Raw genomic sequence first — 55,618 nt, forward strand, 5'->3', positions numbered from 1 at the left:
TTGCTAACTGGTACAGTAACGGGAACGAAATTCCAGTTGATAAAGATGAAGCCTTGACCTTCTGGAAACAAAAATTGGCAGACGTTCGTGACTATGCTTCTACTAACCAATGGTTGATGATGAACGGCTGTGACCACCAACCAGTTCAACGGAACTTGAGTGAAGCCATTCGTGTGGCAAACGAACTTTTCCCTGACGTGACTTTTATTCATAGCTCCTTTGATGAATACGTTCAAGCAGTGGAAAGTGCACTTCCTGAACACCTATCAACAGTTACAGGTGAGTTGACTAGCCAGGAAACTGATGGTTGGTACACCCTTGCTAACACCTCTTCTTCACGCGTTTATCTCAAACAAGCCTTCCAAGAAAACAGCAATTTGTTGGAGCAAGTAGTAGAACCTTTGACCATCATTACTGGTGGACATAACCACAAGGATCAATTAACTTATGCTTGGAAAGTACTCTTGCAAAATGCACCACACGATAGCATCTGTGGATGCAGTATTGATGAAGTACACCGTGAAATGGAAACTCGTTTTGCCAAGGTCAACCAAGTTGGAAACTTTGTCAAGACCAACCTTCTCAATGAGTGGAAACATAAAATAGCAACTCAAGAAGCGCAAAGTGACCACCTCTTTACGGTTGTCAATACAACTTTACATGACAAGGTTGATACAGTCAGTGTTGTAGTGGATGTTGTGACTTGTGATTTCAAAGAATTGCATCCAACAGAAGGTTACAAGAAGATGGTAGCTGTGACCTTGCCAGATTACCATGTTCAAGATTTGGATGGCCATGTCCTTGAAGCCAAGATTGAAGACTTGGGAGCAAGTTTTGGTTATACCTTGCCTAAGGATAAATTCCGCCAACCATATATTGCACGCCAAGTGCGCGTGACAATCCCAGTCCACCTTGCTCCGCTTTCTTGGGCAAGCTTCCAATTGGTCGAAGGTCAAGTAGATCACCGTGATGGTATTTACCAAAATGGAGTCATTGATACACCATTCGTGACAGTGAGTGTAGATGAAGGAATTACAGTCTACGACAAGACTACTAACGAAGCCTACGAAGATTTCATCCAATTCGAGGACCGTGGAGATATCGGGAATGAGTACATTTATTTCCAACCAAAAGGAACTGAACCAATCTACGCTCAACTGAAAGGCTATGAAGTCATAGAAAACAATGCTCGCTATGCAAAAATATTGTTCAAACATGATTTGACTATTCCAGTTAGCGCAGATGAAAAATTGGACGCTGAACAAAGAGGTATCATCGAGTTCATGAAACGAGATGCAGGTCGTTCAGAAGAGTTGACAACCATTCCTCTTGAAACAGAAATGACTGTCTTTGTGGACAATCCACAGATTCGCTTCAAGACTCGCTTTACCAATACAGCCAAAGACCACCGCATTCGTCTCTTGGTCAAAACTCATAACACACGCCCAAGTAATGATTCTGAAAGTATCTATGAAGTTGTGACAAGACCAAATAAACCGGCAGCTTCTTGGGAAAATCCTGAAAATCCACAACACCAACAAGCCTTTGTCAGCTTGTATGATGATGTAAAAGGCGTGACCGTATCCAATAAAGGATTGCACGAATACGAAATCCTTGGAGACGATACTATGGCTGTAACCCTTCTCCGTGCTTCAGGGGAGCTAGGTGACTGGGGCTACTTCCCAACACCAGAAGCCCAGTGTTTGCGCGATATCGAAGTTGAGTTTGCAGTAGAATGCCATCAAGCAGGGGAACGTTTCTCAGCCTTCCGTCGTGCCAAAGCCTTCCAGGTGCCATTTACAGCTCTTCAAGTTGCAAAACAAGAAGGTAGCGTCGCTGCAACAGGTAGTCTCTTCAACCATGCAGCCCTCAACTTGCCACAAGTCTGCCCAACAGCCTTTAAGGTAGCTGAAAATGAAAAAGGTTATGTTCTTCGTTACTACAACATGAGCCAAGAAAATGTTCGCGTGTCGGACAAACAACAAACCATTCTTGACTTATTGGAACGCCCATATCCAGTTCATTCAGGACTATTAGCGCCACAAGAAATTCGTACAGAATTGATCAAAAAAGAAGAAATTTAATTTCAACAAGAAAACATAAACAGAAAGGAGGAGCGAAAAAGTAAGAACAAACTACTGACTCGCTCCTTTTTACAGGTGAAATCCATGACCCTTGCAACCATTGATATTGGAGGGACTGGGATTAAGTTTGCTAGTCTCACTCCTGATGGAAAGATTTTAGATAAGGCCAGCACCCCAACTCCAGAAACTCTAGAAGATTTGTTGGCTTGGTTGGACCAGCGATTGTCAGAACGTGACTACCGTGGGATTGCCATGAGTGTGCCAGGAGCCGTTAATCAAGAAACTGGGGTGATTGAGGGAATCAGTGCCATTCCTTACATCCATGGTTTTTCATGGTATGAGGCCCTTGCTCATCACCAGCTACCTGTTCATTTAGAAAATGATGCCAACTGTGTTGGGCTCAGTGAATTGCTAGCTCATCCTGAGATTGAAAATGCAGCCTGTGTCGTGATTGGCACAGGAATCGGTGGCGCTATGATTATCAATGGAAAACTTCACCGAGGTCGTCATGGCTTGGGTGGGGAGTTTGGCTATATGACAACTATCGAGCCTGAAGAAAGGCTCAACAACTGGTCGTTACTAGCTTCTACGGGAAACATGGTGCGTTATGTGATTGAAAAATCAGGTCAGTCTGACTGGGATGGCCGTAAGGTTTACCAAGAGGCTGCAGCAGGAAACGCCCTCTGCCAAGAAGCCATTGAGCGCATGAATCGTAACCTAGCTCAAGGCCTGCTCAATATCCAGTATCTCATCGACCCAGATGTCATTAGCCTAGGCGGCTCTATCAGTCAAAATCCAGATTTTATCAAAGGTGTGCAAGAAGCAGTAGACACTTTTGTCGAAACCTATGAAGAATATACAATTGCTCCAGTCATTCAAGCTTGCACCTATCATGCAGATGCCAATCTCTACGGTGCCCTTGTCAACTGGTTACAGGAGGAAAACCAATGGTAAGTTTTACAGGACTTAGTCCCAAACAGGCCCAATCTATCGAAGTATTAAAAAATCACATTTCTCTACCAGATGTAGAGGTGGCAGTCTCTCAGTCTGATCAAGCTTCTATCTCTATCAAGGGTGAGAATGGGCAGTATCAACTGACCTACAGCAAACCTCATCAACTCTACCGTGCCTTGTCTGTGCTAGTAACAGCTTTAGCAGAAGGGGACAAGGTAGAGATTGAAGAGCAGGCGGCCTATGAAGATTTAGCCTACATGGCGGACTGTTCGCGCAATGCCGTGCTCAATGTCGCATCTGCCAAGCAGATGATTGAAGTCTTAGCTCTGATGGGTTATTCAACCTTTGAGCTCTACATGGAAGACACTTATCAAATTGAAGGACAACCTTACTTTGGTTATTTCCGTGGGGCTTATTCAGCTGAGGAATTACAGGAAATCGAAGCATACGCCCAGCAGTTTGACATGACCTTTGTCCCATGTATCCAAACCCTGGCCCACTTATCAGCCTTTGTCAAATGGGGTGTCAAAGAAGTCCAGCAACTCCGCGATGTAGAAGACATTCTTCTCATCGGTGAAGAAAAAGTCTACGACCTGATTGACGGTATGTTTGCGACGTTATCTAAACTACAAACTCGCAAGGTCAATATCGGAATGGACGAAGCTCACCTAGTTGGTTTGGGACGTTACCTTATCCTGAACGGTGTGGTTGATCGTAGTCTCCTCATGTGCCAACACTTGGAGCGCGTGCTGGATATTGCAGACAAGTATGGTTTCCACTGCCAGATGTGGAGTGATATGTTCTTCAAGCTCATGTCAGCAGATGGCCAATATGACCGTGACGTGGAAATTCCAGAGGAAACTCGTGTTTACCTTGACCGTCTCAAAGACCGTGTCACCTTGGTTTACTGGGATTATTACCAAGATAGCGAAGAAAAATACAACCGCAACTTCAGTAACCACCATAAGATTAGCCAGGATATCGCTTTTGCTGGTGGTGCTTGGAAGTGGATTGGCTTCACACCACACAATCATTTCAGTCGTCTAATCGCTCTTGAAGCCAATAAAGCCTGCCGTGCCAACAAGATTAAGGAAGTCATCGTGACAGGTTGGGGGGACAACGGTGGTGAAACGGCCCAGTTCTCGATTCTGCCTAGCTTACAAATCTGGGCAGAACTTAGCTATCGTAATGATTTAGAGCGTCTATCAGCTCACTTCAAGACCAACACAGGATTATCGGTTGAGGACTTTATGCAACTTGATCTTGCCAACCTCTTGCCAGACCTACCAGATAATCTCAGTGGTATCAACCCTAATCGCTATGTCTTTTATCAGGATGTTCTTTGCCCAATCCTTGACAAGCACATGACTCCTGAGCAGGACAAACCACACTTTACCCAAGCAGCTGAGACTCTTGTTGCTATTAAAGAAAAAGCAGGAAACTATGCTTATCTCTTTGAAACTCAGGCTCAGTTGAACCAGATTTTAAGCAGTAAAGTGGATGTGGGCCGACGCATTCGTCAAGCCTATCAAAAAGGTGATAAAGAGAGCTTGCAACAAATTGCTAGGGAAGAATTACCAAAATTAAGAAGCCAGATTGAAACCTTCCACAAGCTCTTTAGCTACCAATGGTTGAAAGAAAACAAGGTCTTTGGCTTGGATACAGTGGACATCCGTATGGGTGGGCTCTTGCAACGGATCAAGCGCGCAGAAAGTCGCATTGAAAACTATCTAGCAGGCGAAATCTCTCGTATCGACGAACTAGAAGTAGACATCTTGCCATTTAATGATTTCTATGGGGGTAAGGACTTCGCAGCAACGACAGCCAACCAGTGGCATACTATTGCGACAGCTTCGACCATTTATACAACCTAGGAAAACTCTATTCAGGAAGAAAGTTTCTCGTGAAACATCCTTCTTATATAAAAAAGCTCTCCACATAAAATAATTTGTGGAGTTTTTTCTATAATTTGTAGTTTAAACTGTCCTAAAAATAAGAGTATACTATTTTTGTAAACGTTATCAAGTTTAAAAATGTGAGATTATGAAGTTTTAGAAAATAAAAAGGGAGGAAATTATGAACAAGTTTTCAAAAACTTTAAGAGATAATTGGATTTTTCTCTTAATGGTTCTACCAGGAACAATTTGGTTGATTTTATTCTTCTACATTCCAGTTTTTGGGAATGTGGTTGCCTTCAAAGACTACCATATGACTGGTGAAGGATTCGTCCACAGTATTATAAATAGTAGATGGGTCGGACTAGATAACTTTAAATTCTTGTTTAGTTCCAAGGATGCCTTTGTCATCACTCGAAACACAGTACTTTACAACCTTGGATTTATCTTTATCGGTTTGGTTGTGTCAGTTGGTATCGCCATTATCCTTAGTGAACTTCGCTCTAAGCAAATGGTTAAAATCTACCAAACATCTATGTTATTCCCTTACTTCCTATCTTGGGTTATCATCAGTTTCTTTACAGATGCATTCCTAAATATCGATAAAGGGCTTATCAACCATACCTTAGAAGCTCTAGGGATGAAGGGTATTAACTTCTACGCTGATGTCAGTATCTGGCCTTACCTCCTCCTCTTCCTAGGTATCTGGAAAGGCTTTGGATATAGTAGTGTGATGTACTACGCAACGATCATGGGTATTGACCCAACTTACTACGAAGCAGCGACAGTGGATGGTGCTAGCAAATGGCAACGTATCCGTAACGTAACCATCCCTCAGTTGACACCGCTTGTGACAGTATTGACCATCCTTGCAGTCGGAAATATCTTCCGTGCAGACTTCGGTCTTTTCTACCAAATCCCTCACAACGCTGGTCAGCTCTATAGTGTAACAAACGTATTGGACGTCTATGTCTTTAACGGATTGACTCAGACAGCAGATATCGGTATGGCTTCAGCAGCCGGTCTCTACCAGTCAGTCGTTGGTTTGATTCTCGTTATCCTATCAAACTTACTTGCAAGACGTGTTGATCCTAACTCAGCACTATTCTAGAAAGGAGGAGCATATGGCAAAAAAAATTCAAAAAGAAAAAATTGATAATGTTGGCATACACTCCTTCAGCAAAAAGGCAGATATCTTCTTTAGTATCATATCTGGTTTGCTGGCCTTCTCTTGTATCTTGCCTTTCATCTTCGTAATCATTATTTCAGTTACAGATGAGAAGAGTATTGTTCAATATGGATATAGTTTCTTCCCTTCCAAGTTTGGTGTAGATGGATTCCAATTCTTGGCTCAGTTTAAAGACAAAATTTTACAAGCGCTCTTTATCTCAGCCTTTGTGACAGTTGTCGGTACATTGACAAACGTATTTATCACAACAACATACGCTTATGCTATCTCACGTTCAACATTTAAGTATCGCAAATTCTTTACAATCTTTGCTCTTCTTAGTATGTTGTTCAATGCTGGTTTGGTACCAGGCTATATCGTGGTAACTCAGTTACTTCACTTGGGTGATACTATTTGGGCCTTGATTGTTCCGATGCTTCTATCACCATTCAACATCATGTTGATGCGGTCTTTCTTCAAGAAAACCATTCCAGAAGCAATCCTCGAATCAGCTCGTATCGATGGTGCTAGCGAGGCGCGGATCTTCTTCCAAATCTGTTTACCACTCTCTCTTCCAGGGATTGCGACTATCACACTTTTGACAGCACTTGGATTCTGGAACGACTGGTTCAATGCCCTTCTTTACATCAAGAGTGATAACTTGTATCCATTGCAATATTTGCTCATGCAAATTCAAAACAACATGGATTACATTGCTAAGTCAGTTGGGATGTCAGGACAACTTGCAGTTGCCCTACCAAAAGAAACAGGTCGTATGGCCATGGTCGTAGTTGCGACTGTTCCAATTGCGATTCTCTATCCATTCTTCCAACGCTACTTTGTAAAAGGTTTAACTATCGGTGGTGTTAAAGAATAAGAGACACTGAGAAACAAGCTTTCTCTACCCTATCTAACTTTTCTTTGTTGAAAAGTAGATCACTAAAATTGTTTTAAATTTAAAAATAAAAAAAGGAGTTTTTATCATGAAAAACTGGAAAAAATATGCTTTTGCATCAGCTAGCCTTGTAGCTTTGGCTGCTAGCCTTGCAGCTTGTGGTAACCTTAAAGGAAATAACCAAAAAGCTGCTGAATCATCATCATCAGGTGATGCAACTGTTATCAAAATGTACCAAATCGGTGACAAACCAGATAACTTGGATGAATTGCTAGAAAATGCAAACAAAATCATCGGAGAAAAAGTTGGTGCTAAATTGGATATCCAATACCTTGGTTGGGGTGACTACAGCAAGAAAATGTCAGTTATCACTTCATCAGGTGAAAACTATGATATCGCCTTTGCAGATAACTATGTCGTAAACGCTCAAAAAGGTGCTTATGCTGACTTGACAGAATTGTACAAGAAAGAAGGAGCTGACCTTTACAAAGCGCTTGATCCAGCTTACATCAAGGGTAACACTGTAAACGGTAAAATCTATGCAGTTCCAGTTGCAGCTAACGTTGCATCTTCACAAAACTTTGCCTTCAACGGCCCACTTCTTGAAAAATATGGTATCGATATCTCAGGTGTAACTTCATACGAAACACTTGAACCAGTATTGAAACAAATCAAAGAAAAAGCTCCAGATGTAATGCCATTCGCTGTTGGTAAAAACTTTATCCCATCAGAAAACTTTGACTACCCAGTTGCAAATGGTCTTCCATTCGTCATTGACCTTGAAGGCGACACTACTAAGATCGTAAACCGTTACGAAGTTCCTCGTTTCGTAGAACACTTGAAGACTATGCACAAATACTATGAAGCAGGATACATTCCAAAAGACGTAGCAACTAGTGATACTTCATATGACCTTACTCAAGATACTTGGCTTGTTCGCGAAGAAACAGTAGGACCAGCTGACTACGGTAGCAGCTTGCTTTCTCGTGTTGCTAACAGAGACATCCAAATCAAACCATTCACTAACTTCATCAAGAAAAACCAAACAACTCAAGTTGCAAACTTTGTAATCTCAAACAACTCTAAGAACAAAGAAAAAGCAATGGAAGTGTTGAACCTCTTGAACACTAACCCAGAACTCTTGAACGGCCTTGTTTATGGACCAGAAGGCAAGAACTGGGAAAAAGTAGCAGGTAAAGAAAACCGTGTTAAAGTTCTTGACGGATACAAAGGAAACACTCACATGTCAGGATGGAACACTGGTAACAACTGGATCCTTTACATCAACGAAAACGTTACAGATGAACAAATTGCACAATCTAAGAAAGACTTGGAAACTGCAAAAGAATCTCCAGCGCTTGGATTCATCTTTAACACTGACAACGTGAAATCTGAAATCTCAGCTATCACTAACACTATGCAACAATTCGATACAGCTATCAACACTGGTACTGTAGACCCAGAAAAAGCTATTCCAGAATTGATGGAAAAACTTAAATCTGAAGGTGCTTACCAAAAAGTATTGGATGAAATGCAAAAACAATACGACGAATTCTTGAAAAACAAAAAATCTTAAGATAGATTGATTTCGTGTATTCATTCCTAAAAGATGCGATCACTGCCTTGTCTGGAATTTTCCAGACGGGGTGGTGATTCTTTTTTTGAGCAAATACATATAATTATCTGTACTTGAAACCCAGACATTTGCCTTACAAGTAGCGTTGATAATAGGTACATGAAAAAATACCATCTTATTTTCAAAATTAGTGCAATCTTATCCTACTTACATATTTTTCGTATATGGACTTTCTCAGCTAACACTTATAATCCAAAACTATTGGCAATTTTTTCTGGATTCGAAATCTTATCAATCTGGTCTTTATTGGCATCATGATTAGTATTTTATTCAAGACAGGTCATGGATATCTTTTTGTTAACTTTTCTTCATCGAATATTTAATTAAAACAAGATCTGAAAATGAGTCTTGTTTTTTATTTTTCGGTCAAATAAATTGCATTCGCTTTCTTGGGAGAGTATACTGGTATAGTTGAATGAAAAATTCTGATAATTTAATCTTAGAAAAGAGAAGCACATGTCAAAAGATATTCGAGTTTTACTTTACTATAAATATGTTCCCATCGAAAACGCGGAACAATTTGCTGCAGACCACTTGGCTTTCTGTAAATCAATCGGCCTCAAAGGTCGTATCCTAGTCGCTGATGAAGGGATCAACGGAACCGTTTCTGGTGACTACGAAACAACGCAAAAATACATGGACTACGTTCACAGCCTTCCAGGTATGGAAGACCTCTGGTTCAAGATTGACGAAGAAAGTGAGCAAGCCTTCAAGAAGATGTTTGTTCGCTACAAAAAGGAAATCGTTCACCTTGGTTTAGAGGATGATAACTTTGATAACGACATCAACCCTCTTGAAACAACAGGTGCTTACTTGTCACCAAAAGAATTTAAAGAAGCCCTCCTAGATGAAGATACAGTGGTCCTTGATACTCGTAATGACTATGAGTACGACCTTGGACACTTCCGTGGGGCTATCCGTCCTAACATCCGCAACTTCCGTGAATTACCACAATGGGTCCGTGATAACAAAGAAAAATTCATGGATAAACGTGTCGTTGTTTACTGTACAGGTGGAGTCCGCTGTGAGAAATTCTCAGGTTGGATGGTCCGTGAAGGCTATAAAGATGTCGGTCAATTACACGGAGGAATTGCGACTTACGGGAAAGATCCAGAAGTTCAAGGGGAACTTTGGGATGGGAAAATGTATGTCTTTGACGAGCGTATTGCAGTCGATGTCAACCATGTCAATCCAACCATTGTAGGGAAAGATTGGTTTGATGGAACACCATGTGAACGCTATGTCAACTGTGGAAATCCATTTTGTAACCGTCGTATCTTGGCATCAGAAGACAACGAAGATAAATATCTCCGTGGTTGCTCGCACGAGTGCCGTGTTCACCCACGTAATCGCTATGTTTTAGAACATGAATTGACGCAAGATCAAGTTATCGAGCGTTTAGCAGCGATTGGTGAGAACCTAGATCATTCTGAAGTTATATAATAGGTATTAACAGCCTTTCAGGGCTGTTTTTCTATGCTTTTGACCAAAAAATCTTAAATTTGTTTCTGCATCTTTCAGGAAAATGGTGTATACTATATGTAAACGATTTCAAAGGAGACCATTTATGGTGAAAACATTTTTTATTCCAAATAAACAAAGTATTTTAGGACAACAGGAGATTCTTACGGCCAAATCAATTTTAGGTTTAGTAGAAGGCCTAGAGTCGCATAGTTATGATGCTGTCTACCTCCGTCAACCCCTCAATCGCCTTGAGTATATCGAGTGTGGAATCGTAGGTAAGTCTCAATTTCTCTTTAAAGTTCGATATCTAGATGCTCAAAAAGGCTATCAAGTCATCATTCCTGACTTGATTACAAGAGCTGACTGGGAAATTGTAGAAGGGCTCTTGCGTGCTTTGTCTAGTAAGGTTGGTGAAGCAGTTGAAGGCTTAGCAGACTTTGACTTGGAAAACTATTTCCAAGAAACTGTCAAGAGCTATCTAGCGGATAAGGCTGCTCGTTTGGGCTTCTGCCAAGGAATTTTATCACCTATTTATTTTGATAAGAAGGATTTGGAAAGCTTCTCAGAAGAAGGTGGTTTGGCGCGTTTTGAAGAATTAGTCAAGAAAGTTCAAGGTTCAGATGCTTATCCTGCCAGCGCTAAATTTTATCCAGATGGAGAAGGTAAGGTTCATGGTATCTACCACCTAGCTCAGGGAGTAAAAACTATCTTACCAAAAGAACCTGTGATTCCAGCACCTTACGTTGAACAGTTAGTAGGCAAGGAGCTTGTATGGGAGATTGACCTAGTGAAAATCTCTGGAGATGGTTCAAAACCAGAAGACTATGAAGCAGTAGCTAGACTGGATTATCAAGCGTTTTTAGAAGCTTTGCCAAAAGAACTTTATCAGGACTTAGATGCTAACCAAGTAGAAGTAGGCCCTGTTTTAGGGAAAGATTTTGAAGCATTAGTAAATAGTGAACTAGAGAAATAAACGAAAGATAGTAGTTATAAAAAATAAGAAAAGGCAGATTTTTGGTCTGCTTTTTGTGTACAAAAAATCCTGTCAGAGTGACAGGATTTTATCTTACATAAAGGCTAGGATTCGTAGATATTCAAAAACCAGAGTCATTTCTGCTAGGAAGAAGAGAAATAGGATACCACCGTTAACTAGAAATGCCAAGAGAAGGCGATAGAAGGGATCAGTTTGGCTATCTTTACTTGGTCTTGAGATGGTATAGAGGTTGGCAAGAAGTACCAGACCAATGCTAATGAGGCAGAGAAGAGCCGCAAAGCGTAGACTATTAAAGAAGGCAAAGAAACTGGCAATACCTGTGAGTAGGAGAGGAAGGGCGAAGAGTCTGCTGTACTCTTGCAAGGATTTTTCCAGCGTCCAGTCATTGTCCTGATTGACAAAACGTTTAACTACAAATCCACCCATAAGGATAGAAAAGAAGAATAAACTTGTCGCTACCAAGATGGAGAAGATAGAAAAGAGATTCAGTGAAGGGAACTGCTCGCTGACATGAGAGTTGATAGCCGCCATATGGCCGTAGTAGTTATGCTTGATATGATAAATCGCACAGAAGAAACTAAGAGCAGAAAAGATAGTTAGGAGCGCAAAGGCGTTATAACTATGTTTTTTATCTGTATCAATGCTTGCTGTCGGCTCTTTAAGAGCACCTAGTAGCCAAGTCCAAAAATCAGCCAATTCTTCTTTGAAGATTGCAGTTTTTGTAGGTGTAGGATCTGGTAAAAACGGGCTTTCCAAAGATTTGCTTGTCTGAGAAACTTCTTTAACAGGTTCTTCTGACTTGTCTGTCTTTGTTACCAGTTCTTCTTCAGCTTCTTCAGTTTCTTCTTCTTCAGCCTCTACTTTTTCTAGGTCAGTTTCCTGATTTTCAGGATTGGCTTGAAGATTTTCTTCAGCCACTGGCGCCTCTTCTTTTTCTTTCAGTTCTTCCTCGGGAATGACTGGATCAGATGGGTTTTCTTTTTTCTCATTGTTGGCTGTTTTCTCAAAATCAGCACTTTCGAACCATTCTTGAGTCATGATGAGACCTCCTTTTTTATTTCTTGTTTGAGTAGTAATGATAAATGATGGTTATTAATGATTTCTCGAATTGGGTGAGCGATCCGGTTCGTCTGGAATGTTGATATCTTGACCTGCCTTTGCGACGAGGAGGTCTTGTGTATCTTTTTTCTCTACTTTGTAAGGATTGGAGAATTCTTCGTCCCTATTTACATCATTTCCCTGGACAGGATTCACTCCTTCTCGAGTTCGATGATAGATAGCCCCATATTCTGATGAGAGATTGAGATTGATTCGTTCAAGCTCTTTTCGGGACAACATGAGTATGATGTCATTTTCTGCTTCGAATTCTACCTTACCGTGCACTTGGATGTCGTCTACAGAGATATGTTCATGTTCTGCTAGGATACGGCTATCTGTTAGACTTGTTCCAAATACATTGACAATTCCAGTTGTGGTCAGTTGGCTATTTTTTATCTCGCTATTAGTGATACGAAGAAGATAGCCATTTGACTGGATCTTGGCATTGCTGACTTTTACATCGGCAATCGAAAGGACACCGTGGTCGACCTGGGCGGTTAGATCTTTTAATTCTCTTCCTTTTGGCAACGATAGAACGACCTCATCATTGCGGCTAGAGACTCCGCTTACGATAAATAGGATACCCTCGATACTAGAACCTACAGAACGACGTGTAGTTGATTTAGTATCAGTTATTTCAAGACTTTTCTCTTTGATAGAGTGTTGAAGGTTTTCTTTTTCAGAGATGGTCGGGTGATACTGAAGGTGAATCTTGTCATCGCTAGATTCTCTAATGACTAACGAATGTTCTGTCAGTGACATGTTAAGATTTTCAATATCTTGATCAAAAACGATCTCTTCCATTCGGCTCTCAAAGACTGGTTTTTGTGACATTGCAAGGAGGCCTCTGACACCGTCTGTTTGGATGCCGATGATTATCATTGAAAAACCGATGATACTGGTAACAACACCAAAGATAAGAAATCCTTTTGTCCATTTACGCATGTCTTTCACCTCTCTTTCCTCTATTAAGAATCCATTGGATAAGTCGAAGGACTAGTAATCCAAAGAAACGGGTCACATAAGAAGTTGCTAGTAAGACTAGAGACGAAGCCCCAATCGCTAATAAATCTCCTCCAAAAATCAGCACAAAAGCAGATGTCGATTCAGTCAGAACGTAGAAGCTTTCAAATAGGAGAACGCCTCCTAGGATTAGTCCAGCCACTGATACAGCAAAGAAGGCCATAAGTACGCTGACAGCAGCGATAAAAATCCCGATGATAGCCATGAGAAGAGCAATTCCGACTGGAATTCCGATAGGAGCTGCCAGAAGTGCGATGATTGCGATTTGTAAAACCTGACGGTTGTTCTTATTGGAATTTTCTTCGTTGATTTTTTTATCAAGAAGTGTAGTCAGGACATCATGGGCAGCTTCTTTTGGACTTCCCAGGCTAGCTATTAGGTCTTCCTCGCCTTCAGGACCAGCATCATCAAAGAGTTCTTTGAAGTAGTCCATGGCTTCGATACGATCAGATTGAGGAAGCTTCATCAGATAGGCTTCAAGCTGATTCAAATATTCAGTTCTTGTCATGGCGAACGCTCCCTTCTATGATGCCGTTGATAGTGTCAGTGTAGAGTGTCCATTCTTCTCGAAGGACAAGCAATTGTTCCTCTCCAATCTCTGTTAAGGAATAGTATTTCCGCATCCGACCTTGGTATTCGCGAGAGTATGTAGTCAGATAGCGGTTGGTTTCCAGTTTTTTCAAGATGGGGTAGAGGGTAGATTCCTTGATTTTGGCAATGAGTTTAATTGTTTGACTAATTTCATAACCATAGGAATCCCCTTGTTCTAGGATGGCCAAGATGAGAAATTCAATCAAGGCCGCTGATGTCGGAAAATACATGGGGCACCTCCTTTTTAGTATATAAAAATTTTATATATAATTATTCTACACATACATCATACATCTAAATGTAAGCCCTGTCAAGCAATATGTGTAAAATTTTTATATATAAAAATCTTCTAGTAAAAACTAGAAGATTGGAGGCTGTTTTGCATTACTTTGAGGCAATACTTATCTGCAATCCTCATCATAAATGGGCGGAAGATAAAAATACTTGTCTTCAATCTTGATTTTGGCACAGAGGATGCCGTTTTGATAGACATATCCGTTAAATGGAGGATAGCTATCCAAGTTTTTTAGGATATTCTCAGGCAAAGAACTAAAATTGTAATCCTTCAGAGCCCCAGAACCAATCAATCTTTCAGTCCGATAAGCCTTGATTTCTTTTTCATATTTTTTGAGAAATTCTTCTCGTTTGCTTTCAAAGAGAGCCAAATCTTCGTCATCTAACTCGTAATAGCGTTCGTAACCAGCAATCCAAGAAATATAAACACACAGTAAAGATTTTTCTATCTCTGGAGAGTAGCCAATTGTAAAGTAATTTTCTTTGTCGACCTGCCGATTTTCTACTGTGATAGTCTGTATAAAGTTAGTCATGATAATCTCCGTTTCAAGAATGAACTAGAAAAACTTCTCATTTAAAAATCTTTTAGCTCATCAAAGATTTCTATAAATTTTTCTTTGTCCATCCCTAAATCTTCAGGTAGTAAAACTAAGATCTTGACCAGGGCATCATAGATATCCTCTCTCTCGATTGTTTCAATAAAATAGTTACGCTTGTCCATTTTATTGAAACCTTGAGTATACTCTCTTATGAGGACTTCTATGTGTTTCATAGTGTCCTCGTTGGGGTTTTCTAGAAGCTTTATAACACTTGCTCTAGTCTTTCTATATAGAGAGGCTGCTTTTTCTGCGTTTGCGGTTGAAATATTTTCTTGTCCATCCCATGAGCGAAATGGATTGTCTAGGTTTTGGGCTAGCCATTCAGCTTTTCTCGGTTTTGTTATCCAAAGATTCAGTCCCTTGTCCTGCTGTTTTTTATAATATTTTTTGGCTACTTTAGCGGCCTCTTCTGGTAAGCTGCTCATCCAAAACATACTTAATCGAGGTAAATCTTCTGGTTTGGGAATATCCTCTGCAGTAAAGCCAAACAAATCAACAGTGGAAAACATGACTAACTCTTTGAACTCTGATAATTTATGGAAATTGAGAATATGACCAGGTTTCCCCCACAATCTTAATTCCCTAAGTCTTGGATAGTTATTCAAGATTTGTGCAAAGTCTATTTCAAGGATGTTAGAACAATGGATGGCTCCTAAATCTTTTAATCCCAGTGCCTTAGGTAGAGAACTATCAAGTTGTAATCGTAAGCTGGCTCCATGGTCCTTTACAAGTATTTGACAATTGTCGCTCATGTCTCCTAATAAGACTAGCTCCTCCAAATCATCGTTTAGTCTAAGTTCCTCTACGCCTGTCAAATCAATGGAAAGCCGATGTATGGATGTCTTAGAAAAATCCAGTTTTGTTTGTCCATGATTATTAAGAACTAGTTCTGTAATAAAAGGAGTTGACTGCAAATACTCATATATATTTTTGTGCCATCTAGTTAATGCCAACTTAGATAAACAAGGAAAGACCTTTAATTCTAATGCGTCTTCAAAAGGCGTCCACTCGTCATTAATATTGTGTTTAGAAATACGGCACTCATTTCCTGCAAATGAAACTTTTTCCTTGCTTTTATCTGCTTTCTTAAATAAATCTCTTTTTTCTTTTGGTATTTCTTGCCATTTCAGTTGCCTGTAAATATCGTAACCATTTCCCCAAAACATAGCATAAGTATTGGTGCTTTCAGTTGTTAATGGTGTTGTATTACCAATAAAAATATAATGTGACGGTACATGAATATCAACATTACTAAGATGTAAGTCTCTTTCCCAGTACATAAAATCTATATAGAGTGGCTTCAAAGAAGATAGTTCTTCTTCTCTAAGAGGTTGTTCTCCTGACCAGTCTAATGACAGTAGGACAGCCTGCGACTTTTTCTCCCCCTCTTCGATCTTGGTTATCTGGCAAGCTATGTATTTTTTTAGATGGAAATTGTAAACACAATAGACGTCCCCTGCTTTTGCTAGCATACAAATTTCTCCTTATATGATTCGATGGTCCTTAGTTAATCAAGATTTTTTATCTAATCAAAATTTCTTAATGGTGTTAAAACAATTATAAATGTAGACGTTTATAATTTCTACTTTAGCATCGCATCAACTATCAATTCCCAAAGTAATAACCTTTAATGTACCCAAATAGTGCTACTCCTAATAAAGTGTAACCGGAGTTTTCCTAGCTTTATTATACCATTTTTGCGCGTAGAAACAGTAGTATACTTGGTAAATCTATACTTTTTAAAATGTTGTGAAGATCCAAAAAAACCAGACTCAGTCTGGCTTTCAAAGTGTGTTTATTTGTGGCAAATTCTAAAAACCTTTTTAGAGGATTTTATCCGATTTATCCACCATAAAGAGGGCGACCGTCATGATGATATCAATAACTAGAAGAGCCAGTACAGCTGGGATCCACGAATGGAAAAAGTTAAAACTATAACCAAAGAGAGTTGGACCGACAGCTGCCAAAATGTAGCCGCCGGTCTGGGCAAGTCCAGACAATTGGGCTGTCTTTTCAGGAGAGCTAGTTTTGATGGAGAAGCAAACCATGAGGTAAGGGAAAAGAGCGCTACAGGCAGTACCAATCAAGAGATGCGCTACTAACCAGTAGAGGAAACTCTTGTTCGGGTATAAAAGCATGGCAATTCCAAGCAATCCAGCGACAGAGATGACTGTCAGCATGATTTGACGGTGACGATTGGACAAACGAGTCGTTAAACTTGGAATAGTCATCGAGAAGGGGATGCTAGTCAGAGAAAAGATCGAAGCTAAAAGACCGGCATCTGTGTGAGATAAGCCAGCACTGATGGCCATGGTTGGTAACCAGGTCATACTGGTATAGAAGAGTAAGGACTGAAGTCCACCGAATACAATAACAGCCCAAACTTCCTTGTTTTTTAAGATATTCTCTTTCTTTTGTTTTTTCTCACATCCTTTTAGAAAATGATTGTGACGATGATTGGGGAGCCAGGCAACTAAAGTTAGTAGGCAGACCAAGGATAAACAGAGGATCAAGCCTTTCCAAGATGTCGCCTGAGTAATGGGTACAGAGAGATAGGAAGCAAGAGCCGTTGTAATCCCCATAGAGGTCACATAGATGGTTGTCAGAAAGCCAATCTTTTGTGGGTGATTGGCCTGAATGGCGCTAGGAAGGAGCACGTTAAAGATCGCAATACTTGCTCCGATAAGTAAAGTCCCTAGATAGAGTAGAGGAAGATTAAAGATACGAATCACTGAACCGATGGTCAATACGATAAGACTATAGGTGAAAAGGTGCTCGAGTCCAATTTTTTGAGCCAAACGGGTCGCAAAAGAGGAGAAGATGGCAAACATCAAGAGAGGGAGACTGGTCAAAACACCAAGTGAACTAACTTCCACGCCTAAACCTTGGGCAATATCTCCCAAAACAGTTGGCAAAGCTGTGAAAGGAGCCCTTAAGACCGCTCCGATTAAGATAATTCCTAGAATAAAAAAGAGTGATCGTTTTTTCATGTGAACCTCAATAAGCTGATTTTGATAACAGCTTATTTTAATTTTTTTCCCTAAAGATGTCAAGCTAACGTGAGGTAATCCTCGATTTTCCCAAAGGAAATCATAGAAAATAAGGACAATATATTTACTAGTTTTTTTCTGGGATTCAAATAAAAATAGGAAAGTCTGAAAAATTGTGATAAAATAGTGAAAGAAAATCTATACATTGGAGAACTACTGTGTCTGAAAATCGTAAATTTAGCGTCCTGATGTCAGTCTATGTTAAAGAAAATCCAGCCTTCCTAGAAGAGGCAGTAGAGAGTATCTTACATCAAACGCTCAAACCTAGCGAAGTGGTAATCGTCGAAGATGGTCCGCTAACACCTGAACTGTATCAAGTTTTGGAGAAATTGGAAGCACAGTCAAGTATCCCAATCAAACGTTGCCCACTTGAACAAAATCGTGGTCTAGGCTTGGCCCTTCAATATGGTGTTTTACAGTGTCAGTATGATGTCATTGCTCGTATGGATACAGATGATATTGCTGTTGAAGACCGTTTCGAACAACAGTTCGAATTGATGGAAAAAGAAAACTTGGACCTGCTAGGTGGTCATATCGCAGAGTTTATCGACCAACCTGACGAGATTGTGTCTTATCGTCGTGTACCGACTAAGCATGAGGATATCATTGTCTACCAACGTATGAGAAGTGCCTTTAATCATATGACTGTTATGTTCAAAAAAGAAATGGTGCTAAAGGCTGGTAACTACGAGGACGGTCTTTATATGGAAGATGATCTTCTCTGGCTCAATATGATTAGTGCTGGAGCTCGAACTGGAAATGTGGATCAAATTCTATGTAAGGTGCGCGTGGGAGCGGGGATGTTTGAACGCCGTGGAGGTCTTCGCTACCTCAAACTCTATCGCCAAGCACGTCAAAGAATGCACGCTCGAGGACAGATTTCTTATGGCGAATATCTGAAAAGTGTTTTAATCCAAGTTGTCGTTGCCCTATGTCCAGGATTTGTGCGACAGTTTATATTTTTGAAACTTCTAAGAAAAAGCAAGTAATGTCTAGCTGATAGGATTTTAAAACTATATCTTATTACTGCTAGAAAATGTGATTCTGTATAGGAGGATACCATTCACATGAATAAAAAAATAACAGATTACGTAATTGATCTGGTTGAAGTATTAAATAAACAACAGAAACAAATATTTTGGGGATTTTTTGATATTGCCAGTATGGTCTTATCAATTATTGTTTCCTATATTCTATTTTATGGCTTGATTAATCCAGCCCCGGTAGACTATGTCATTTATACAGGTCTAACCTTCCTTTTCTACCAGCTTATGATTGGATTTTGGGGGCTGAATGCTAGTATTAGTAGATATAGCAAAATCACAGATTTTATGAAGATTTTCTTCGGAGTAACTATCAGTAGTATCTTATCTTATGTGATCTGCTATGCTTTCTTGCCACTCTTTTCTGTCCGCTTTATCGTACTCTTTATCCTATTAACTACCTTCTTGATTCTCCTTCCTCGTATCACCTGGCAGTTGATTTACTCAAGACGTAGAAAGGGAAATGGCGAAGGAGAACACCGTCGTACCTTCTTGATTGGTGCCGGTGATGGTGGCGCGCTCTTTATGGATAGCTACCAACATCCTACCAGTGACCTCGAATTGGTCGGAATTCTGGATAATGATGAAAAGAAAAAAGGACAAAAGCTTGGGAAAATCCCAGTTTTGGGTTCTTATGATGATCTACCAGAATTGGCTAAACGCTACAGAGTTGAAAAAGTTATCGTTGCGATTCCGTCTCTAGATCCATCTGAATATGAACGAATCCTGCAAATGTGTAACCATATCGGTGTAAAATGCTTTAAGATGCCGATGATTGAGTCAGTTGTGCAAGGTATCCAGCCTCAAGCAGGTGGTTTCCAGAAAATTGATATCACAGACCTGTTGGGACGTAAAGAGATTCAGCTTGATGAATCACGTCTGGGTTCTGAAATCACTGGCAAAACAATCTTGGTGACTGGAGCCGGAGGTTCGATTGGTTCAGAAATCTGCCGTCAAGTTAGTCGATTCAATCCTGAACGTGTCATTTTGCTCGGTCATGGAGAAAACTCTATTTATCTGATTTACCATGAATTGATTCGCAAGTTCCAGGAAATTGATTTTGTTCCTGTCATTGCTGATATTCAAGATTACGATCGTCTGCTTCAAGTTTTTGAACAGTACGAACCAGCGATTGTTTACCATGCTGCAGCCCATAAACATGTTCCGATGATGGAGCGCAATCCAAAAGAAGCCTTTAAGAATAACATCCTTGGAACTTATAATGTTGCTAAGGCAGTTGACGTTGCTCGAGTTCCAAAAATGGTCATGATTTCGACAGATAAGGCCGTTAATCCACCAAACGTAATGGGAGCAACTAAACGTGTGGCTGAGTTAATTGTTACAGGATTTAATCAACGTAGCCAATCTACCTACTGTGCGGTTCGTTTCGGTAACGTACTCGGTAGCCGTGGTAGTGTAATTCCTGTCTTTGAACGTCAGATTGCTGAAGGTGGGCCTGTAACGGTGACAGACTTCCGAATGACTCGTTACTTTATGACCATTCCAGAAGCTAGTCGCTTGGTGATTCATGCGGGTGCCTATGCAAAGGATGGAGAAGTCTTTATCCTTGATATGGGCAAACCAGTACGCATTTACGATTTGGCTAAGAAAATGGTTCTACTCAGTGGTCATACTGAAAATGAAATTCCAATCGTAGAAGTAGGTATTCGCCCAGGTGAAAAACTATACGAAGAGTTGCTTGTATCAACTGAATTAGTTGATAATCAAGTAATGGACAAAATCTTTGTTGGTAAAGTAAATGTAATGCCTCTTGAGATGATCAATCAGAAGATTGAAGAGTTCCGTACCTTGCAAGGCTCTGAATTGAAGAGAGCAATCATAGCTTTTGCTAATGAAACAACACATGCTGACTAAAAATAGATAAGATATTATCTGCAACTTCTGTTTATGAGAAAGAGCGGATAGTATCTTTTTTCTAGATTTCGAGAGACTTTCAGAGTTTTTTGAACAAACTTGTTATTATTGAACAGATATGGTAAACTATAGTAAATAAAAAATTAGGGAGTAACTTATGATTAACGCTTATAAGAATTTTTTTAAAGGATATGTAGATTTTGCAGGTCGTTCAACACGTTCCGACTATTGGTGGGTTTGGCTTGGAAATATTATTCTTTATATTCCTTTCTTCTTAACATACGGAAATGCTCTGGCTAATTCGCGAAAAGAGGGTGCTCTTATAACTTTGGGCTTTATCGCTATTATCTATTTTATTTTTGGCCTAGCACTTTTATTGCCGTCACTTGCTTTGATGGTCCGTCGCCTTCGTGATGCTGGTTTCCACTGGGCATTGATCTTTATTTTATTCGTTCCACTAGGTAGTATTGTTCTTCTAGTTCTTTTCGCTATGCCAACCAAGGAAACCCTATAAGATTAACTATCTGAAGAATGCTACAAGGACGAAGAATTTTCAGTCTTGTCGAATAATTTGCTGACACTCCCAGGTCTTTTACTAGATTTGGGAGTGTTCTATAACTGTACAGTTTAGTATCTACTGATAAAATAAAAATTGGGAGTATCATATGATTGACGCATATAAGAATTTTTTTAAGAATTATGCAGAGTTCACTGGGCGTTCGACGCGTCCAGATTTCTGGTGGGTTTGGTTAGGAAACCTCATCCTTTCTATTCCTTTCTGGATTATCTATTTCTACACTGTATTTCTTAGTATCGTGATGGATTCAATAGACGATTCAGTAAGCGAAGCTACTTTTATGGTTTTGGGTTTAGTTGTCATTATTTATGCAATTTTCTACCTAGCAATCTTGGTACCGACTTTAGCTTTATCAGTTCGCCGTTTGCGTGATGCCGGATTCCACTGGGCCTTTATCTTCCTTCGCTTCGTCCCTATGGGGGGGATTGCCCTTTTGATTTTACATGCTATGCCGACAAAAGAAACTGAAGTGGTAAACTATAGTGAATCTCAGGCAGTTAATGTCGAAGAAGGCATCGAAGATACACCGTTCGAAGAATCAGATAAGAACTAAGAGATTCTTGCTTTACGGTTGAATCTTGTCTGGTAGTTCTTATGCCTGTTTAACATATAATTAGGAGTATCATATGATTAACGCTTATAAAAATTTCTTTAAAGGGTTTGCAGACTTTTCAGGCCGTTCAACGCGTCCGGATTTTTGGTGGGTTTGGATAATGAACACTATTTTGTCCATTCCTCTTTATATTACCTATTTTCAGGCTGTCTTCGCTGAAGAAGAAGTAGCAGACCCTATCGCAAGTGTGGGAATTCTGAGTTTTTATATCATTTTTTATCTAGTGATATTCATACCGAGTATCGCTCTAAGAGTTCGTCGTTTACGTGACGCAGGATTTCACTGGGCCTTCATTTTTCTCGCTTTCGCTCCAATGGGAGGATTTATTCTTTTAGTCTTGCTTGCAATGCCAACCAAGGAAGTAACTAGCTAATAAATGACAGATCAAAGCAAGAACAAATTAAAAAACACTCCAATTTAATTGGAGTGTTTTTTTAGGATTTCAATTATAGTTGATGTAAAATGTCTGCTGGTTGATGTGCGACCCAGTCAGGTTGATAGGTCATGAGGTCCTTCTCGTCACCAAATCCCCAAGTAACCGCTAGTTTTTTAATGCCAGTTTCTTGGGCGCCAATCATATCAAATTTAGTATCTCCGATAAGGACCACTTTTTCTGGATCGAATTTATGAGTTGTCAAAGCTTGATGAATGACATCTGCCTTATGCACCGCTTGAGGACTTGAACCATAGATGCCGTCAAAGAAGTGATCGATTTCAAAATTAGCTGTCATATGGACTGCTGTCGGAGTATTTTTTGTTGTCGTGATATAGAGAGGATATTGTTGAGCTAGTTCAGTGAGTAGTTCCTTGATTTGTGGAAATAGTTGGGCTTCGTAAACTCCTTTTTCCTTATAGTAGGAACGATAAAGCTGGATAGCTAGCTCAATCTGCTCAGTTGGTAAGCAACTAGCGAAACTAGTTTCCAATGGCGGCCCCATAAAACCACGGATGGTTTTTGCATCTGGACTAGGGACTCCCAGTTGTTCAAAAGTATAGGTGAAGCCATTGTGAATACCGATAGAGCTGTCCACAAGGGTTCCATCTAAGTCGAAAAAGATGGCTGATAGGGATGACATTGATTCTCCTAGTAATCTTGAAATTATTCGCCGAAGATTTCTTTTTGAAGGCGACGGCCTGTCGGTGTGGCTGCAAGACCACCTTCGGCAGTTTCACGAAAGGCAGTTGGGAGGCTAGAGCCTACTTGGTACATGGCATCAATGACTTCGTCAACGGGGATTTTTGATTCGATACCAGCTAGAGCCATATCGGCTGCGATGAAGGCGAAACTTGCTCCCATGGCATTACGCTTAACACATGGAACCTCAACCAAACCTGCAACGGGATCGCAGATAAGACCGAGCATGTTTTTGATAACGAAGGCGATAGCCTGACTCGCTTGATAGGGAGTTCCACCTGCAGCTAGAGTTAGGGCAGCAGCGCTCATGGCAGAGGCAGATCCAACTTCGGCTTGACAGCCTCCTTCGGCTCCCGAGATAGAAGCGTTATTAGCAATGACGAGCCCAAAAGCACCGGCAGCAAAGAGAAAATCTAGTTGTTGTTCATGCGTTAAATCTAACTTTTGAATAGCAGATGTGAGAACTGCAGGAAGACAACCTGCGCTACCTGCAGTTGGTGTCGCACACACAAGGCCCATCTTGGCATTGTGCTCATTAACGGCAATGGCGTTACGGGCGGCAGACAAGACAGTGAAGTCTGATAAGGTCTTTCCTTTTTTGATGTAGTGGTCGAGCTTAGCTGCATCACCACCAGTCAAACCGCTACGAGATTTCTTTTCGCTGAGACCAAGCTCGACGGAAGCTTTCATGACTTCGAGGTTACGTTCCATGAGGAGGAGAACTTCTTCTCGCTCACGACCAGTTAGCTCATACTCAGTAGTAATCATGAGCTCAGCAACATTTCCTTGGAAGTCAAGTTCGGCTTGTTCGACTAATTCTTTGATAGAGTAAAACATATTTTCTCCTATTGAAAGAAATTGACATTGTGCAAATGAGGAATTTTCCGAATTTCTTCGATAGATTCTTCACAGTTGCGACTATCAACTTCAATAATCATGATTGCTTTCTCGCCAGCTTTTTCTCGAGTTACATTCATTTGGGCGATATTGATGCCAAAGCGAGAAAGAGCTTCAGTCACATGAGCAATCATACCTGGAACATCCTGATGGACTATGATGATGGTAGGGGTGTTCATGTTAAGAGATACGGCAAAACCATTTAATTCTGTCACCTGGATATTTCCACCGCCGATTGAGATTCCTGTTACACTGATAGTCTTGCGATCGTTCTTCACAGTGATTTTCGTGGTGTTTGGGTGGGGGGCATTACTGTCCTTTTGAATGGTCCATACAATTTTTATGCCACGCTTATGAGCAATTTCTAGACTATTTGGAATTTCTGGGTCATCAGTATCCATTCCTAAAATCCCAGCAACGAGGGCAAGATCGGTCCCGTGTCCGCGATAGGTTTTTGCAAAAGAATTAAAAAGCTGGAATTCGACTTCGGTTGGAGTATCATCAAAGATAGATGAAACAATTTTACCAATTCGAACAGCTCCTGCCGTGTGACTACTAGACGGTCCAATCATCACAGGACCAATAATATCAAAGACAGATTGAAAACGAAGTGATTGCATCTGTTTCCCCTTAAAAAGATTCTTACTTCTATTATAGCAAAGATTAGATGTAAGTGCTTAATTACTTTCTGAAATATATAAAAAGATTAAAAAGCTTTAATAACAAGGGTTTTGTAACAAAAAGTGGCTTTTTTAAGTAAATAAATCACAGTTTTGTAACATTTCTACACAAATTCGTTAACAAATAGTAATATTAGAAAGGTATCATGGTAGTATAAGAAAAAAGGAGAACTTTTTTAAATGAAATTAAACATTAAGACTAAACTTGCAGGATTTGCAGTTGTACTTGCTTTCCTTGCACCATCACTAACTTTTGCACAAGAAACAAAAACTTACACAGTTAAAGCTGGAGATACCCTCTCAGAAATTGCTGAAACTCACAACACAACAGTTGAAAAATTGGCTAAATTGAATAACATTAAAAATATTCACCTTATCTATGTTGACCAAGTATTGGTAATCGATGGTGAAGCTCCAGCTACTTCAACTACAACAGAAGCTCCTGTAGCAGAAGTTGAAGAAACTCCTGCAGTTGCTGAAACTACTGTAGAAGAAACTACATATGAAGCTACTTACGAAGCTCCAACACCTGCAGCAACAGAAAGCTATTCAGCCCCAGCTGCAACTGTAAGCGGATCTGAAGCAGAAGCGAAAGAATGGATCGCTCAAAAAGAATCAGGCGGTAGCTACACAGCTACAAACGGACGTTACATCGGACGTTACCAGTTGACAGATTCTTACTTGAACGGTGACTACTCAGCTGAAAACCAAGAACGTGTAGCAGACGCTTATGTTGCAGGACGTTACGGTTCATGGACAGCTGCTAAGAACTTCTGGCTTAACAACGGTTGGTATTAAGAAGATATAAAAAAGGAAGTCTCAATGACTTTCTTTTTTTGTTTACAAAAATATCAACTTCTCGCTCTAGATCTGTTAGTAAGTGCTCATCTTTTACTAGCTTAGCTAAGGAGAGTCCATTTTGTATCAACTGAGCATCATTAGTACAAATGCCTATACGAATATAGGAAAACGCAAGTGTGTCGTACTGTCTGCTTATTTTTGCTTCCTCCAAGAGAGTGTAGCAAAGCAGTTTGCAAAGTAACTTATCACCATTGTAAAGATAAAGAGTTGAGAGATTCAGCAGCAACATCATATTTTGTCATTTTTATTATATCTAAGCATGTCTACTAGTCCAATTATTGGACTAGTGATTGGACATACTGAAATAAATCCAATAAATTCTATTATTATAGCTCTTAGTACGATATGGGCATTAATTTTGATATTATCAAGGGTGTATAGAAAATATTTTTATAGAGACGAAGATGACTAAAGTTTTATCAATAATTGGCTCCATAATATCTATAGGGAATTTACCTACTACAAATATCATAGAGCCCTAAAAAAGAGCCTTAAACGGCTCTTTTTGTGTGTTTACATTTGATGAGAGATCATTATAAACATTGGTGTTGAGGGCTTACAAGTTTATGGGATTTCGCCATCTAGATTATTAGTTAGACGAACTGGTTGTATCGTTATTAGACTCTGATTGAGAACCTGAAGAATCAGCAGTTTGACCTCCTGTATTAGCGCTATTATCTCCTCCACTACTAGTACTACCAGATGAAGACTGCTCAGCTGCAGGTGCTTGGGAATTAGATATGCTTCCATTTGTTTCTGGATAGCTTTGAATATAGCTACTATCTTCTGAACGGCTGGCTTCTATTACGGCATCTCTAGTAGTCGTTTCTGTTTGGGTAGTTTTTTCTTCTTCTTTTTTGGTCAAGACTTCAACTTGTTTTTGGAATTTAGAGATTAGTTCTTGAATTGGTTTTATCTTTTCTTCAAGAACAACTTGGTCGCTGGCAGAATTAATGTTTTTAATGATGTCTATTATTTTTTGCAAGGAAGTGATGGCTGTCTCAAGTGTTTGTTTATCTTGAAACTGGCTATCAGAATCCTTTATATCTAATTTCAAAGCTTTTTCACTATAATGATTTGTGACTTTATCGGCAGTAGAAGCGAGAAAGTCTGCTAATGTCTTTTTTCCTTCATCAGTAGTTGGTTTTAATTCTTGAATTTTTTTCCAATCTTCTATAATGGTTTCAGAATCAATATTGAAGTCTTTAATGGCGTTTTTTACTTGTTCGACATCTTGTTGATTTTTTTGTTGTTTGATGAGAGCAACATTCCCTCTCTCTGCTTGGATTTTTTCTTGATGGAGGACTAAGCCTGTCAAAAGTCCAATACCTGCAATAAGTGTAATAATAAAAATAGTATTTTTTGATTTTAGAATATCTTTGTAGTTGTTCACATTAGTCCTACGCACATGGATGATGGTGTATATATGGAATCATGTGCGCACTCCTCCTTATTAAAGTATATCATTTTTAGTTGATTTTAAAAATAAGTTTTTAAAGAGAATAGAGATTTAGGGATGAATTGATTTCTTTTGTATCCTGATTTTCATGTGTTGACAGAAGAGGTTGATAGTTTGTCAGCATCTTCCTTGTCTTCTCTATCTAAGCATGTTATAATGAAAACTGCTCAAACGACCTTCAATCGTGATAGCAAACACGACCTTCAATCGTGAATAAACGAATAGATGGGAGAACTACCATGAGTGATAACTCTAAAACACGTGTTGTCGTGGGGATGAGTGGTGGTGTCGATTCGTCGGTGACGGCTCTTCTTCTCAAGGAGCAGGGCTACGATGTGATCGGTATCTTCATGAAGAACTGGGACGACACAGATGAAAACGGCGTCTGTACGGCGACCGAAGATTACAAGGATGTGGCTGCGGTGGCAGACCAGATTGGCATTCCTTACTACTCTGTCAATTTTGAAAAAGAGTACTGGGACCGCGTTTTCGAGTATTTCCTAGCGGAATACAGAGCAGGACGCACGCCAAATCCAGACGTTATGTGTAACAAGGAAATCAAGTTCAAGGCCTTTCTGGACTATGCCATGACCTTGGGAGCAGACTATGTGGCAACTGGGCACTATGCCCGTGTGGCGCGTGATGAGGATGGCATTGTTCACATGCTTCGTGGCGTGGACAATGGCAAGGATCAGACCTATTTTCTCAGCCAACTTTCGCAAGAACAACTCCAAAAGACTATGTTCCCACTGGGACATTTGGAAAAACCTGAAGTACGAAAAATAGCGGAAGAAGCAGGTCTTGCGACTGCTAAGAAGAAAGACTCGACAGGAATTTGCTTTATCGGAGAAAAGAACTTTAAAGAATTTCTCAGCAACTACTTACCAGCTCAGCCTGGTCGAATGATGACTGTGGATGGTCGCGATATGGGCGAGCATGCTGGTCTGATGTACTATACAATTGGTCAGCGTGGCGGCCTCGGTATCGGTGGGCAACACGGTGGGGACAATGCTCCTTGGTTCGTTGTCGGAAAAGACCTGAGCAAGAATATCCTCTATGTCGGCCAAGGCTTCTATCATGATTCGCTCATGTCAACAAGCTTAGAGGCTAGTCAAGTCCACTTTACTCGTGATATGCCAGAGGAATTTACGCTAGAATGCACGGCTAAATTCCGCTACCGTCAGCCTGACTCTAAGGTGACTGTACATGTCAAAGGGGATAAGGCAGAGGTCATCTTTGCGGAGCCACAGCGCGCCATTACACCAGGACAGGCAGTTGTCTTTTACGACGGTGAAGAGTGTCTCGGTGGTGGTTTGATTGACAATGCCTACCGTGATGGCAAGGTTTGTCAGTACATTTAGATTGACAAATGTTCTCAATTTGCTACAATAATAACAGCAATAGAAATGATGGTCAAAGCTCATGGATGTTGCAGGTCTTTTTGTCCTGCACTTCTTACGAGTTTTGACTGTTTTTGTGTCGTTTAAGGGAAAGGGTAACATGATTCAACAAGATTTTCGGACAAAAGTGGGAAATACGGTCTTTGGTGTTCGGGCGACAGCCTTAATTATCAATAATCGCCAGCTTCTAGTCACCAAAGATAAGGACCAGTATTACACTATTGGCGGTGCGATCCAAGTAAATGAAAGTACGGAAGATGCCCTAGTCCGCGAAGTGAGGGAAGAACTGGGTGTCAAAGCTCAAGCTGGACAACTAGCTTTCGTGGTTGAAAATCGTTTTGAACAGGACGGTGTTTCCTATCACAACATTGAGTTTCATTATCTGGTGAACCTGCTAGAGGATGCCCCATTGACCATGCAGGAAGATGATAAAAGGCAGCCCTGTGAGTGGATTGATTTGGATAAACTCCAGAATATCCAGCTGGTTCCAACCTTTTTAAAAACAGCCCTACCAGATTGGGACGGGCAACTAAGACACATTCACCTTGAAGAATAGGAGAGAAAATGACTTATAATTTTACGGAAGAATACGATATTATTGTAATCGGTGCGGGACATGCGGGGGTCGAAGCTTCCCTAGCTGCGAGCCGTATGGGCTGCAAGGCCTTGCTTGCGACTATCAACATTGAAATGTTGGCTTTCATGCCATGTAATCCGTCTATTGGTGGTTCTGCCAAGGGGATTGTCGTGCGTGAGGTAGATGCCCTTGGTGGCGAAATGGCTAAGACCATTGACAAGACTTACATCCAGATGAAGATGCTCAACACTGGGAAGGGACCAGCTGTCCGTGCCCTTCGTGCGCAGGCTGATAAGGAACTTTACTCTAAGGAAATGCGCAAGACGGTTGAAAATCAAGAAAATCTAACCCTTCGTCAAACTATGATTGATGAGATTTTGGTGGAAGAAGGCAAGGTTGTCGGTGTTCGTACAGCTACCCATCAGGAATATGCTGCCAAGGCTGTTATCGTGACCACAGGGACAGCCCTCCGTGGGGAAATCATCATCGGAGATCTCAAGTACTCATCAGGGCCAAACCACAGCCTAGCTTCTATAAACCTTGCTGACAATCTCAAGGAACTTGGACTTGAAATCGGTCGTTTCAAGACAGGAACGCCTCCACGTGTCAAGGCTTCCTCTATCAACTATGATGTGACAGAGATTCAGCCAGGAGATGAAACACCAAATCACTTCTCTTACACTTCACGCGATGAAGATTATGTTAAAGACCAAGTTCCATGCTGGTTAACCTACACCAATGGTACCAGTCATGAGATTATCCAAAACAACCTCCATCGTGCGCCTATGTTTACAGGTGTGGTTAAGGGAGTGGGACCTCGTTACTGTCCGTCGATTGAGGACAAGATTGTGCGTTTTGCAGACAAGGAACGTCACCAGCTTTTCCTTGAACCAGAAGGACGAAACACAGAAGAAGTTTATGTGCAAGGTCTCTCAACCAGTCTTCCTGAGGATGTCCAACGTGATTTGGTTCATTCCATCAAAGGTTTGGAAAATGCAGAGATGATGCGAACTGGTTATGCTATCGAGTACGACATGGTCTTGCCTCATCAGTTGCGTGCAACGCTTGAAACCAAGAAAATCTCAGGACTTTTCACTGCTGGCCAGACAAATGGAACGTCAGGTTACGAAGAAGCTGCTGGTCAAGGGATTATCGCGGGTATCAATGCGGCTCTGAAAATCCAAGGTAAGCCTGAGTTAATTCTAAAACGAAGCGACGGTTATATCGGAGTGATGATTGATGACTTGGTAACTAAGGGGACCATTGAACCTTACCGTCTCTTGACCAGTCGTGCAGAATACCGACTCATCCTCCGTCATGACAATGCCGATATGCGTTTGACTGAGATGGGGCGCGAGATTGGGCTTGTTGACGATGAACGTTGGGCTCGTTTTGAAATCAAGAAAAATCAATTTGAAAATGAAATGAAGCGTTTAGACAGCATCAAACTCAAGCCAGTCAAGGAAACAAATGCTAAGGTTGAGGAGATGGGCTTCAAGCCATTGACAGATGCGGTGACAGCCAAGGAATTCCTTCGTCGCCCAGAAGTGTCTTACCAAGATGTGGTGGCCTTCATCGGACCTGCTGCTGAAGAGTTAGATGACAAAATTATCGAATTGATTGAAACAGAAATCAAGTACGAAGGCTATATCTCAAAAGCCATGGATCAGGTTGCCAAGATGAAACGCATGGAAGAAAAACGGATTCCAGCGAATATTGACTGGGATGATATTGACTCTATCGCGACTGAAGCTCGCCAGAAGTTCAAGCTCATCAATCCAGAAACCATCGGCCAAGCTAGCCGTATTTCAGGTGTAAACCCAGCAGATATTTCAATTCTTATGGTGTATTTAGAAGGTAAAAATCGAAGCATTTCTAAAAACTTAGAAAAGAAAGCTGACTAAAAATAAAAAGCTGAATTCTCTTTTGAGAATTCAGTTTTTTAAATTTTTCTTCATTTTTCGAATTAAGAGAAAAGGAGAAATGACTATGCTTACAGTAGAAGAAAAAAATTTTTTAGACCGCTATAAAAGAGTTTCATATCATCGTTTTTATGAGATTGAACGCTTTGTTACCTTGTCTGAAAAGTTGAGCGAACGTCCGCCAAAGGCTGACAAGAACTAGACTTTTTGATATACTAGAACAAATTAAAATATAGGAGAGAGCGAATGAACGTATATGGCAGATTAGAAGACGAACCAACTCCAACTTGGATGGGAAGTCAGGATGCTCCAGTAGAAAATGAGGAGCAACTCGAGGTTGAAACTCGTCAGCCTGCCCGCTTACCATTTTTGAATATCCTCTTTTTGAGTACTATAGTGGTGCTTGTGTCCGTAATTTTACCCTTCTTCTTAGGGTTAATAAGTCCGGAGCAGTCTCAGGATTTTTATATTGGATGGGCTATGCATCAGAGTGGAGATATCTACGCAGATTATTTTGGAACTAGTGGTCTCCTCTATTACTTTTTACAGTATTTAACCAAGGGCAGTATTTTATTTGCCGTCTTTAATTGGTTGGCTTTAGTAGGTGCCGGATTCTTTCTTTTCCGTTCGGCTTACAATCTGACGGAACAAAATAAGCAATCGCAACAAGTATTGACAGTCTTTTATATCCTGGCTAGTGCTCTTAGTTTTGGTGGGGGCTATGCAACTATTCTTGCACTCCCATTCTTGTTCTATTCCTTGAGTTTAGTAACAGCTTATTTGGCAGAACCAAGCCTTGACAAAGGATTTATCCGTATCGGAGCTAGCTTAGCTCTAGCATTTTTCTTTGCACCTTTGGTTACAACTTTGTACGCCTTTGTCTTGTTTTTTGCTGTAACAGCTTTTAATGTTGGTCGCAAAAATTTGGCTCATGGTGTCTACCAATTTTTTGCAGCGGGCCTTGGTTTTTCAATTCTCTTTTATCCAATCGGATATTATACAGCTTATAAAGGTAGCTTTGGAAATGCGATTAGTCAAATCCTTTATCCATTAGATAGTTTAAACTTTACGTCTAACTCGGGATTACTCGACAATATCCTCTTTTATGGATTGTTAGCAATTGCTCTTGGAGCATTGACGTTTGCATTGACAGGTCTCTTCAAATATAAACCATTGAAGCAATCAGTCTTATCAATCACTGCTGCAATAGCTGTTGTTTTGGTATTAGTTTTAGAAATTTTCTCTACAGATCTTATCAATGGTAGTCGTATGGTTGAGTTACTTCCTTTCTTGTCGCTTCTTTTGCTGACACGAATTCCTACAGAGAAGCCAGAAGGAGCGAATCGTCGTAGAAGATCTAGAGAAGAAACTTCGGTATGGGGAGCTTTTGTAAAAGGAAATGCCTATCTACCAATTTTGGCTCTCGTTTATCTATTTTCAGCCCCTCTAGTATCACGATATTTACTTCATGCGGAACAATATCAAGAGCGCACAAGCATTGAAGCTAAGGTCAAAGGGGAAACTCAAGCTACAGATCGTATCTATGTTTGGGATAATCTGACAAGTAGCTATAAAGCTAGCGAACGCTTGTCTGCTAGTCAGTTGCTTTCGCCTAGATTGCATACAGGACTTGATGCAAATCGTACGAAGCTTGTAAATGATCTACGAGATAATCAACCAAAGATGATTGTAGTGAATACAAAAACAAGTCTATGGACAGAAGTTGAGCAACTTTTAGCTGAAAATTATCAAGCGGTTCAAAGTGAATTCAAAGATTTTAAACTCTACAAATTAAAATAAAAACTATCAATATCTTGTGTAATTTTAAAAAAATTTTATTTTTTGACACAAGATATTGATTTTTATTTTTTTAGTGATATAATACTTTTTAGAATCAATATTATATTTAAGAAAAGGGTATGGATATGATTGTATTGGAAGAGAAGGCTGTCCCTGATCCGACTTTATTCGTCGAAAAACGTGACGGCAGACGTGTAATTTTTGATGTAGACAAGATTGACAAAGCGCTTCATAAGGCTGCTGAAAAGGTTATGGATGTAACCCCTTTGGTTGAAAAACGACTTAGTACCCTAGTTGAACGTATCGTCGAAGAGATTCATAGCCGTTTCCCACAAGGTGTAAAAATCTATGAAATTCAAAACATCGTAGAGCACGAGTTGTTGGAAGCTAAAGAATATGCCTTGGCCGAGGAGTATATTACCTATCGAACACAAAGGGATTTTGAGCGCTCAAAAGCGACAGATATCAACTTTAGTATTCATAAACTTCTTAACAAAGATCAGGCAGTTGTCAATGAAAATGCCAATAAAGACAGTGATGTCTTTAACACTCAGCGTGATTTGACGGCAGGGATTGTTGGGAAATCCATCGGACTTCAAATGCTTCCTAAACATGTGGCTAATGCCCATCAAAAAGGGGATATCCACTATCATGATTTGGACTACAGTCCCTATACCCCTATGACTAACTGCTGTTTGATTGATTTCAAGGGTATGTTGGAAAATGGTTTTAAGATTGGAAATGCTGAGGTAGAGAGTCCCAAGTCTATCCAAACTGCGACAGCGCAAATTTCACAAATCATCGCAAACGTCGCATCAAGTCAGTATGGAGGCTGTTCAGCAGACCGTATTGATGAAGTTTTGGCTCCTTATGCAGAGAAAAATTACCAAAAGCACCTCAAGGATGCGGAGGAATGGGTTCTGCCTGACAAGCGCCAAGAATATGCCTGGAAGAAAACCCAAAAAGACATCTACGATGCCATGCAATCTCTAGAGTACGAGATTAATACCCTCTTTACATCAAATGGGCAAACGCCATTTACCTCTCTTGGTTTCGGTCTAGGAACCAGTCGTTTTGAACGTGAAATTCAAAAGGCAATCCTGAACATTCGTATCAAGGGGCTTGGTTCCGAACACCGTACAGCCATCTTCCCTAAACTCATCTTTACTCTTAAAAGAGGTCTTAACTTAGAGGAAGGCTCACCTAACTACGACATCAAGCAGTTGGCTCTTGAGTGTGCAACTAAGCGCATGTACCCGGATGTCTTGTCTTATGATAAGATTGTCGAGTTGACTGGTTCTTTCAAGGTTCCGATGGGATGCCGTTCATTCCTTCAAGGATGGAAGGATGAAAATGGAGTTGAAGTTAATTCGGGTCGTATGAACCTAGGTGTGGTAACGGTCAATCTTCCTCGGATTGCTCTTGAATCCGAAGGCGACATGAATAAGTTCTGGGAAATCTTCAATGAGCGTATGAATATCGCGGAAGATGCCTTGGTTTACCGTGTGGAAAGAACCAAGGAAGCCACTCCAGCTAATGCACCAATTCTTTATCAATATGGAGCCTTCGGACGTCGTCTTGGAAAAGAAGAAAGTGTTGATCAACTCTTTAAGAATCGTCGTGCAACTATTTCTCTGGGCTATATTGGCTTGTACGAGGTAGCGACAGTCTTCTTTGGTAATAATTGGGAAAATAATCCAGAAGCAAAAGAGTTCACCCTTGATATTATTCGCGATATGAAACGTCGAGTAGAAGAATGGTCTGACCAATATGGTTACCATTTCTCTATCTATTCAACACCGTCTGAAAGTTTGACAGACCGCTTCTGTCGCTTGGATACGGAGAAATTCGGCTCTATTCCAGATATTACAGATAAAGAATACTACACAAATTCCTTCCATTATGATGTCCGCAAAAATCCAACACCGTTTGAAAAGTTAGACTTTGAGAAAGTCTACCCAGAAGCAGGTGCATCGGGTGGCTTTATCCACTACTGCGAGTACCCAGTTCTCCAACAAAATCCAAAAGCTTTGGAAGCTGTGTGGGACTATGCTTATGACCGTGTAGGTTATCTCGGAACCAATACTCCGATTGACCGTTGCTACAAGTGTGATTTTGAAGGAGATTTTGAACCGACTGAGAGAGGATTTGCTTGTCCTAACTGTGGGAATAATGATCCTAAAACAGTAGATGTGGTTAAACGGACCTGTGGCTATCTTGGGAACCCACAAGCGCGTCCGATGGTTAATGGACGCCACAAGGAAATTGCTGCGCGTGTCAAACACATGAACGGTTCTACTATCAAAACAGCAGGACATGAAGTAAGAAATTAGAAAGAGATAGCATGGGGAAATATCAATTAGATGATAAAGGCAAGGCCTTGGTTCAACGATTCCACGAAAAACATTCAAAGGGTGGAGTCAATAAAAAAGACAGAGTAGCTAGCCTTAGAGAACAGTTTTTAAACAAAAATAAGAAAAAGTGAGAGTTGCCTCTCGCTTTTCTCTTAATTGGAGGTAAAAATGATACTACGCAGACCAACATTGGCAGATAAAGAAACAGTTTTAGAGATGATGGCAGAGTTTGAACAGACTCAATCAGCCCACGATGGTGGGTTTTGGAACGCCAACAATTTTGTTTATGAAGAGTGGCTAGAAGAAAATCTTCAATCGGAAGCGGGACTCAATATTCCTGAAAACTGGGTTCCTGCTATCCAGCTGGTTAGTTTTGACGTAGCAGGCCAGGCTCTTGGCTTTCTCAACCTTCGTCTCCGATTAAATGACTACTTACTAGAAAAAGGGGGCCATATTGGCTATTCCATCCGACCGTCTGAAAGAGGCAAAGGCTACGCCAAAGAGTCCCTCCGACAAGGTCTACAAATTGCCAAGAAAAAGAATATCAAACGTGCACTGGTAACTTGTAGCACAGAAAATCCTGCCAGCCGAGCTGTTATCTTAGCTAATGGTGGTGTCTATGAGGATAATCGCAATGGAACGGAGCGCTATTGGATTGATGTCGATTAAGGAGGAAGCATGGAGCTAAGACGACCAACTTTGGAAGATAAAGAAGCGATATTAGAGATGATTGCGGAGTTCGATGCAGCAAAATCCTATATGCACGGTGGCATGGGCTCCGCTTGGAAGCGAGCAAAGGATTATGAGGATTGTTTAAAGATTGTAGAGCAGCAAGAGGATGCTGCCAACCTGCCAGTAGGCTGGGTTCCTGCAATCAAATTTTTATCCTTTGGTGAGACTGGCTTGCCTTTGGGATTTTTAGCCCTGCGCTTGTCCTTGAATGACAAATTATTTGTGGAAGGCGGTCATATTGGCTATTCTATCCGTCCCAGTCAACGAGGCAAAGGATATGGGAAGGAGCAGTTGAGATTAGGACTAGCAGAGGCTCGAAAGCAAGGATTGGAACGAGTGCTGATTACCTGCGATGAGGACAACGAAGCCAGCCGCCGCACGATTCTCTTCGCTGGCGGTGTTTACGAAAATACAATCGATAGAAGTCAGCGCTATTGGGTAGACTTGGAGTAGACAGCATGACATGGAATACACCAAAACCAGGCGAGTGGAAAAGTGAAGAACTCAGTCAGGGGCGTATCATTGACTATAAGGCTTTTAACTTTGTGGATGGAGAAGGAGTGCGCAACTCCCTTTACGTAGCAGGATGTATGTTTCACTGTGAGGGCTGTTACAACGTAGCGACCTGGTCCTTTAATGCAGGCATACCTTATACCCCAGAGTTAGAAGAACAAATCATGGCAGACCTTGCTCAGCCTTATGTTCAAGGCTTGACTTTATTAGGAGGAGAACCCTTCCTAAATACAGGAATTCTCTTGCCTATCGTGAAACGTATACGGAAAGAATTGCCAGAAAAAGATATCTGGTCTTGGACGGGATACACATGGGAAGAGATGATGTTGGAGACACCTGATAAACTGGAACTCTTGTCGCTGATTGATATCCTGGTCGATGGACGGTATGATAAAAGCAAGCGTAATCTCATGCTTCAGTTCCGCGGCTCATCCAATCAACGAATTATCGATGTGCAAAAATCCCTCAAAAGTGGGCAAGTGGTGATTTGGGACAAGCTTAATGACGGAAAAGAAAGCTATGAACAGGTGAAGAGAGAATGAAGAAAAAAGACCTGATAGAACAACTGGTTTCAGAGATTGAAACGGGTAGAATTAGGACGCTAGGGATCTACGGTCATGGGGCTTCAGGGAAATCAACCTTCGCTCAGGAATTATATCAAGCCCTAGATTCTACTACAGTAAATTTGCTAGAAACAGATCCCTATATCACCTCAGACCGTCACCTGGTAGTACCAAAGCAAGCACCTGATCAAAAGGTGACAGCTTGTTTGCCAGTGGCGCATGAACTGGCAAGTTTGCAGAGAGATATTCTCGCCCTACAGGCGGGTATGGATGTCTTAACCATAGATGAACCTTGGAAAGCTAGTGAAATCTTGTCTGGATCAAAACCAATTCTGATAGTCGAAGGGATGTCTGTGGGTTTTCTACCCAAGGAACTCTTTGACAAAACTGTCTGTTTCTACACGAATGAAGAGACCGAATTAAAGAGGCGTCTAGCTCGAGATACGACTGTGAGAAATAGCGTTGCATCCTTTATATTGGCTAGTCAGCAAATGAGACGAGAACAGTATCTGCGATACTATAAAGAAACTGATTCAAAAGCGGATATCTTGATAAATCAATCAAATGATAAATTTCAGATCAAAACGAACATTATATAGAAGAAAAAATAAAAATTCGCTCTTCATTTATGCGTTTTTGAGATAAGGAGCGATAAGAAAACAGTTTCATTCGAAAAATTAAAAAAATCCTGTCAAATCCCTTGCAATCGCAGGGGCTTTGTGTTATTCTATTATGGTGCTGTAAATTACAGCCTTAGCTTTGATGCAAGAGGTTGCGACACGCTCGGTTGCATTGCCACGCAACGCGCGTCGGTTTTCTTGTGGAGCTAGCCTATTATCTTAAATAGACGAAAAGGAGAAAAAGATGGCAAACAAAAAAATCCGTATCCGTTTGAAAGCTTACGAACACCGTACGCTTGACACAGCGGCTGCTAAAATCGTAGAATCAGCTACTCGTACAGGTGCAGAAGTTGCAGGTCCAATCCCGCTTCCAACTGAACGTAGCCTCTACACAATTATTCGTGCGACTCACAAATATAAAGACTCTCGCGAACAATTCGAAATGCGTACACACAAACGTTTGATCGATATCATCAACCCAACTCAAAAAACAGTTGACGCTTTGATGAAATTGGATCTTCCAAGTGGTGTAAACGTAGAAATCAAACTTTAATCTGAAGTTTGAAACTTTGAGCATAAAAAACGCTCGTTAAAAACTTTTTGAATAAAAAATATAGAAAAGGAACTATTTTCTCATGACAAAAGGAATCTTAGGGAAAAAAGTGGGAATGACTCAAATCTTCACTGAAGCTGGCGAATTGATCCCTGTAACAGTTATCGAAGCAACTCCAAACGTTGTTCTTCAAGTTAAAACTGTTGAAACAGATGGTTACAACGCTATCCAAGTTGGTTTCGATGACAAACGCGAAGTATTGAGCAACAAACCTGCTAAAGGACATGTGGCAAAAGCTAACACGGCTCCTAAGCGCTTCATTCGTGAATTCAAAAACGTTGAAGGCTTGGAAGTTGGTGCTGAAATCACAGTTGAAACTTTCGCAGCTGGAGACATTGTTGATGTAACTGGTACATCTAAAGGTAAAGGTTTCCAAGGTGTTATCAAACGCCACGGACAATCACGTGGACCTATGGCTCACGGTTCTCGTTACCACCGTCGTCCAGGTTCTATGGGACCTGTTGCACCTAACCGCGTATTCAAAGGTAAAAACCTTGCAGGACGTATGGGTGGCGACCGTGTAACAATTCAAAACCTTGAAGTTGTACAAGTTGTTCCAGAAAAGAACGTTATCCTTATCAAAGGTAACGTACCAGGTGCTAAGAAATCTCTTATCACTATCAAGTCAGCAGTTAAAGCTGGTAAATAATAAGGAAAGGGGAATACAGTCAAAATGGCAAATGTAACATTATTCGACCAAACTGGTAAACAAGCGGGCGAAGTTGTTCTTAACGATGCAATCTTTGGTATCGAACCAAACCAATCTGTTGTGTTTGATGTGATCATCAGCCAACGTGCTAGCCTTCGTCAAGGAACTCATGCAGTTAAAAACCGCTCAGCTGTTTCAGGTGGCGGACGCAAACCATGGCGTCAAAAAGGAACTGGACGTGCTCGTCAAGGTTCTATCCGCTCTCCACAATGGCGTGGTGGTGGAATTGTCTTCGGACCAACTCCACGTAGCTATGCGTACAAACTTCCTCAAAAAGTTCGTCGCCTTGCGCTTAAATCTGTTTACTCAGAAAAAGTTGCTGAAAACAAATTTGTAGCCGTTGATTCTCTTGAATTTACAGCTCCAAAAACTGCTGAATTTGCAAAAGTTCTTGCAGCTTTGAGCATCGATTCTAAAGTCCTTGTTATTCTTGAAGAAGGAAACGAATTCGCAGCTCTCTCAGCTCGTAACCTTCCAAACGTGAAAGTTGCGACTGCTACCACTGCAAGTGTTCTTGACATCGCAAATAGTGACAAACTTCTTGTTACTCAAGCAGCTATCTCTAAAATCGAGGAGGTTCTTGCATAATGAATTTGTATGATGTTATCAAAAAACCTGTTATCACTGAAAGCTCAATGGCTCAACTTGAAGCAGGGAAATATGTATTTGAAGTTGACACTCGTGCACACAAACTTTTAATCAAGCAAGCTGTTGAAGCTGCTTTCGAAGGTGTTAAAGTTGCAAATGTTAACACAATCAACGTGAAACCTAAAGCTAAACGTGTTGGACGTTACACTGGTTTTACTAACAAAACTAAAAAAGCTATCATCACTCTTACAGCTGATTCAAAAGCAATCGAGTTGTTTGCAGCTGAAGCTGAATAATCTAAGGAGGAAATATCGTGGGAATTCGTGTTTATAAACCAACAACAAACGGTCGCCGTAATATGACTTCTTTGGATTTCGCTGAAATCACAACAAGTACACCAGAAAAATCATTGCTTGTTGCTTTGAAGAACAAGGCAGGTCGTAACAACAATGGTCGTATCACTGTTCGTCACCAAGGTGGTGGACACAAACGTTTCTACCGTTTGGTTGACTTTAAACGTAACAAAGACAACGTTGAAGCAGTTGTTAAAACTATCGAGTACGATCCAAACCGTTCTGCAAACATCGCTCTTGTACACTACACTGACGGTGTGAAAGCATACATCATCGCTCCAAAAGGTCTTGAAGTAGGTCAACGTATCGTTTCAGGTCCAGAAGCAGATATCAAAGTCGGAAACGCTCTTCCACTTGCTAACATCCCAGTTGGTACTTTGATCCACAACATCGAATTGAAACCAGGTCGTGGTGGAGAATTGGTACGTGCTGCTGGAGCTTCTGCTCAAGTATTGGGTCAAGAAGGTAAATACGTTCTTGTTCGTCTTCAATCAGGTGAAGTTCGTATGATTCTTGGAACTTGTCGTGCTACAGTTGGTGTTGTCGGAAACGAACAACATGGACTTGTAAACCTTGGTAAAGCAGGACGTAGCCGTTGGAAAGGTATCCGCCCAACAGTTCGTGGTTCTGTAATGAACCCTAACGATCACCCACACGGTGGTGGTGAAGGTAAAGCACCAGTTGGTCGTAAAGCACCATCAACTCCATGGGGCAAACCTGCTCTTGGTCTTAAAACTCGTAACAAGAAAGCGAAGTCTGACAAACTTATCGTTCGTCGTCGCAACGAGAAATAATTTAAAACTAGTCGCTTAAGCGCTAGATAATCCGCCAGCTCGGTAGCGCTCGTTGAGAACGCAAGCCGCTGTGGTACTATATTTAAAGGAGAAAATATAAAAATGGGACGCAGTCTTAAAAAAGGACCTTTCGTCGATGAGCATTTGATGAAAAAAGTTGAAGCTCAAGCTAACGACGAAAAGAAAAAAGTTATCAAAACTTGGTCACGTCGTTCAACGATCTTCCCAAGTTTCATTGGTTACACTATCGCAGTTTATGATGGACGTAAACACGTACCTGTTTACATCCAAGAAGACATGGTAGGTCACAAGCTTGGTGAATTTGCACCAACTCGTACTTACAAAGGTCACGCCGCAGACGACAAGAAGACACGTAGAAAATAAGGAGAACATAAATGGCAGAAATTACTTCAGCTAAAGCAATGGCTCGCACAGTACGTGTTTCACCTCGTAAATCACGTCTTGTTCTTGACAACATCCGTGGTAAAAGCGTAGCCGATGCAATCGCAATTTTGACATTCACTCCAAACAAAGCTGCTGAAATCATCTTGAAAGTTTTGAACTCAGCTGTAGCTAACGCTGAAAACAACTTTGGTTTGGATAAAGCTAACTTGGTAGTATCTGAAGCATTCGCAAACGAAGGACCAACTATGAAACGTTTCCGTCCACGTGCGAAAGGTTCAGCTTCACCAATCAACAAACGTACAGCTCACATCACTGTAGCTGTTGCAGAAAAATAAGGAGGTAAAATCGTGGGTCAAAAAGTACATCCAATTGGTATGCGTGTCGGCATCATCCGTGATTGGGATGCCAAATGGTATGCTGAAAAAGAATACGCGGATTACCTTCATGAAGATCTTGCAATCCGTAAATTCGTTCAAAAAGAACTAGCTGACGCAGCAGTTTCAACTATTGAAATCGAACGCGCAGTAAACAAAGTTAACGTTTCACTTCACACTGCTAAACCAGGTATGGTTATCGGTAAAGGTGGTGCTAACGTTGATGCACTCCGTGCAAAACTTAACAAATTGACTGGAAAACAAGTACACATCAACATCATCGAAATCAAACAACCTGATTTGGATGCTCACCTTGTTGGTGAAGGAATTGCTCGTCAATTGGAGCAACGTGTTGCTTTCCGTCGTGCACAAAAACAAGCAATCCAACGTGCAATGCGTGCTGGAGCTAAAGGAATTAAAACTCAAGTATCAGGTCGTTTGAACGGTGCAGATATCGCCCGTGCAGAAGGATACTCTGAAGGTACAGTTCCACTTCACACACTTCGCGCAGATATCGATTACGCTTGGGAAGAAGCAGATACTACATACGGTAAACTTGGTGTTAAAGTATGGATCTACCGTGGTGAAGTTCTTCCAGCTCGTAAAAACACTAAAGGAGGTAAATAACCAATGTTAGTACCTAAACGTGTTAAACACCGTCGTGAATTCCGTGGTAAAATGCGCGGTGAAGCTAAAGGTGGAAAAGAAGTGGCATTCGGTGAATACGGTCTTCAAGCTACAACTAGCCACTGGATCACTAACCGCCAAATCGAAGCTGCTCGTATCGCCATGACTCGTTACATGAAACGTGGTGGTAAAGTTTGGATTAAAATCTTCCCACACAAATCATACACAGCTAAAGCTATCGGGGTTCGTATGGGATCTGGTAAAGGGGCACCTGAAGGTTGGGTAGCACCAGTTAAACGTGGTAAAGTAATGTTTGAAGTTGCTGGTGTATCTGAAGAGATCGCTCGCGAAGCGCTTCGTCTTGCAAGCCACAAATTGCCAGTTAAATGTAAATTCGTAAAACGTGAAGCAGAATAAGGAGAAGGCATGAAACTTAATGAAGTAAAAGAATTTGTTAAAGAACTTCGTGGTCTTTCTCAAGAAGAACTCGCGAAGCGCGAAAACGAATTGAAAAAAGAATTGTTCGAACTTCGTTTCCAAGCTGCTACTGGTCAATTAGAACAAACAGCTCGCTTGAAAGAAGTTAAAAAACAAATCGCTCGTATCAAAACAGTTCAATCTGAAGCGAAATAATAGACTAGGGAAGGAGAATTTCAATGGAACGCAATAATCGTAAAGTTCTTGTTGGACGTGTTGTATCTGACAAAATGGACAAGACAATCACAGTTGTAGTTGAAACAAAACGTAACCACCCAGTCTATGGTAAACGTATTAACTACTCTAAAAAATACAAAGCACATGATGAAAACAATGTTGCCAAAGAAGGCGATATCGTACGTATCATGGAAACTCGCCCGCTTTCAGCTACAAAACGTTTCCGTCTTGTAGAAGTTGTTGAAGAAGCGGTTATCATCTAATCAAGCCTGAAAGGAGAAAACTGAAATGATTCAAACAGAAACTCGTTTGAAAGTCGCAGACAACAGCGGTGCACGCGAAATCTTGACTATCAAAGTTCTTGGTGGTTCTAAACGTAAATTTGCGAACATCGGTGATGTTATTGTGGCATCTGTAAAACAAGCTACTCCTGGTGGTGCGGTTAAAAAAGGTGACGTTGTTAAAGCAGTTATCGTTCGTACTAAATCAGGTGCTCGTCGTGCTGATGGTTCATACATCAAATTTGACGAAAACGCAGCAGTTATCATCCGTGACGACAAAACTCCTCGCGGAACACGTATCTTTGGCCCAGTTGCACGTGAATTGCGTGAAGGTGGCTTCATGAAGATCGTGTCACTTGCTCCAGAAGTACTTTAATCAATAAAAAAACAAACACAGTCCCCTGGCCTAGCCAGGGTGCCCATTGGGCGTAAGAATAAAAGGAGAAAAAAATGTTTGTAAAAAAAGGCGACAAAGTTCGCGTAATCGCTGGTAAAGATAAGGGAACAGAAGCTGTTGTCCTTACTGCCCTTCCAAAAGTAAACAAAGTTATCGTTGAAGGTGTTAACATCGTTAAGAAACACCAACGTCCAACAAACGAACTTCCTCAAGGTGGTATCATCGAGAAGGAAGCAGCTATCCACGTATCAAACGTTCAAGTTTTGGATAAAAATGGTGTAGCTGGTCGTGTTGGTTACAAATTTGTAGACGGTAAAAAAGTTCGCTACAACAAAAAATCAGGCGAAGTGCTTGATTAATCACGAAGGAAAGGAGAAGTATAATGGCAAATCGTTTAAAAGAAAAATATCTTAATGAAGTAGTTCCTGCTTTGACAGAACAATTTAACTACTCATCAGTGATGGCTGTTCCTAAAGTGGATAAGATCGTTTTGAACATGGGTGTGGGTGAAGCTGTATCAAACGCTAAAAGCCTTGAAAAAGCTGCTGAAGAATTAGCACTTATCTCAGGTCAAAAACCACTTATCACTAAAGCTAAAAAATCTATCGCCGGCTTCCGTCTTCGTGAAGGTGTTGCGATCGGTGCAAAAGTTACCCTTCGTGGTGAACGTATGTACGAATTCTTGGATAAATTGGTTTCAGTATCACTTCCACGTGTGCGTGACTTCCACGGTGTTCCAACAAAATCATTTGACGGACGCGGAAACTACACACTTGGTGTGAAAGAGCAATTGATTTTCCCAGAAATCAACTTTGATGACGTTGACAAAACTCGTGGTCTTGACATCGTTATCGTAACTACTGCTAACACTGACGAAGAGTCACGTGCATTGCTTACAGGCCTTGGAATGCCTTTTGCAAAATAATATAGGAGGTATAACTAATGGCTAAAAAATCTATGATTGCTAAGAACAAACGCCCAGCGAAGTTCTCTACTCAAGCATACACTCGCTGTGAACGTTGTGGACGTCCACACTCAGTTTACCGCAAGTTTAAACTTTGCCGTGTTTGCTTCCGTGAATTGGCATATAAAGGTCAAATCCCTGGTGTAACAAAAGCATCTTGGTAATATCATGATACAAAGAGCGTAACAACCCCAGCAAAAATAGGAGATTTAGTGCAGGAGCGATGCTCCAAGACAAATCTATCTTTTTTGCCCAGGTTGTAGCTCGTGTTCAAATGAGATTATCTTGTTTGACTGTGTCAATACTATCTGAGCCCAGCTCAATCATTAACTAGCAAGTGCAACTTGCAAACTACTAGTAAGAGGAGAAAATAAAATGGTTATGACTGACCCAATCGCAGACTTCCTAACTCGTATTCGTAACGCTAACCAAGCAAAACACGAAGTACTTGAAGTACCTGCATCAAACATCAAAAAAGGGATTGCTGAAATCCTTAAACGCGAAGGTTTTGTTAAGAACGTAGAAATCATCGAAGATGACAAACAAGGCATCATCCGTGTATTCCTTAAATATGGAGCAAACGGTGAACGAGTTATCACTAACTTGAAACGCGTTTCTAAACCAGGACTTCGTGTCTACAAAAAACGTGAAGATCTTCCAAAAGTACTTAACGGTCTTGGAATTGCTATCCTTTCAACTTCAGAAGGTTTGCTTACTGATAAAGAAGCTCGCCAAAAGAATGTTGGTGGGGAAGTTATCGCTTACGTTTGGTAATTGATGATGTGAGAGCGTTAAAAGAATGCAGAGAAAATAGGAAGTTTGTAGCAGGAGCGATGCTCCAAGACAAACTTATCTTTTTCACCAAATTCTTAGCTCGAACTCAAATCAAGATACAAAGTTCTTAGAGCGTGTTCAGTTCAGCTCTTGAACTAAATAAGTATCTTAAACCCCGTGAAAACTGGCCTTTATGGCCTGACAATTTAACAGGAGAATAAAAACATGTCACGTATTGGTAATAAAGTTATCGCGTTGCCTGCTGGTGTTGAAATCACTAACAATGACAACGTTGTAACTGTAAAAGGACCTAAAGGAGAACTTACTCGTGAGTTCTCAAAAGATATTGAAATCCGTGTGGAAGGTACTGAAGTAACTCTTCACCGTCCAAACGATTCAAAAGAAATGAAAACTATCCACGGAACTACTCGTGCACTTTTGAACAACATGGTTATTGGTGTTTCAGAAGGATTCAAGAAAGAACTTGAAATGCGTGGGGTTGGTTACCGTGCACAACTTCAAGGAAACAAACTTGTTTTGGCTGTTGGTAAATCACATCCAGACGAAGTTGAAGCTCCAGAAGGAATTACTTTTGAACTTCCAAACCCAACGACTATCGTTATCAGCGGAATTTCAAAAGAAAAAGTTGGTCAAACAGCTGCTTACGTACGTAGCCTTCGTTCACCAGAACCATACAAAGGTAAAGGTATCCGTTACGTTGGCGAATATGTTCGTCTTAAAGAAGGTAAAACTGGTAAATAATGTTGAGTGGTTGATTTTCAACCACCAACCTCATTACCAACTTTGTGCATAGCACACGATTTAAAATTAAAGAGGTGAAAACTGTGATTTCTAAACCAGATAAAAACAAACTCCGCCAAAAACGCCACCGTCGCGTTCGCGGAAAACTCTCTGGAACTGCTGATCGCCCACGTTTGAACGTATTCCGTTCTAATACAGGCATCTACGCTCAAGTGATTGATGACGTAGCGGGTGTAACGCTCGCAAGTGCTTCAACTCTTGACAAAGAAGTTTCAAAAGGAACTAAAACTGAACAAGCCGTTGCTGTCGGTAAACTCGTTGCAGAACGTGCAAGTGCTAAAGGTATTTCAGAAGTGGTGTTCGACCGCGGTGGATATCTATATCACGGACGTGTGAAAGCTTTGGCTGATGCAGCTCGTGAAAACGGATTGAAATTCTAATAGGAGGACACTAGAAAATGGCATTTAAAGACAATGCAGTAGAACTTGAAGAACGCGTAGTTGCTGTTAACCGTGTTACAAAAGTTGTAAAAGGTGGACGTCGTCTTCGTTTCGCAGCTCTTGTAGTTGTTGGTGACCGCAATGGTCGTGTAGGATTTGGTACTGGTAAAGCTCAAGAAGTTCCAGAAGCAATCCGCAAAGCAGTAGAAGATGCTAAGAAAAACTTGATCGAAGTTCCTATGGTTGGAACAACAATCCCACATGAAGTTCTTTCAGAATTCGGTGGAGCTAAAGTATTGTTGAAACCAGCTGTAGAAGGTTCTGGAGTTGCCGCAGGTGGTGCAGTTCGTGCCGTTGTGGAATTGGCAGGTGTGGCAGATATTACATCTAAATCACTTGGCTCTAACACTCCAATCAACATTGTTCGCGCAACTGTTGAAGGTTTGAAACAATTGAAACGCGCTGAAGAAGTTGCTGCCCTTCGTGGTATTTCAGTTTCTGATTTGGCATAAGAAAGGGGATAAAATGGCTCAAATTAAAATTACTTTGACTAAGTCTCCAATCGGACGCATTCCATCACAACGTAAAACTGTTGTAGCACTTGGACTTGGCAAATTGAACAGCTCTGTTATTAAAGAAGATAACGCTGCTATCCGTGGTATGATCACTGCAGTATCTCACTTGGTAACAGTTGAAGAAGTAAACTAATAAAATTTTAGGGGATGTGCATAAGACCATCCCCTAAAACTAGATATAGTCATCTTAGATGACTCAGTATAGGCGAGTTGATAGGAGAGACAACCTTTTCTCTCTTATCGGCGCTAGCATTTTACAAAAGAGGAGAAAATATATAATGAAACTTCATGAATTGAAACCTGCAGAAGGTTCTCGTAAGTCACGTAACCGTGTTGGACGTGGTACTTCATCAGGTAACGGTAAGACATCAGGCCGTGGTCAAAAAGGTCAAAAAGCTCGTAGCGGAGGCGGTGTACGTCTTGGTTTTGAAGGTGGACAAACTCCATTGTTCCGTCGTCTTCCAAAACGTGGATTTACTAACATCAACGCTAAAGAATATGCTATTGTAAACCTTGATCAATTGAACGCCTTTGATGACGGTGCTGAAGTAACTCCAGTAGTACTTGTAGAATCAGGAATTGTTAAATCTGAAAAATCAGGTATCAAAGTTCTTGGTAACGGTGAGTTGACTAAGAAATTGACTGTTAAAGCAGCTAAATTCTCTAAATCAGCTGAAGAAGCTATCACTGCTAAAGGTGGTTCTGTTGAAGTCATCTAAGTGAGGTGACCTATGTTTTTTAAATTATTGAGAGAAGCATTCAAAGTTAAACAAGTTCGATCAAAAATTCTATTTACAATTTTTATCGTATTTGTATTCCGTATCGGTACAAGCATTACTGTACCATGGGTAAATGCAAATAGCTTGAACGCTTTGAGTGGACTATCCTTCTTGAATATGTTGAGCTTGGTGTCAGGGAATGCCATGAAAAACTTCTCAGTTTTTGCACTTGGTGTTAGTCCCTACATCACAGCCTCAATCGTCGTCCAACTCTTGCAAATGGATTTATTGCCAAAATTTGTAGAGTGGGGCAAACAAGGGGAAGTAGGTCGTAGAAAGTTAAATCAAGCGACTCGATACATTGCCCTTGTGCTTGCATTTGTTCAATCAGTCGGGATTACTGCTGGTTTTAACGCTCTGTCTGGAGCTAAACTTTTGACTGTACCACTTACACCACAAGTATTCCTTGTAATTGGTGGAATTTTAACCGCAGGAAGCATGATTGTAACCTGGTTGGGAGAGCAAATCACAGATAAGGGATACGGAAATGGTGTTTCAATGATTATCTTTGCAGGGATTGTTGCTTCAATTCCTGATATGATTAAGGGCATCTATGTAGATTACTTTGTCAATGTACCAAGCAGTCGTTTGACATCGTCTCTCATTTTCGTTGCCATCTTAATCATTGCTGTTTTGTTAATTGTTTACTTTACAACTTACGTTGAACAAGCTAAATACAAGATTCCAATTCAGTATACAAAGGTAGCTCAAGGTGCGCCGTCAAGCTCCTATCTTCCATTGAAGATTAACCCTGCTGGGGTTATCCCGGTTATCTTTGCTAGCTCTATTACAGCAGCACCGGCAGCAATTTTACAATTCGTAAGTGCGTCTGGTCTTAATTGGGAATGGGTAAAAACAGCTCAAGAGTTGGTATCTACTTCAACCCCAACAGGTGTTGCTTTGTATGCTCTGTTGATTATTCTCTTTACATTCTTCTATACATTTGTACAGATCAATCCAGAGAAAGCAGCAGAAAATTTACAAAAGAGTGGAGCTTATATCCATGGTGTCCGTCCTGGTAAAGGGACAGAAGAATATATGTCAAAACTTCTTCGTCGTCTCGCAACAGTCGGATCAATCTTCCTAGGTGTGATTTCTATCCTACCTATTGTAGCTAAAGATTTATTTGGTCTTTCAGAAGTTGTCGCTTTTGGGGGAACAAGTTTGCTAATCATTATCTCTACAGGTATCGAAGGAATTAAACAATTGGAAGGTTATCTATTGAAACGTAAGTATGTTGGTTTCTTAGATACAACAGAATAATTGTAATAGAAAATAAAATTCACTATTGCTCAGAGAGTGGAGTGTAAAAATCAAAGACATTGTCAGATTTTTATCTCCTCTCTTCTATTTTGTTTTTAAATAGGAGTTGAAATGAATTTTTGCTTCTATTTAAATACAAAAAAGGAGTTTGAATCATGAATCTTTTGATTATGGGTTTACCTGGTGCAGGTAAAGGGACACAAGCAGCGAAAATTGTTGAACAGTTTCACGTTGCCCACATCTCAACAGGTGACATGTTCCGTGCAGCAATGGCTAACCAAACTGAAATGGGTGTATTAGCTAAGTCTTATATTGATAAAGGCGAATTGGTTCCAGATGAAGTTACAAATGGAATTGTTAAAGAACGTCTTTCTCAAGATGATATTAAAGAAACTGGCTTCTTGTTGGATGGGTACCCACGTACAATTGAGCAAGCTCATGCCTTAGACAAAACATTGGCTGAACTTGGAATTGAACTTGAAGGTGTTATTAACATCGAAGTAGATCCATCATGCCTACTTGAACGTTTGAGTGGTCGTATCATTCACCGTGAAACTGGCGAAACTTTCCATAAAGTATTCAACCCACCAGTTGATTACAAAGAGGAAGATTACTACCAACGTGAGGATGATAAACCTGAGACAGTAAAACGTCGTTTGGATGTTAATATTGCTCAAGGTGAACCAATCATTGCTCACTACCGTGCTAAAGGTCTAGTACATGATATCGAAGGTAACCAAGATATCAATGATGTCTTTAAAGATATTAAAAATGTCTTGACAAATTTGAAATAAAAGCGTTTTTCAGACTTGCAAAATGTCTTGACAAATGTTATACTGAGTTAGTCTGACTTATAATTGTTGTCTCTGTGTCTAGAGGCATCAAATCGAAATTTAGGGAGGTACTTTTGCGTGGCAAAAGACGATGTGATTGAAGTTGAGGGCAAAGTAGTCGATACGATGCCGAATGCAATGTTTACGGTTGAACTTGAAAATGGACATCAGATTTTAGCAACAGTTTCTGGTAAAATTCGTAAAAACTATATTCGTATTTTAGCGGGAGATCGTGTTACTGTTGAAATGAGTCCATATGACTTGACACGTGGACGTATCACTTACCGCTTTAAATAATCGAAAAACTTGGAGGGATAAGAAATGAAAGTAAGACCATCGGTCAAACCAATTTGCGAATACTGTAAAGTAATTCGTCGTAATGGTCGTGTTATGGTAATTTGCCCAGCAAATCCAAAACACAAACAACGTCAAGGATAAGATAGAAAGGAGAAAACATGGCTCGTATTGCTGGAGTTGATATTCCAAATGACAAACGCGTAGTTATCTCATTGACTTATGTCTATGGTATCGGACTTGCAACATCTCAAAAGATTTTGGCAGCTGCTGGAGTTTCAGAAGATATTCGTGTTCGTGACCTTACATCAGATCAAGAAGATGCTATCCGTCGTGAAGTGGATGCAATTAAAGTTGAAGGTGACCTTCGTCGTGAAGTGAACTTGAACATCAAACGTTTGATGGAAATCGGTTCATACCGTGGTATCCGTCACCGTCGTGGACTTCCTGTCCGTGGACAAAACACTAAAAACAACGCTCGCACTCGTAAAGGTAAAGCTGTTGCGATTGCTGGTAAGAAAAAATAATATAGGAGGTAAAAGTCTTGGCTAAACCAACACGTAAACGTCGTGTGAAAAAGAATATCGAATCTGGTATTGCTCATATTCACGCTACATTTAATAACACTATTGTTATGATTACTGATGTGCATGGTAATGCAATTGCTTGGTCATCAGCTGGTGCTCTTGGTTTCAAAGGTTCTCGTAAATCTACACCATTTGCTGCTCAAATGGCTTCAGAAGCTGCTGCTAAATCTGCACAAGAACACGGTCTTAAATCAGTTGAAGTTACTGTAAAAGGTCCAGGTTCTGGTCGTGAGTCAGCTATTCGTGCTCTTGCTGCCGCTGGTCTTGAAGTAACAGCAATTCGTGATGTGACTCCAGTGCCACACAATGGTGCTCGTCCTCCAAAACGTCGCCGTGTATAATCATTACCTTTACACTGCTTTTCGTTTAAGAGGGAGTAACTAAATGATCGAGTTTGAAAAACCAAATATAACAAAAATTGATGAAAATAAAGATTATGGCAAGTTTGTAATCGAACCACTAGAACGTGGATACGGTACAACACTTGGTAACTCTCTTCGTCGTGTACTTCTTGCTTCTCTTCCAGGAGCAGCTGTTACATCTATCGATATCGATGGAGTATTACATGAATTTGATACAATTCCTGGTGTTCGCGAAGACGTGATGCAAATCATTCTGAACATTAAAGGTATTGCAGTTAAATCATATGTAAAAGGCGAAAAGACTATTGAACTTGATGTTGAAGGTCCTGCTGAAGTGACAGCCGGAGATATTTTAACTGATAGTGATATTGAAATCGTAAATCCAGATCATTATCTTTTTACAATCGGAGAAGGTGCTTCATTTAAAGCAACTATGACTGTAAATACTGGTCGTGGTTATGTACCTGCAGATGAAAATAAAAAAGATAATGCCCCAGTTGGAACACTTGCTGTAGATTCTATTTATACACCAGTTACAAAAGTTAACTATCAAGTTGAACCTGCTCGTGTAGGAAGCAATGATGGTTTCGACAAATTAACCCTTGAAATCTTGACAAATGGAACTATTATTCCAGAAGATGCTTTAGGGCTTTCAGCACGTATTTTGACAGAACATCTTGATTTGTTTACAAATCTTACAGAGATTGCTAAATCTGCAGAAGTGATGAAAGAAGCTGATACTGAATCGGACGACCGTATTTTGGAACGTACGATTGAGGAACTTGACTTGTCTGTACGCTCATATAACTGTTTGAAACGTGCTGGTATCAATACTGTGCATGATTTGACAGAAAAATCTGAAGCAGAGATGATGAAAGTAAGAAATCTTGGACGCAAGAGTTTGGAAGAAGTGAAACTTAAACTCATTGATTTGGGTCTTGGATTAAAAGATAAATAAAGGAGGAATACATGGCTTACCGTAAACTAGGACGCACTAGCTCACAACGTAAAGCAATGCTTCGCGATTTGACAACTGACCTTTTGATCAACGAATCAATCGTGACAACTGAAGCTCGTGCTAAAGAAATCCGTAAAACTGTTGAAAAAATGATTACTCTAGGTAAACGTGGTGATTTGCATGCACGTCGTCAAGCTGCTGCTTTCGTACGTAATGAAATCGCATCTGAAAACTATGATGAAGTAACTGATAAGTACACTTCTACTACAGCACTTCAAAAATTGTTCTCAGAAATCGCACCTCGTTACGCAGAACGTAACGGTGGATACACTCGTATCCTTAAAACTGAACCACGTCGTGGTGATGCAGCGCCAATGGCGATCATCGAATTAGTATAAAATCATCAATTTTGTTGAGTGTTATGATGATGGAGCCCTGTGCTCTTAGTCTAGCTCTGGTCTACCGCTAGGACTTTTGTCCTAGCGGGAACACTCATCATAAGATGGTAGGGTAGACGCTTGTTTACGAAATTGTTTTTCTTTTAAGAACAATTTCGTAAGCAGGCGTTTTTTAGTTTTTTTGAAATAAATGTGCTATACTGAGAAAAAAGAAAAATATAGATAGGGTTATTTTTCTATGATTTCAAAGATGGAGGACCAATATGAAAGCTATTATAACTGTTGTTGGAAAAGATAAGGGTGGTATTGTTGCAGGTGTTGCGACTAAGATTGCTGAATTAGGATTAAATATTGATGATATTTCACAAACTGTCTTGGATGAGTTCTTTACCATGATGGCTATAGTATCCAGTGATGAAAAACAAGATTTTACTCAACTAAGAAATGAGTTTGAGGCCTTTGGCCAGACCTTGAATGTCAAAATCAATATTCAGAGTGCGGCTATTTTCGATTCTATGTACAATATCTAGGAGGTGCTTATGGATATTAGACAAGTTACCGAAACTATTGCAATGATTGAAGAGCAGAATTTTGATATTCGTACCATTACCATGGGGATTTCTCTTCTTGATTGTATTGATCCAGATATTGATAGAGCTGCAGATAAAATATATGAAAAAGTTACGACTAAGGCGGCAAATTTAGTCGCTGTCGGTGATGAAATCGCTGCTGAGTTAGGGATACCTATTGTCAATAAACGTGTATCAGTAACACCGATTTCTCTAATTGGTGCTGCTACAGATGCAAGGGACTATGTACCATTAGCCAAAGCTTTAGATAGAGCAGCAAAAGAAATTGGTGTTGATTTTATTGGTGGCTTTTCTGCCTTAGTTCAAAAAGGTTACCAAAAAGGGGATGAAATACTCATCAACTCGATTCCACGTGCTTTGGCCGAGACAGACAAAGTGTGCTCGTCTGTCAATATTGGTTCAACCAAGTCAGGAATTAACATGACTGCTGTAGCTGATATGGGCCGAATTATCAAGGAGACAGCTGAGCTTTCAGATATGGGGGCTGCAAAACTTGTCGTTTTTGCCAATGCAGTTGAGGACAATCCTTTTATGGCCGGAGCCTTTCATGGTGTTGGTGAAGCTGATGTTATTATCAATGTAGGTGTTTCAGGGCCTGGTGTTGTCAAACGTGCTTTAGAAAAAGTTCGAGGCCAAAGCTTTGATGTAGTTGCTGAAACTGTTAAAAAGACAGCCTTCAAGATTACTCGGATTGGTCAATTAGTTGGCCAGATGGCTAGTGAAAGACTAGGTGTTGATTTTGGGATTGTTGATTTGAGTTTAGCACCTACTCCTGCAGTGGGGGATTCTGTAGCTCGGGTTCTGGAAGAAATGGGACTGGAAACAGTTGGAACTCATGGGACGACTGCCGCTTTAGCTCTTTTAAATGATCAAGTAAAAAAAGGCGGAGTAATGGCTTGCAACCAAGTCGGTGGTCTGTCAGGTGCTTTCATCCCGGTTTCAGAAGATGAGGGTATGATAGCAGCAGTGCAAAATGGTTCCCTAAATCTTGAGAAATTAGAAGCCATGACTGCTATCTGTTCAGTTGGATTGGATATGATTGCCATTCCAGAAGATACCCCGGCAGAAACGATTGCGGCTATGATTGCGGATGAGGCAGCAATTGGTGTTATTAATATGAAAACCACAGCTGTCCGTATTATTCCAAAGGGTAAAGAAGGCGATATGATTGAGTTTGGTGGCTTGCTAGGAACTGCCCCAGTTATGAAAGTCAACGGAGCTTCTTCGGCTGATTTCATTGCTCGTGGAGGACAGATTCCAGCTCCAATTCATAGTTTTAAAAATTAATAAAAAAATAAAATGATTTAAGTTCAATTTAAGGATAGGTGTGTATACTCTAATCATTAAATAAAGACCTCCTAACTTTATTTAATAGAAATCCTAAACTTTTTCATAATAATCTCCTACAAAAGTCGCTCGTAAGAGTGGCTTTTGTTTTGTATTCTTTAAAAAACTAGTAAAATTTCATTGATTCTGGTCAAATTTTTTAAGAATGGCTACTTTTTTCGAAGTCAAACCAGCCTAAAACCTTGCCATGATTGGCTTTTTGAAAAATTATGGTATAATAGTAGTAGTTTTATTAGATGGAGTAGAATTTTTGAGAAAAAGCTTTCGTGTAAAAAAAGAGAAAGATTTCGACGCCATATTTAAAAAGGGAGCAAGTGTAGCTAATCGAAAATTTGTTATTTATCGATTAGAAAACAACGAAACACATTTTCGAGTGGGTTTATCAGTCAGTAAAAAATTAGGAAATGCTGTGACAAGAAACCAAATCAAGAGAAGAATCCGGCATGTTCTCATTCAAAATAGTAATCAACTTATTGATAATGTCGATTTTGTTGTGATTGCTCGAAAAGGCGTTGAACTATTAGAATATGCAGAAATTGAAAAAAACTTACTTCATGTTTTGAGATTAGCAAAGATTTACCAGGAAGGAAATAAGAGTGAAGAAGAAATTACAATTGACTAGTTTGTTAGGTTTGTCCTTGTTGGTAATGACTGCTTGTGCAACTAGTGAAGTATCTGCAAATTCTGCAGATTTTTGGAGTAAACTTGTTTATTTTTTTGCTGAAACTATTCGATTTTTGTCATTTGATGTCAGCATTGGTTTAGGGATTATTCTGTTCACAGTCTTGATTAGAACAATACTGTTACCAGTCTTTCAAACACAAATGGTGGCTTCCAGAAAAATGCAAGAGGCGCAACCTCTTATCAAAGAATTGCGCGAACGTTATCCAGGTCGCGACATGGAAAGTCGTACTAAGCTAGATCAGGAAACACGTAAATTATTTAAAGAATTAGGCATTAAGCAATCCGCATCCTTCTGGCCGCTTTTGATTCAAATGCCAATTCTATTGGCTCTTTTCCAAGCTTTATCAAACGTCGATTTTTTGAAGACAGGCCACTTCTTATGGTTCAATCTAGGTGGAGCTGATACCACTTTCGTACTACCTATTTTGGCTGCCCTATTCACCTTCCTCAGTAGCTGGCTTTCAAATAAAGCTTTGCCTGAGAAAAATGGTGCAATGACAGGTATGATGTATGGGATGCCTGTTATAATCTTCTTTTTTGCAATATCTGCTCCAAGTGGTGTCGCTCTTTACTGGGCGGTTTCAAATGCTTATCAAGTATTGCAAACTTACCTTTTGAACAACCCCTTCAAAATCATTGCAGAGCGTGAAGCTGATGTGCAAGCTAAGAAGGATTTAGAAGTTAAGAAAAGAAAAGCTCTAAAGAAAGCACAGAAAAAGAAAAAGTAAGGAGAAATCTGATAATGGTATTATTTACAGGTTCAACAGTTGAAGAAGCAATCCAAAAGGGATTGAATGAATTAAATATTCCGAGAATGAAAGCTCATATCAAAGTTGTTTCGAGAGAG

General features: G+C 40.4%; 71 protein-coding genes and 1 pseudogene (2 of these 72 only partly in view). 61 read left to right on the forward strand and 11 right to left on the reverse strand.

Going from position 1 to position 55,618, the window contains the following annotated elements:
• The 9 genes and pseudogenes from QM857_RS07390 to QM857_RS07430 form a co-directional block, all read left to right on the forward strand.
• On the forward strand, positions 1–2,084 hold the 3' portion of the coding sequence (locus QM857_RS07390) for an alpha-mannosidase (protein ID WP_414275544.1). It extends 562 nt beyond the left edge of the window; 2,084 of the gene's 2,646 nt are visible here — the last part of the coding sequence; the start codon falls outside the window, past its left edge; its stop codon occupies positions 2,082–2,084.
• Between the two features lie 84 nt (positions 2,085–2,168).
• Positions 2,169–3,038: an ROK family protein gene (locus QM857_RS07395; protein WP_414275545.1), complete on the forward strand. Its 870-nt coding sequence runs from the start codon at positions 2,169–2,171 to the stop codon at positions 3,036–3,038.
• Entirely contained in the window at positions 3,032–4,912 is a 1,881-nt protein-coding gene (locus QM857_RS07400) for a beta-N-acetylhexosaminidase (protein ID WP_414275546.1), read from the forward strand. The genes QM857_RS07395 and QM857_RS07400 overlap by 7 nt, the downstream gene beginning before the upstream one ends.
• Positions 4,913–5,114: 202 nt before the next feature.
• Positions 5,115–6,044 carry an ABC transporter permease gene (locus tag QM857_RS07405; protein WP_004251016.1) on the forward strand — a complete coding sequence of 310 codons (930 nt, stop codon included), beginning with the start codon at positions 5,115–5,117 and terminating at the stop codon, positions 6,042–6,044.
• A 13-nt stretch (positions 6,045–6,057) separates the two neighbouring features.
• Positions 6,058–6,978: a carbohydrate ABC transporter permease gene (locus QM857_RS07410; protein ID WP_025170531.1), complete on the forward strand. Its 921-nt coding sequence runs from the start codon at positions 6,058–6,060 to the stop codon at positions 6,976–6,978.
• Positions 6,979–7,084: 106 nt separating this feature from the next.
• Positions 7,085–8,572 (forward strand): ABC transporter substrate-binding protein, encoded by a 1,488-nt coding sequence (locus QM857_RS07415; protein ID WP_414275547.1) that lies wholly within the window; start codon positions 7,085–7,087, stop codon positions 8,570–8,572.
• A gap of 159 nt (positions 8,573–8,731) precedes the next feature.
• A pseudogene (locus QM857_RS07420) lies at positions 8,732–8,928 on the forward strand (CPBP family intramembrane glutamate endopeptidase); the annotation flags it as partial.
• A 160-nt stretch (positions 8,929–9,088) separates the two neighbouring features.
• On the forward strand, positions 9,089–10,075 hold the full coding sequence (locus QM857_RS07425; RefSeq protein ID WP_414275548.1) for a rhodanese-related sulfurtransferase: 987 nt from the start codon (positions 9,089–9,091) through the stop codon (positions 10,073–10,075).
• A 124-nt stretch (positions 10,076–10,199) separates the two neighbouring features.
• The gene (locus QM857_RS07430; RefSeq protein WP_414275549.1) at positions 10,200–11,069 is read left to right on the forward strand and encodes a DUF4299 family protein; all 870 of its coding nucleotides are present in this window, start codon (positions 10,200–10,202) and stop codon (positions 11,067–11,069) included.
• Between the two features lie 93 nt (positions 11,070–11,162).
• Here QM857_RS07430 and QM857_RS07435 read toward each other — a convergent pair whose 3' ends face one another.
• The 7 genes from QM857_RS07435 to QM857_RS07465 all read right to left on the reverse strand — a co-directional run bounded on the left by QM857_RS07435 (position 11,163) and on the right by QM857_RS07465 (position 17,685).
• Positions 11,163–12,128, reverse strand: coding sequence for a DUF6574 domain-containing protein (locus QM857_RS07435; protein WP_414275550.1), 966 nt, complete (start codon positions 12,126–12,128; stop codon positions 11,163–11,165).
• A gap of 54 nt (positions 12,129–12,182) precedes the next feature.
• Entirely contained in the window at positions 12,183–13,133 is a 951-nt protein-coding gene (locus QM857_RS07440; protein ID WP_414275551.1) for a DUF4097 family beta strand repeat-containing protein, read from the reverse strand.
• A complete protein-coding gene (locus tag QM857_RS07445; protein WP_414275553.1) occupies positions 13,126–13,719 on the reverse strand; it encodes a DUF1700 domain-containing protein in 594 nt (197 codons plus the stop codon). The genes QM857_RS07440 and QM857_RS07445 overlap by 8 nt, the downstream gene beginning before the upstream one ends.
• Entirely contained in the window at positions 13,706–14,032 is a 327-nt protein-coding gene (locus QM857_RS07450; protein WP_414275554.1) for a PadR family transcriptional regulator, read from the reverse strand. The genes QM857_RS07445 and QM857_RS07450 overlap by 14 nt, the downstream gene beginning before the upstream one ends.
• Before the next feature lie 171 nt (positions 14,033–14,203).
• The gene (locus QM857_RS07455; protein ID WP_414275555.1) at positions 14,204–14,629 is read right to left on the reverse strand and encodes a hypothetical protein; all 426 of its coding nucleotides are present in this window, start codon (positions 14,627–14,629) and stop codon (positions 14,204–14,206) included.
• Between the two features lie 41 nt (positions 14,630–14,670).
• A complete protein-coding gene (locus tag QM857_RS07460; RefSeq protein ID WP_414275556.1) occupies positions 14,671–16,167 on the reverse strand; it encodes a gliding motility protein in 1,497 nt (498 codons plus the stop codon).
• Positions 16,168–16,518: 351 nt separating this feature from the next.
• The gene (locus QM857_RS07465) at positions 16,519–17,685 is read right to left on the reverse strand and encodes a CynX/NimT family MFS transporter (protein WP_414275557.1); all 1,167 of its coding nucleotides are present in this window, start codon (positions 17,683–17,685) and stop codon (positions 16,519–16,521) included.
• 218 nt (positions 17,686–17,903) lie between these two features.
• Here QM857_RS07465 and QM857_RS07470 point away from each other — a divergent pair, with 218 nt between their 5' ends.
• The 5 genes from QM857_RS07470 to QM857_RS07490 all read left to right on the forward strand — a co-directional run bounded on the left by QM857_RS07470 (position 17,904) and on the right by QM857_RS07490 (position 22,226).
• On the forward strand, positions 17,904–18,734 hold the full coding sequence (locus QM857_RS07470) for a glycosyltransferase (protein WP_414275558.1): 831 nt from the start codon (positions 17,904–17,906) through the stop codon (positions 18,732–18,734).
• Between the two features lie 78 nt (positions 18,735–18,812).
• Complete coding sequence (locus QM857_RS07475) at positions 18,813–20,663, forward strand: polysaccharide biosynthesis protein (protein ID WP_414275559.1); 1,851 nt, start codon at positions 18,813–18,815, stop codon at positions 20,661–20,663.
• Positions 20,664–20,820: 157 nt separating this feature from the next.
• Positions 20,821–21,177 (forward strand): DUF805 domain-containing protein, encoded by a 357-nt coding sequence (locus QM857_RS07480; protein ID WP_414275560.1) that lies wholly within the window; start codon positions 20,821–20,823, stop codon positions 21,175–21,177.
• Between the two features lie 151 nt (positions 21,178–21,328).
• Positions 21,329–21,793 carry a DUF805 domain-containing protein gene (locus QM857_RS07485; protein WP_414275561.1) on the forward strand — a complete coding sequence of 155 codons (465 nt, stop codon included), beginning with the start codon at positions 21,329–21,331 and terminating at the stop codon, positions 21,791–21,793.
• 73 nt (positions 21,794–21,866) lie between these two features.
• The gene (locus tag QM857_RS07490; RefSeq protein WP_414275562.1) at positions 21,867–22,226 is read left to right on the forward strand and encodes a DUF805 domain-containing protein; all 360 of its coding nucleotides are present in this window, start codon (positions 21,867–21,869) and stop codon (positions 22,224–22,226) included.
• A gap of 73 nt (positions 22,227–22,299) precedes the next feature.
• Here QM857_RS07490 and QM857_RS07495 read toward each other — a convergent pair whose 3' ends face one another.
• Genes QM857_RS07495 through sdaAB form a run of 3 tightly spaced genes read right to left on the reverse strand, consistent with a single transcriptional unit; the run spans position 22,300 to position 24,505 of the window.
• Entirely contained in the window at positions 22,300–22,929 is a 630-nt protein-coding gene (locus QM857_RS07495) for an HAD hydrolase-like protein (protein WP_414275563.1), read from the reverse strand.
• A 23-nt stretch (positions 22,930–22,952) separates the two neighbouring features.
• Positions 22,953–23,825: an L-serine ammonia-lyase, iron-sulfur-dependent, subunit alpha gene (sdaAA, locus tag QM857_RS07500; protein WP_004251056.1), complete on the reverse strand. Its 873-nt coding sequence runs from the start codon at positions 23,823–23,825 to the stop codon at positions 22,953–22,955.
• 8 nt (positions 23,826–23,833) lie between these two features.
• On the reverse strand, positions 23,834–24,505 hold the full coding sequence (gene sdaAB / locus QM857_RS07505; protein WP_004251057.1) for an L-serine ammonia-lyase, iron-sulfur-dependent subunit beta: 672 nt from the start codon (positions 24,503–24,505) through the stop codon (positions 23,834–23,836).
• Between the two features lie 240 nt (positions 24,506–24,745).
• On the opposite strand from sdaAB, the gene QM857_RS07510 reads away from it, so the two are divergent.
• Together QM857_RS07510 and QM857_RS07515 are read left to right on the forward strand one after the other, a co-directional pair.
• On the forward strand, positions 24,746–25,363 hold the full coding sequence (locus QM857_RS07510; RefSeq protein WP_414275564.1) for a LysM peptidoglycan-binding domain-containing protein: 618 nt from the start codon (positions 24,746–24,748) through the stop codon (positions 25,361–25,363).
• A 277-nt stretch (positions 25,364–25,640) separates the two neighbouring features.
• Positions 25,641–25,838: a hypothetical protein gene (locus QM857_RS07515; protein WP_414275587.1), complete on the forward strand. Its 198-nt coding sequence runs from the start codon at positions 25,641–25,643 to the stop codon at positions 25,836–25,838.
• Between the two features lie 177 nt (positions 25,839–26,015).
• Here the strand turns inward: QM857_RS07515 and QM857_RS07520 are convergent, their stop codons facing one another.
• Positions 26,016–26,819: a hypothetical protein gene (locus QM857_RS07520; RefSeq protein ID WP_414275565.1), complete on the reverse strand. Its 804-nt coding sequence runs from the start codon at positions 26,817–26,819 to the stop codon at positions 26,016–26,018.
• 305 nt (positions 26,820–27,124) lie between these two features.
• Between QM857_RS07520 and mnmA the strand changes: the two genes are divergently transcribed.
• The 45 genes from mnmA to jag form a co-directional block, all read left to right on the forward strand.
• Entirely contained in the window at positions 27,125–28,246 is a 1,122-nt protein-coding gene (mnmA, locus tag QM857_RS07525) for a tRNA 2-thiouridine(34) synthase MnmA (protein WP_414275566.1), read from the forward strand.
• A 139-nt stretch (positions 28,247–28,385) separates the two neighbouring features.
• Entirely contained in the window at positions 28,386–28,841 is a 456-nt protein-coding gene (locus tag QM857_RS07530; protein ID WP_414275567.1) for an NUDIX hydrolase, read from the forward strand.
• Positions 28,842–28,849: 8 nt separating this feature from the next.
• On the forward strand, positions 28,850–30,766 hold the full coding sequence (gene mnmG, locus QM857_RS07535) for a tRNA uridine-5-carboxymethylaminomethyl(34) synthesis enzyme MnmG (RefSeq protein ID WP_414275568.1): 1,917 nt from the start codon (positions 28,850–28,852) through the stop codon (positions 30,764–30,766).
• A gap of 85 nt (positions 30,767–30,851) precedes the next feature.
• Complete coding sequence (locus tag QM857_RS07540) at positions 30,852–30,986, forward strand: hypothetical protein (protein WP_024054483.1); 135 nt, start codon at positions 30,852–30,854, stop codon at positions 30,984–30,986.
• A gap of 44 nt (positions 30,987–31,030) precedes the next feature.
• The gene (locus QM857_RS07545) at positions 31,031–32,584 is read left to right on the forward strand and encodes a damage-inducible protein CinA (protein ID WP_414275569.1); all 1,554 of its coding nucleotides are present in this window, start codon (positions 31,031–31,033) and stop codon (positions 32,582–32,584) included.
• 125 nt (positions 32,585–32,709) lie between these two features.
• Positions 32,710–34,917, forward strand: a complete 2,208-nt coding sequence (gene nrdD, locus QM857_RS07550) for an anaerobic ribonucleoside-triphosphate reductase (RefSeq protein WP_414275588.1) — start codon at positions 32,710–32,712, stop codon at positions 34,915–34,917.
• 11 nt (positions 34,918–34,928) lie between these two features.
• Positions 34,929–35,069 (forward strand): hypothetical protein, encoded by a 141-nt coding sequence (locus QM857_RS07555; RefSeq protein WP_000521611.1) that lies wholly within the window; start codon positions 34,929–34,931, stop codon positions 35,067–35,069.
• A gap of 37 nt (positions 35,070–35,106) precedes the next feature.
• Positions 35,107–35,607, forward strand: a complete 501-nt coding sequence (locus tag QM857_RS07560) for a GNAT family N-acetyltransferase (RefSeq protein WP_414275570.1) — start codon at positions 35,107–35,109, stop codon at positions 35,605–35,607.
• A gap of 9 nt (positions 35,608–35,616) precedes the next feature.
• Entirely contained in the window at positions 35,617–36,123 is a 507-nt protein-coding gene (locus tag QM857_RS07565; protein WP_414275571.1) for a GNAT family N-acetyltransferase, read from the forward strand.
• A 5-nt stretch (positions 36,124–36,128) separates the two neighbouring features.
• Positions 36,129–36,725, forward strand: coding sequence for an anaerobic ribonucleoside-triphosphate reductase activating protein (gene nrdG, locus QM857_RS07570; protein ID WP_414275572.1), 597 nt, complete (start codon positions 36,129–36,131; stop codon positions 36,723–36,725).
• Complete coding sequence (locus QM857_RS07575; protein ID WP_414275573.1) at positions 36,722–37,345, forward strand: uridine kinase family protein; 624 nt, start codon at positions 36,722–36,724, stop codon at positions 37,343–37,345. Before nrdG ends, QM857_RS07575 begins: the two co-directional genes overlap by 4 nt.
• A gap of 265 nt (positions 37,346–37,610) precedes the next feature.
• Positions 37,611–37,919: a 30S ribosomal protein S10 gene (rpsJ, locus tag QM857_RS07580; RefSeq protein WP_001284511.1), complete on the forward strand. Its 309-nt coding sequence runs from the start codon at positions 37,611–37,613 to the stop codon at positions 37,917–37,919.
• Positions 37,920–38,001: 82 nt separating this feature from the next.
• Entirely contained in the window at positions 38,002–38,628 is a 627-nt protein-coding gene (rplC, locus tag QM857_RS07585) for a 50S ribosomal protein L3 (RefSeq protein WP_004251088.1), read from the forward strand.
• 24 nt (positions 38,629–38,652) lie between these two features.
• Entirely contained in the window at positions 38,653–39,276 is a 624-nt protein-coding gene (gene rplD / locus QM857_RS07590) for a 50S ribosomal protein L4 (RefSeq protein WP_000024549.1), read from the forward strand.
• Positions 39,276–39,572: a 50S ribosomal protein L23 gene (locus tag QM857_RS07595; protein ID WP_001055347.1), complete on the forward strand. Its 297-nt coding sequence runs from the start codon at positions 39,276–39,278 to the stop codon at positions 39,570–39,572. The genes rplD and QM857_RS07595 overlap by 1 nt, the downstream gene beginning before the upstream one ends.
• Before the next feature lie 17 nt (positions 39,573–39,589).
• Entirely contained in the window at positions 39,590–40,423 is an 834-nt protein-coding gene (rplB, locus tag QM857_RS07600) for a 50S ribosomal protein L2 (RefSeq protein WP_000512905.1), read from the forward strand.
• A 102-nt stretch (positions 40,424–40,525) separates the two neighbouring features.
• Positions 40,526–40,807: a 30S ribosomal protein S19 gene (gene rpsS / locus QM857_RS07605; RefSeq protein ID WP_000533766.1), complete on the forward strand. Its 282-nt coding sequence runs from the start codon at positions 40,526–40,528 to the stop codon at positions 40,805–40,807.
• Between the two features lie 11 nt (positions 40,808–40,818).
• Positions 40,819–41,163 (forward strand): 50S ribosomal protein L22, encoded by a 345-nt coding sequence (gene rplV, locus QM857_RS07610; protein ID WP_000818137.1) that lies wholly within the window; start codon positions 40,819–40,821, stop codon positions 41,161–41,163.
• Positions 41,164–41,175: 12 nt separating this feature from the next.
• Positions 41,176–41,829, forward strand: coding sequence for a 30S ribosomal protein S3 (rpsC, locus tag QM857_RS07615; RefSeq protein WP_000529936.1), 654 nt, complete (start codon positions 41,176–41,178; stop codon positions 41,827–41,829).
• Between the two features lie 3 nt (positions 41,830–41,832).
• Positions 41,833–42,246: a 50S ribosomal protein L16 gene (gene rplP, locus QM857_RS07620; protein ID WP_000960948.1), complete on the forward strand. Its 414-nt coding sequence runs from the start codon at positions 41,833–41,835 to the stop codon at positions 42,244–42,246.
• A 9-nt stretch (positions 42,247–42,255) separates the two neighbouring features.
• On the forward strand, positions 42,256–42,462 hold the full coding sequence (rpmC, locus tag QM857_RS07625) for a 50S ribosomal protein L29 (protein WP_000772918.1): 207 nt from the start codon (positions 42,256–42,258) through the stop codon (positions 42,460–42,462).
• Positions 42,463–42,485: 23 nt separating this feature from the next.
• Positions 42,486–42,746: a 30S ribosomal protein S17 gene (gene rpsQ, locus QM857_RS07630; RefSeq protein ID WP_000440801.1), complete on the forward strand. Its 261-nt coding sequence runs from the start codon at positions 42,486–42,488 to the stop codon at positions 42,744–42,746.
• Positions 42,747–42,771: 25 nt separating this feature from the next.
• On the forward strand, positions 42,772–43,140 hold the full coding sequence (gene rplN, locus QM857_RS07635; protein WP_000616547.1) for a 50S ribosomal protein L14: 369 nt from the start codon (positions 42,772–42,774) through the stop codon (positions 43,138–43,140).
• A gap of 74 nt (positions 43,141–43,214) precedes the next feature.
• On the forward strand, positions 43,215–43,520 hold the full coding sequence (rplX, locus tag QM857_RS07640; RefSeq protein WP_000497691.1) for a 50S ribosomal protein L24: 306 nt from the start codon (positions 43,215–43,217) through the stop codon (positions 43,518–43,520).
• Positions 43,521–43,543: 23 nt separating this feature from the next.
• Positions 43,544–44,086: a 50S ribosomal protein L5 gene (gene rplE, locus QM857_RS07645; protein WP_000013542.1), complete on the forward strand. Its 543-nt coding sequence runs from the start codon at positions 43,544–43,546 to the stop codon at positions 44,084–44,086.
• A gap of 17 nt (positions 44,087–44,103) precedes the next feature.
• Positions 44,104–44,289 (forward strand): type Z 30S ribosomal protein S14, encoded by a 186-nt coding sequence (locus tag QM857_RS07650; protein ID WP_001085699.1) that lies wholly within the window; start codon positions 44,104–44,106, stop codon positions 44,287–44,289.
• 211 nt (positions 44,290–44,500) lie between these two features.
• Positions 44,501–44,899, forward strand: coding sequence for a 30S ribosomal protein S8 (rpsH, locus tag QM857_RS07655; protein ID WP_004251095.1), 399 nt, complete (start codon positions 44,501–44,503; stop codon positions 44,897–44,899).
• A gap of 225 nt (positions 44,900–45,124) precedes the next feature.
• Positions 45,125–45,661: a 50S ribosomal protein L6 gene (gene rplF, locus QM857_RS07660; RefSeq protein WP_414275574.1), complete on the forward strand. Its 537-nt coding sequence runs from the start codon at positions 45,125–45,127 to the stop codon at positions 45,659–45,661.
• Between the two features lie 83 nt (positions 45,662–45,744).
• Positions 45,745–46,101: a 50S ribosomal protein L18 gene (rplR, locus tag QM857_RS07665; RefSeq protein WP_004251098.1), complete on the forward strand. Its 357-nt coding sequence runs from the start codon at positions 45,745–45,747 to the stop codon at positions 46,099–46,101.
• Positions 46,102–46,118: 17 nt separating this feature from the next.
• Positions 46,119–46,613: a 30S ribosomal protein S5 gene (gene rpsE, locus QM857_RS07670; RefSeq protein ID WP_004251100.1), complete on the forward strand. Its 495-nt coding sequence runs from the start codon at positions 46,119–46,121 to the stop codon at positions 46,611–46,613.
• Positions 46,614–46,626: 13 nt separating this feature from the next.
• Entirely contained in the window at positions 46,627–46,809 is a 183-nt protein-coding gene (gene rpmD / locus QM857_RS07675; protein ID WP_000057241.1) for a 50S ribosomal protein L30, read from the forward strand.
• Between the two features lie 145 nt (positions 46,810–46,954).
• On the forward strand, positions 46,955–47,395 hold the full coding sequence (rplO, locus tag QM857_RS07680; protein WP_006151070.1) for a 50S ribosomal protein L15: 441 nt from the start codon (positions 46,955–46,957) through the stop codon (positions 47,393–47,395).
• 12 nt (positions 47,396–47,407) lie between these two features.
• The gene (secY, locus tag QM857_RS07685) at positions 47,408–48,718 is read left to right on the forward strand and encodes a preprotein translocase subunit SecY (RefSeq protein ID WP_178895571.1); all 1,311 of its coding nucleotides are present in this window, start codon (positions 47,408–47,410) and stop codon (positions 48,716–48,718) included.
• A 155-nt stretch (positions 48,719–48,873) separates the two neighbouring features.
• Positions 48,874–49,512: an adenylate kinase gene (locus QM857_RS07690; RefSeq protein WP_414275575.1), complete on the forward strand. Its 639-nt coding sequence runs from the start codon at positions 48,874–48,876 to the stop codon at positions 49,510–49,512.
• A 117-nt stretch (positions 49,513–49,629) separates the two neighbouring features.
• A complete protein-coding gene (gene infA, locus QM857_RS07695) occupies positions 49,630–49,848 on the forward strand; it encodes a translation initiation factor IF-1 (protein WP_001029883.1) in 219 nt (72 codons plus the stop codon).
• Between the two features lie 24 nt (positions 49,849–49,872).
• Positions 49,873–49,989, forward strand: a complete 117-nt coding sequence (rpmJ, locus tag QM857_RS07700) for a 50S ribosomal protein L36 (protein ID WP_001808836.1) — start codon at positions 49,873–49,875, stop codon at positions 49,987–49,989.
• Between the two features lie 17 nt (positions 49,990–50,006).
• Positions 50,007–50,372 carry a 30S ribosomal protein S13 gene (rpsM, locus tag QM857_RS07705; RefSeq protein WP_004251117.1) on the forward strand — a complete coding sequence of 122 codons (366 nt, stop codon included), beginning with the start codon at positions 50,007–50,009 and terminating at the stop codon, positions 50,370–50,372.
• A gap of 17 nt (positions 50,373–50,389) precedes the next feature.
• Positions 50,390–50,773 carry a 30S ribosomal protein S11 gene (rpsK, locus tag QM857_RS07710; RefSeq protein WP_001118385.1) on the forward strand — a complete coding sequence of 128 codons (384 nt, stop codon included), beginning with the start codon at positions 50,390–50,392 and terminating at the stop codon, positions 50,771–50,773.
• 43 nt (positions 50,774–50,816) lie between these two features.
• On the forward strand, positions 50,817–51,752 hold the full coding sequence (locus tag QM857_RS07715) for a DNA-directed RNA polymerase subunit alpha (protein WP_414275576.1): 936 nt from the start codon (positions 50,817–50,819) through the stop codon (positions 51,750–51,752).
• Between the two features lie 11 nt (positions 51,753–51,763).
• On the forward strand, positions 51,764–52,150 hold the full coding sequence (rplQ, locus tag QM857_RS07720; protein ID WP_061371300.1) for a 50S ribosomal protein L17: 387 nt from the start codon (positions 51,764–51,766) through the stop codon (positions 52,148–52,150).
• Positions 52,151–52,413: 263 nt separating this feature from the next.
• Positions 52,414–52,680 (forward strand): ACT domain-containing protein, encoded by a 267-nt coding sequence (locus QM857_RS07725; RefSeq protein WP_414275577.1) that lies wholly within the window; start codon positions 52,414–52,416, stop codon positions 52,678–52,680.
• A 9-nt stretch (positions 52,681–52,689) separates the two neighbouring features.
• A complete protein-coding gene (locus tag QM857_RS07730; RefSeq protein WP_263394140.1) occupies positions 52,690–54,027 on the forward strand; it encodes a PFL family protein in 1,338 nt (445 codons plus the stop codon).
• 310 nt (positions 54,028–54,337) lie between these two features.
• A complete protein-coding gene (gene rnpA / locus QM857_RS07735; RefSeq protein WP_371500926.1) occupies positions 54,338–54,709 on the forward strand; it encodes a ribonuclease P protein component in 372 nt (123 codons plus the stop codon).
• Positions 54,684–55,499, forward strand: a complete 816-nt coding sequence (locus QM857_RS07740; RefSeq protein ID WP_414275578.1) for a YidC/Oxa1 family membrane protein insertase — start codon at positions 54,684–54,686, stop codon at positions 55,497–55,499. The genes rnpA and QM857_RS07740 overlap by 26 nt, the downstream gene beginning before the upstream one ends.
• Positions 55,500–55,513: 14 nt before the next feature.
• Positions 55,514–55,618: the 5' end (the start) of an RNA-binding cell elongation regulator Jag/EloR gene (gene jag, locus QM857_RS07745; RefSeq protein WP_074324785.1), read on the forward strand. It continues 852 nt past the right edge of the window; only the first 105 of its 957 coding nucleotides appear in the window; it begins with the start codon at positions 55,514–55,516; the stop codon falls past the right edge of the window.

Origin of the sequence: Streptococcus infantis (assembly GCF_047463315.1) — a bacterium.
GTDB classification, from domain to species: domain Bacteria; phylum Bacillota; class Bacilli; order Lactobacillales; family Streptococcaceae; genus Streptococcus; species Streptococcus infantis_AB.

Bases quoted from the DNA above. Each gene is read 5' to 3' on its own strand.
- QM857_RS07395 (WP_414275545.1), top strand. From the start codon at position 2,169: ATGACCCTTGCAACCATTGATATTGGAGGGACTGGGATTAAGTTTGCT.
- QM857_RS07400 (WP_414275546.1), top strand. From the start codon at position 3,032: ATGGTAAGTTTTACAGGACTTAGTCCCAAACAGGCCCAATCTATCGAA.
- QM857_RS07405 (WP_004251016.1), top strand. From the start codon at position 5,115: ATGAACAAGTTTTCAAAAACTTTAAGAGATAATTGGATTTTTCTCTTA.
- QM857_RS07410 (WP_025170531.1), top strand. From the start codon at position 6,058: ATGGCAAAAAAAATTCAAAAAGAAAAAATTGATAATGTTGGCATACAC.
- QM857_RS07415 (WP_414275547.1), top strand. From the start codon at position 7,085: ATGAAAAACTGGAAAAAATATGCTTTTGCATCAGCTAGCCTTGTAGCT.
- QM857_RS07425 (WP_414275548.1), top strand. From the start codon at position 9,089: ATGTCAAAAGATATTCGAGTTTTACTTTACTATAAATATGTTCCCATC.
- QM857_RS07430 (WP_414275549.1), top strand. From the start codon at position 10,200: ATGGTGAAAACATTTTTTATTCCAAATAAACAAAGTATTTTAGGACAA.
- QM857_RS07435 (WP_414275550.1), bottom strand. From the start codon at position 12,128: ATGACTCAAGAATGGTTCGAAAGTGCTGATTTTGAGAAAACAGCCAAC.
- QM857_RS07440 (WP_414275551.1), bottom strand. From the start codon at position 13,133: ATGCGTAAATGGACAAAAGGATTTCTTATCTTTGGTGTTGTTACCAGT.
- QM857_RS07445 (WP_414275553.1), bottom strand. From the start codon at position 13,719: ATGACAAGAACTGAATATTTGAATCAGCTTGAAGCCTATCTGATGAAG.
- QM857_RS07450 (WP_414275554.1), bottom strand. From the start codon at position 14,032: ATGTATTTTCCGACATCAGCGGCCTTGATTGAATTTCTCATCTTGGCC.
- QM857_RS07455 (WP_414275555.1), bottom strand. From the start codon at position 14,629: ATGACTAACTTTATACAGACTATCACAGTAGAAAATCGGCAGGTCGAC.
- QM857_RS07460 (WP_414275556.1), bottom strand. From the start codon at position 16,167: ATGCTAGCAAAAGCAGGGGACGTCTATTGTGTTTACAATTTCCATCTA.
- QM857_RS07465 (WP_414275557.1), bottom strand. From the start codon at position 17,685: ATGAAAAAACGATCACTCTTTTTTATTCTAGGAATTATCTTAATCGGA.
- QM857_RS07475 (WP_414275559.1), top strand. From the start codon at position 18,813: ATGAATAAAAAAATAACAGATTACGTAATTGATCTGGTTGAAGTATTA.
- QM857_RS07480 (WP_414275560.1), top strand. From the start codon at position 20,821: ATGATTAACGCTTATAAGAATTTTTTTAAAGGATATGTAGATTTTGCA.
- QM857_RS07485 (WP_414275561.1), top strand. From the start codon at position 21,329: ATGATTGACGCATATAAGAATTTTTTTAAGAATTATGCAGAGTTCACT.
- QM857_RS07490 (WP_414275562.1), top strand. From the start codon at position 21,867: ATGATTAACGCTTATAAAAATTTCTTTAAAGGGTTTGCAGACTTTTCA.
- QM857_RS07495 (WP_414275563.1), bottom strand. From the start codon at position 22,929: ATGTCATCCCTATCAGCCATCTTTTTCGACTTAGATGGAACCCTTGTG.
- sdaAA (WP_004251056.1), bottom strand. From the start codon at position 23,825: ATGTTTTACTCTATCAAAGAATTAGTCGAACAAGCCGAACTTGACTTC.
- sdaAB (WP_004251057.1), bottom strand. From the start codon at position 24,505: ATGCAATCACTTCGTTTTCAATCTGTCTTTGATATTATTGGTCCTGTG.
- QM857_RS07510 (WP_414275564.1), top strand. From the start codon at position 24,746: ATGAAATTAAACATTAAGACTAAACTTGCAGGATTTGCAGTTGTACTT.
- mnmA (WP_414275566.1), top strand. From the start codon at position 27,125: ATGAGTGATAACTCTAAAACACGTGTTGTCGTGGGGATGAGTGGTGGT.
- QM857_RS07530 (WP_414275567.1), top strand. From the start codon at position 28,386: ATGATTCAACAAGATTTTCGGACAAAAGTGGGAAATACGGTCTTTGGT.
- mnmG (WP_414275568.1), top strand. From the start codon at position 28,850: ATGACTTATAATTTTACGGAAGAATACGATATTATTGTAATCGGTGCG.
- QM857_RS07540 (WP_024054483.1), top strand. From the start codon at position 30,852: ATGCTTACAGTAGAAGAAAAAAATTTTTTAGACCGCTATAAAAGAGTT.
- QM857_RS07545 (WP_414275569.1), top strand. From the start codon at position 31,031: ATGAACGTATATGGCAGATTAGAAGACGAACCAACTCCAACTTGGATG.
- nrdD (WP_414275588.1), top strand. From the start codon at position 32,710: ATGATTGTATTGGAAGAGAAGGCTGTCCCTGATCCGACTTTATTCGTC.
- QM857_RS07555 (WP_000521611.1), top strand. From the start codon at position 34,929: ATGGGGAAATATCAATTAGATGATAAAGGCAAGGCCTTGGTTCAACGA.
- QM857_RS07560 (WP_414275570.1), top strand. From the start codon at position 35,107: ATGATACTACGCAGACCAACATTGGCAGATAAAGAAACAGTTTTAGAG.
- QM857_RS07565 (WP_414275571.1), top strand. From the start codon at position 35,617: ATGGAGCTAAGACGACCAACTTTGGAAGATAAAGAAGCGATATTAGAG.
- nrdG (WP_414275572.1), top strand. From the start codon at position 36,129: ATGACATGGAATACACCAAAACCAGGCGAGTGGAAAAGTGAAGAACTC.
- QM857_RS07575 (WP_414275573.1), top strand. From the start codon at position 36,722: ATGAAGAAAAAAGACCTGATAGAACAACTGGTTTCAGAGATTGAAACG.
- rpsJ (WP_001284511.1), top strand. From the start codon at position 37,611: ATGGCAAACAAAAAAATCCGTATCCGTTTGAAAGCTTACGAACACCGT.
- rplC (WP_004251088.1), top strand. From the start codon at position 38,002: ATGACAAAAGGAATCTTAGGGAAAAAAGTGGGAATGACTCAAATCTTC.
- rplD (WP_000024549.1), top strand. From the start codon at position 38,653: ATGGCAAATGTAACATTATTCGACCAAACTGGTAAACAAGCGGGCGAA.
- QM857_RS07595 (WP_001055347.1), top strand. From the start codon at position 39,276: ATGAATTTGTATGATGTTATCAAAAAACCTGTTATCACTGAAAGCTCA.
- rpsS (WP_000533766.1), top strand. From the start codon at position 40,526: ATGGGACGCAGTCTTAAAAAAGGACCTTTCGTCGATGAGCATTTGATG.
- rplV (WP_000818137.1), top strand. From the start codon at position 40,819: ATGGCAGAAATTACTTCAGCTAAAGCAATGGCTCGCACAGTACGTGTT.
- rplP (WP_000960948.1), top strand. From the start codon at position 41,833: ATGTTAGTACCTAAACGTGTTAAACACCGTCGTGAATTCCGTGGTAAA.
- rpmC (WP_000772918.1), top strand. From the start codon at position 42,256: ATGAAACTTAATGAAGTAAAAGAATTTGTTAAAGAACTTCGTGGTCTT.
- rpsQ (WP_000440801.1), top strand. From the start codon at position 42,486: ATGGAACGCAATAATCGTAAAGTTCTTGTTGGACGTGTTGTATCTGAC.
- rplN (WP_000616547.1), top strand. From the start codon at position 42,772: ATGATTCAAACAGAAACTCGTTTGAAAGTCGCAGACAACAGCGGTGCA.
- rplX (WP_000497691.1), top strand. From the start codon at position 43,215: ATGTTTGTAAAAAAAGGCGACAAAGTTCGCGTAATCGCTGGTAAAGAT.
- rplE (WP_000013542.1), top strand. From the start codon at position 43,544: ATGGCAAATCGTTTAAAAGAAAAATATCTTAATGAAGTAGTTCCTGCT.
- QM857_RS07650 (WP_001085699.1), top strand. From the start codon at position 44,104: ATGGCTAAAAAATCTATGATTGCTAAGAACAAACGCCCAGCGAAGTTC.
- rpsH (WP_004251095.1), top strand. From the start codon at position 44,501: ATGGTTATGACTGACCCAATCGCAGACTTCCTAACTCGTATTCGTAAC.
- rplF (WP_414275574.1), top strand. From the start codon at position 45,125: ATGTCACGTATTGGTAATAAAGTTATCGCGTTGCCTGCTGGTGTTGAA.
- rpsE (WP_004251100.1), top strand. From the start codon at position 46,119: ATGGCATTTAAAGACAATGCAGTAGAACTTGAAGAACGCGTAGTTGCT.
- rpmD (WP_000057241.1), top strand. From the start codon at position 46,627: ATGGCTCAAATTAAAATTACTTTGACTAAGTCTCCAATCGGACGCATT.
- rplO (WP_006151070.1), top strand. From the start codon at position 46,955: ATGAAACTTCATGAATTGAAACCTGCAGAAGGTTCTCGTAAGTCACGT.
- secY (WP_178895571.1), top strand. From the start codon at position 47,408: ATGTTTTTTAAATTATTGAGAGAAGCATTCAAAGTTAAACAAGTTCGA.
- QM857_RS07690 (WP_414275575.1), top strand. From the start codon at position 48,874: ATGAATCTTTTGATTATGGGTTTACCTGGTGCAGGTAAAGGGACACAA.
- rpmJ (WP_001808836.1), top strand. From the start codon at position 49,873: ATGAAAGTAAGACCATCGGTCAAACCAATTTGCGAATACTGTAAAGTA.
- rpsM (WP_004251117.1), top strand. From the start codon at position 50,007: ATGGCTCGTATTGCTGGAGTTGATATTCCAAATGACAAACGCGTAGTT.
- QM857_RS07715 (WP_414275576.1), top strand. From the start codon at position 50,817: ATGATCGAGTTTGAAAAACCAAATATAACAAAAATTGATGAAAATAAA.
- rplQ (WP_061371300.1), top strand. From the start codon at position 51,764: ATGGCTTACCGTAAACTAGGACGCACTAGCTCACAACGTAAAGCAATG.
- QM857_RS07725 (WP_414275577.1), top strand. From the start codon at position 52,414: ATGAAAGCTATTATAACTGTTGTTGGAAAAGATAAGGGTGGTATTGTT.
- QM857_RS07730 (WP_263394140.1), top strand. From the start codon at position 52,690: ATGGATATTAGACAAGTTACCGAAACTATTGCAATGATTGAAGAGCAG.